Origin of the sequence: Nostoc sp. (assembly GCF_036917555.1) — a bacterium.
In the GTDB taxonomy this organism is placed as follows: Bacteria; Cyanobacteriota; Cyanobacteriia; order Cyanobacteriales; family Nostocaceae; genus Nostoc.
Window position 1 is genome coordinate 57672 of the sequence record NZ_JBALDD010000068.1, and the last position, 57671, is coordinate 115342.

Genomic DNA, 57671 nt, shown 5'->3' on the forward strand with positions numbered 1-57671 from the left:
ATCTGATGCATGAACGAATACATCCATTGCCTGCACCCATTCCGGGATATTACGCTGTAGTCCAGCCATAATTACTTGGTCTTTCAAGCCTAAAGTTGCAATTTCTGCTTTTAAGAAGTCCTGATAATCTGGTTCTAAATCGTGCTTACCACCAACCACCACACAATGGGCATCGGGATACTTCTGTAAAATTTTGGGCATCGCTTGCACCAATACGTGCATTCCTTTCCATCGTTGCAATCGTCCCACAATTCCAATCAACGGCCCGTGTAAAGGCAAGTCTAGTTTTCGCCGTGCTTCTTCAGGAGAAGGTAAAGCATTAGGCTCAAATCGGTCTAATGCGACACCAGGATAAACTAAAGGTGTTGGTCTGTGGGGCCAAATCTCTGCCTGTGCTTGCTTGCCATCTTGTGAGAGAGTGATAATTGCCCGCGCTGGGATGAAAGTTGCGAGTCGCACCAACCAAGTTTTATCGCTAGGTACTTCTAGTTGATACCACACAGCAGGCAAACCCGTCAGCATCGCCGCCAAACCTCCAGATATATGCGTAATCCACATCCAATTGACAATTATATCTGCACGTTCACGGCGAGCGATCGCAGCTATCCGCAAAACAGCGCCAATAAAACGGTGGATTTGGCGTAAACGTCCACTTTCTACAACTCGCGCATCAATACCTAGAGACTTTACTTGTTCGACCATCGGGCCGGATTCTAAAAATATCACCAGCCATTCAACACCAGCATTACGTCCTTGTTGCACCAAATCCCAAAGCATCATTTCACCACCGCCTCGTTGCTCGGCCAGTGGCATGACAATAATTACTTTCATAATCTATAAAAGTCCTATTTAAGTTGTAATATTTATGAGATTCTCGATTTATTAGAGAAGTTAGGAATGTTGGAGAGCATCTGAGGATTGCTATAGTACTTATGTCCTGCCATAGCCATAGCTAAAAATCCCCAAAGAATCATCCCTGACACGCTCAACATTCCGCTACCGATAACTAACTGTGAAGCAGAACTGATTCCAATAGCGCGGGCAGCACTGACAAAACTATCGAAACGACCTTCACCATAACTGCTAACACTAATAATTAAGAAAATTAATCCACCCATATAAAATATGCCTCCAAACCAACCAAGGGTGAAAAACATATCTAAAATGCCACTATCAATTACCACTACTTCAATTTGACCAGTTTTTTCGTTGACCTTCCAAATATTTCCTAAGCCGTTACCTAGACCATTAGAAAGGGCTAAACCAAGATTTCTGTCGTAAGTTCCCGATCTATCTTTAAAGCTGCCATCTTCTTGAATATTAGAAAAAGTTTCAAAACGTGCTGCCACCACCCCAGCAATTGGTTCAATAGTTGTCAATGGCACAACACAAATAGCCATGACCACAATTATGGTAATTAAGCGCATTTGAATTCTGGCTCTGACTGAACCCATAATCATAATTATTCCAAATAACCAGCCTCCCCAATTGGTACGTGCTTGTGTTAATAGAAAAGATAAGTAACCAACAGCTGAAGCAGGAAAAATTAAGCTTCCTGAACCGGTCAATAATAACAGTAACCCAGCCTGCATAACAGAACCAAAGGGGCCGACTGAGTGTAATGTACTCCAGACGCGCATCCCGAAAGGTACAGGGTTTCCAGAACTCATGAATAATTTTGATTGTATGAGCCAGTACCTATCCCATTCCGGAGCTACCACAAATTGATATACGCCATAAGTTCCTAAAATCAACACACACCAGAGAAATGTTCGCTGAATGTTCTGGCGATAGCTGGGATAATCTTGCCAGTTGATAAATAAGTGAAAAGCGAAAATCACAGGACTGAGCCAATCCATCAATCCGCGTGCTACAGGAATAGGTGGGTTGTAAATTAGACCGATGAGAAAGCCATAGAACACTCCGATAAAAGCCAAAACAAACGGCAAACCCCCTTGGCGAGAGGCGCGGGGAAAGTGTCGCAAGAATGTTGCTATCGTAATAAACACCACTAAATAAGGTGCTATGAGCATTTGACGGCTAGCATCCCAGCCCACCCGATAGTCAACTAAACGAGTCGCTAAGGGTGTGAGAAACCAAATCCACCAGGTAAACCCAATGTAGAGAATGGGATGCCGCAAGTATAAAAATAAGGCTACTACTAAAGCTGTCGCCGGGTAAATTAGGCGCAATGCAGCAGTAACACCACCGAAATAGCAAACTACAGTTAGTAATATAAAGCCTGCGATCGCCATCCAACCCTGTAGCGATCGCTCTTCAGGAGAATAGTTTTCTTGCAAAAAACTATTGAAAAGTATCTGCTTATAATTCATTCAATTTTAGATGTACATATAAATAAGTTCAACTCGTTCCCAGGCTCTCGCCTGGGAATGAAGTCATTCGAGGCTCTGCCTCATTCTGAATTCTGAATTCTGAATTTTGAATTGTTTATATCCCTGCCAACGTCCACGCCAAGATGCTAATAACTTTTTCCCCGCCAACTGCCCTTGGCTAGGTAAAAATCTCAGCCATTGTACTAAGCCCAAACTATCGCATGTACCCACGAATACTGCCCAGAACAAAAATGCAATCCGGCGGATAAATGGTAAATGCTCTAGTAAAACTAAGGTTTCGTTATGGACTAAATTAATAAAGGCAATTTCATTAAAGTTATTTCGCTGATCTTCGTCAAAACGTTGTGCTGGATAATGATCTACAGCAACCTGAGGATCGTAAATTATCTTCCAACCAGCCCGCTTTAATGCCAGGGTGAATGCCATTTCAAAGTGTACTTGCGCTCCAGTACCACGCATCCGCTCGTCAAAGCGTAGTTGTCCGATAGCTTGGGTACGAAAACTCATGTTCACGCCCTTGAGAATATCGACTTCGCGGGGTTCTCCCACTCCCAGGTGATGGTTGCCAATGACTCGCCCAAACCACTGCAACTGTCCCACTACTGGGCGGGATTCGTCTTCTAATTTGCTACCGTGGTATATCCAATCACGCCCTCCCAGTCCGCCAAGGCGACTATCGCAGGTAAAGTAAGCCGCAATCCGCTCTAACCAATCCGGGTGGGGTGCGCCATCATCATCGGTAATGGAAACAATATCGCCCTCCACTGCTGCTAGTCCAGCGTTAAGAGCTGCTACTACCCCTGGTTGTGTCACTTTCACCGTATGCAGTGGCAAGTTGTGCGCTGTGTATTGAGCCAGAAATTGCCAAGTTTCTGCATCCGTATCGCGGACAACCACTATCACCTGATCGACTGGTTTAGTTTGCTCCTGTAGCGCCAAAAGGCAGCGTGAGAGGTCTTGTGGACGGCGATAAGTCGGTATCAGAACGGTGTTCCGCATTCTTGCTTAACTCCTCGAATAGATCCACATAAGTTTGTGCCATAGCAGTCCAGCTGTGTTGTTCTGCCACAGAACGAGCAGCTTGACTCATTTGCTGCATTAGCATATCTACACTTACCAAGGACATCATTGCCACAGCCAAAGCATCGATATCATTTGAGTCGGGTAAGACGATGCCACATTCTGGTGTCACCAACTCTGCACCCCCGGTAGCTGTGGCAGTAATTACTGGTAGTCCTGAAGAAAGTGCTTCTAACAATACGAGGCTACAAGCTTCATATCGGGAAGGAAAAATAAATAAATCTACTGACCGCATAATTTCGGGGATATCACGGCGAAATCCCACAAAATGCACGCGTTCACTTAACCCCAAGGATGCCGCTAGTTGTGGGAAGGGACTACCTTCGATATGACCTACCACCGCCAAATGTAAATCAGGAACTTTCACCAAGGCGTGTAGTACTGTATCTAAATTCTTTCTGGGTGTGCGGATATCTCCAGCAAACAGGGCTAAAGTGACATTCTCCGGTAAACCTAATTTTTGGCGATGCCTATCGCCTACGCTTTTACCAGGGTTAAACTCTTCTAGGTCTACACCATTAACAATTACCCGAATCCGAGAACGCGGTACACCAATGTTGACTAATTCTTGAGCTACTTTTTCAGATACAGCCACCACAACCTGCGCTTTTTGGAAAGCTTGTTTTTCCCAACGGGCATTAAACGCCGTAAATAGCCACTGGTAAAAACCATATAAATCACGGCGGTTGCGGGAAATATGAACAGGCGATCGCAACCATGAACTGTGGACAAAATGTACAGCATTCACATCAGCCGCAGCCATATTAATTGCTCCATTGACTTTAACTAAATCAATGTCAGGGCGATGTTTACGTAACCAATCTGCACTTTTTTGGGCAAATATGAAATTACGTACAAATTCTGTAGGATAGCCTTTGACTAGAATTTTAATCCAATTAACTTGGCTATTGTCTTCTAGTTCTGGTGCGACTTCACTAGTTAATAATGTCAAGTGATGACCACGACGAATTGCTTCCTTAGCAACCTCATAGTTTACCCGTCCTTGACCATCACCTTTTTTAATTTTATGAGTAACAATACAAAGTTTCATATACTACCTTTTTTAAGAATAAAGAGCTTCACACAGAGGCAGAGGCGCAGAGAAAGAATTTAAAAATAATCTTCTTTTCTTCCCTTTGCACCCTTTGCGTTAGCCTACGGCAAAGCACTCTGCATCTACGTTTAACAAATAAATTCCCCAACTCAGAAATATTGATATATTATTTCGATATTCCGATTAATTTATTTGCTAAAAATCGCGGAGTAAAACTAAGACTAAGTGCTGCCATCGTTCGCACATTAAATTTTTGTTGATTCAGCGCTTGCAAAAAATAAGGACGTGCCGCAGCTATCTGTTCGCTTCGTAGAAAACCAATTCCCAAAGTAGTATTAGCTTCTAACCATTTCTGTTGAAAATGAGTTCTAAATTTTTGTAAACGAGGGTCTTCCATAAATACTTGATAACAAAACATTTCGCTTTTAGCTTTGCGAATTTTTGCTTGCACATCTCGACTACCACTGAGCATAGTATCAGTTTGCTCATGGGCACGATATCGCGTCAATCTTTCTGGACAATAGTAAGCGCCATAACCAGATATACAAAATAGATAGGTTAAATATAAATCCCACATCCCACCAACTTCTGAGGGAATACTATACCAATCCACCAAATTATTCCGAATCACGCAAGATGCAGCAGTAGGTATACTTTTATCTATCAACCCAATTTTGGAAAAAGGTTGATGAATTCCTTTTGCTAGTTTGTCTCGCTTGTAACCACGTGTGTTTTCTTCGGTACCAGCATGATTAATTATGCTATTAGCATCTATAATATATTGGTCACAAAAAGCAAGAATTAAATCAGAATTTGCTTCTAGTGGTGCTACAAGCTTTGCTAAAAAGTCTTCATTCCAAATATCATCATCATGGAGACTAGCAACATATTTACCTCGCGCCATTTTAAAGCCATGCTGCTGATTAGCTAACATACCCACATTTTGCTGATGTCGCCAAAATCTGATGCGTGAATCACCAAAAGATGCGACAATTGCTTGGGGATTTTCTGAACTACAATTATCAGAAATAATAATTTCAATATTTTGATAAGTTTGTTTGATCGCACTTGCGATCGCTTGCTTGAGATAGTCTGGTCGATTATAGGTGGGGATAACAACGCTGACTAAAGGTTGTTGACATTCTTGATGTAATGACATATTTTTCTCCCTTGATATTTTATAAGTAAAAGATGCACTATTTGATGTTTTTACCAAATTCAGCTTATCTAGCTTGAGAAATACTATATAGTTTGTTGGCTTGGGAAGAAAATTCAGCTATTGTTTTTGCATAAATTGTTCGGAGATTATTTACATGAGCAGCCATTGTAAATTCCTTCATCAATAAAGTATAACCTTGCTCACCCATGTATCGACTTTTTTGATAATCTTTATACAATTCATTAATAGCATCAGCCAGCTTTTGGATATTATTGCTTGGAACAAGAATACCTGTTTCTCCATCTCGTAAATGTTCTGGAATTCCTCCGACTGCACTACCAATTACAGGTCGACAACGAGAGTATGCTTCCAGAGTTACAAGACCGGCAGGTTCAGGCCAAACACTGGGAAAGATGACTGCAAAACACTGTTGATAAAGTTTATCTAATTTATCCGAATCGCACCAACCATGCCAAGTGATTCGCTGATTCAATCCGAGTGTAGTTGCTAACTTTTCTAACCGTGGTCGTTCCCAACCTTCACCTGCAATATCAAGTTGAATTTTTGGGTCTGTATGTATTAAGGTTTTGAGTAACCATTCTAGACCTTTATCAGAAACAATTCGTCCAGCAAACAAAATTCTATGATTTTGATGTACTTCCAAGCTGAGGGGAAAATTTGCTGTTTCTGGTATAGATATTCCACAGTGTAGCGTTATAGTTTGTTCAGGGGATACACCGTTTTGAATTAACTCTTGCCGGACATATTCGCTATTAGCAATGAAAGTAATTTTTAGCCTTTTCAAGATATCTAAAAACTGATGAGTGGTTTGAAGTTCTCTAAGAGTTCTTAAAGGTCTGCGGCTACCACATTTATCTACTAATTTACCCCAGGTACATCCTAAGTAAGAGAAGTTGCGATCGCAGATTGTCCGTTGCTCCGCTAAATACTTTGTGCCACTAGGGCAGTAGAATGAGTGATTATGAACACTGAAGATAGCAGGACATTCGCCTGTAAGCTGTAATAGCAAATCTGGACTATGGATATGCAGCAGTTTGAACTGGCTTTGATCGATATTTTTAAGTGATTTTATCACACGAGCGCTAACATCAGGTGGTCGATGTTCAAACAGAGAAGCTAAGTAAGTTTCAACACCTCCGCTCCCACCGACACCAAAATTTGAGCATTGATAGATTAGGTTTTTGTCAAAGATTTCCTGGGACATTTTTTCTATGACTTTCAAGTATATAGGACTAATTTTAATAACTTATTTATAGGGATAATAAGTGTTTAAAATCTTATTATTTTACTATTTGGCAAAATTATTGATACATATTTAGGGGTTTACGGCTGTAGAGATGTACAGCCGATTAATGTGTTGTAAGTGCTTTGGTAATTGGATGTTGTTTCTAATCTGGCTGCCTTACTTCGTACTGCATTTGATGATATTTCCAAAGCTTGCCTTTTAGTTCCAACAGTTCTTGATACTTACCTTGCTCTACTATCCGTCCCTGTTCTAAAACTACAACTTTATCAGCTTTAGAAATAGTAGAAAGACGGTGAGCGATCGCAATTACTGTTTTACCAACAGATAGCTTTTCTAATGAATCTTGAATTAAGCGCTCAGATAGCGAATCTAAGGCGCTAGTTGCTTCATCCAAAATCAAAATTTCTGGGTTCCGTAATAAAGCTCGTGCAATAGCAATTCGCTGTCTTTGTCCTCCAGATAACCTGACACCCCGATCTCCTAATTGGGTATCAAAACCTTCGGGCATTTCCAAAATAAATTCTAGTGCATTTGCTAGTTTAGCAGCTTCTTGAATTTCCTCATTAGTCGCCTCTGGAGTTCCGTAAGAAATATTCTGCCAAACATTAGTATTGAAGATAAAAGTATCCTGACTGACAACAGCTATTTTGCAACGTAGAGAGTTAATTTCAAACTGCCGGATATCAATTTCATCAATGTAAAGATATCCATCTGTAGCATTATAAAATCGGGGAATCAAATCAGCAAGAGTTGTTTTACCAGCGCCAGATGCTCCGACTAACGCTGTCATCTTTCCCTTTTCAATCGTCAGGGTAATATTATGCAGCACTAGATTTTCATCATCATAACCAAAATCCACAGATACTAAATCTATTGACCTGTTTAATCCCTTAAACTTAACTCTCCCATTTTGAAAGTAATATTTTTCATCACTTGTCAACAGATTTTTAATATTGTCTGCTGAACCATGTAAAGTGCTAAGATATGCTCTCGTGCCATTAATATCTTGCACAAATGGGATAAAGCGAAATAGTACAAAGAAAAAGGTTAGCAAAGAAGCAACTTGTAACGTTCCATTCGTGACAAGACTAGTGAATGCCAAAATAATCATTCCGATCAATACCGTAGTCGCTACCCCTTCGGCAATTGGCTTCACAAGTGTCCAGGTAAATACAACCTTTGTTGTAGTACTTATTACCTTATCGCTAGCTTTATAGTAACGTTGACGCTCAAATTCTTGAGTACCACAAGAATGAACAGTGCGAATGCCATTAATAAATTCTATGGCTGTTGATGTAAAATTAGCATTAGCAGTTGTCATACCAAAACTTGATTCTCTGACTCTAGCATTCAGATTTGACAACCCCACACCTAAAAGTGTAAATAGTAATGCTGATATTACCGTCAATTGCCATGATATCAAAAACATTGATATTAAGTAGACAAAGGTTGTGAGTCCTCTAGTTACTAAAAAAGCTCCGCCACTAAAACCTTGTCTGATCCTTTCAATCTCTGTGGTAATTGTGTTAATTAGTTCACCAGAACGAGTTTTACTAAAGTAACTTAGAGATAATGATTGTAACTGTTCAAAAATTTGCTTGCGTAAGCGATCGGCAAGATGTAGTTGAGATAATTCAGTATAAACTTGAGAAAAATAATTGAAGGTGGCACGTAACCAAGTACTCAATAGAATCAGCAGAGATACACGATACAAACGATTAATTGCTGATGTCTTAGCTCCCAGAATCCAAAGATCAAACCATTCTATTCCTGTTTGGACAGGTTGAGCATTGGGGCTAGTTAAGCTTTGCAAAAAGGAAAGTAAAAAACCAATACTTACACCTTCAAAGGTTGCCGCCAAAATTGAGAATATCAGAGCTAAAATGGCAATTTTACGAAATTGTTTAAATTCTCGCAATATCAAATAGTTGTCCTGCCAAAAGCTGCTAGCTTTAAGCAGATTACTGAGTGGTTGAGGAAGCTGGAAATTCATGGATTTTATCATAATAGTTTGGCAAGGTAGATAGACCTCTATAGATTAATACAGTTCAGATAAGCTCAAAACCTTGATATAGAGATGCGATTTCTCGCGTTTTGAAAAACCAAACCAATTATCTAAAACTGGATTACTCTATAGATGCTACATAAACAATTTTTGTTTGAGCCTCAGTGCGGTAAATGAAATCATCAATTACCGCACAGATAAATTACAGAGTTTGGCTATCCAGATGTAACAGGTGAGACTGTGCCTCTACTTCCCAGGAAGCTGTAATTTCTGGTAATTTATTCAGCTGTACTGCATCTTCCAAAGTCCAACAACGAGATCCGGTTAAACTCATGTCACCCCGTAGCACGTTAAATAACTGTGGCAGATTGTCGAGATTGTATTTGCCCATCCAACGTGCTAACGGTGTGTTATTGTGGGTGCAAAAGCTCATCGCTTGAAAGAGTTTACCCCGTTCTCCAACACGCCATTCATGATAAAAAAGTGACCCTGGCGAGTAAACCTGCATTAATACAATCAATCCCAACATAACTGGACTTACTAATAGCAATAATACGAAAGCAGCAATCCAATCAATTACTCGCTGCAATTGTCTGAAGGGTTGGTTAGGAAGTTTTTTGCCAGCGGGTATGCTTAGGAATATTGGTTTTTGAGCTGCTTCACATGCATCTGCCCAAAATTTGAGCAAAGCCTCACCCAATTTTGGATCTATGCTGACCAAACTTACTGGAGAATGTTGTAAGCATTCTACTAGCGATCGCTTACTATCTAATGAAGCCAGATATGGTTGTTTCACTCGTCCAAGGGGCTTCACCAACAGCTTACCCCGTCGCCACAGGAGTGTGCAGTACCCACGATTATCTTGGTCTTCCTGGGTTACATCATATAAATTTTCTAAAGTTGGAATTATTGAAGTTGTCATAATGTCTTTGGGTTTATACAGGAGTGAATTACTGAGGCGTTATCAAAGGCTATTAATGCCAAAGACCCAAATCCGAATCTTGTTGTAAGTCCAAAAAGTTGGAGATAATTGAGGGCAAAAATATGCTATAGTATTTGTCACTCAGCCAAGCACGTATTGCGTAGAATTGCGCTGGTGTAGAGATTTACAAATTAGACAGATACTAATTACATAGGTAGCAATCACCGCTACTATTAACATTCATGGGCAAATCATGATTTTCCGGAAACTACTGACAGTAGAGAAGTGTAGAGGGAAATTACCCATGAATCTATATCTACGTTTAATTACGTTGAGGTGTTGATTCTGTCGATAGATTTAACAAAACCAGTCTGCTCTTGTCTTCTAGCCTTTTTGGAAGTGCTTTAATCTCTAGAATATAAGACTATGTAGAAATAGCGATCGCTCAAATAACTTCTTTATTTATTCTTTAAAGAGTCAGTGATTTCTCTGAAAAACCATAAAGATAGCATAAATATACTGAAATTTTCCTGATAGCAACAAAATTAAATTTGGTTCATCAAAACGCAAGGACAATTCATGAATCATTGGTGTCAATTTAAGGTACAAGCCAGTCTATAACCAGCTTTTAGCAGATTGTCTCGTTCCCAGTCTCAGACTGGGAATGCCCGTCCTTGAGGCTCCGTCTCTTTTACTCGCGGCAGCAGCCCAATGAATAGCATTTCTAGCCAGAGGCTAGAAACGAGAAAAAATGCAAAATGCAAAATCCCCAACTTCTCTAGGAAGTTGGGGATTTATCATCTAGCCGTACTAGCTATTTTTCTACAGCTTGACGTAGAGCCAATTGCTGTTGTTTGATATTAGGTACGTAATTACTACTAGAGTTTGATACCCCATTAGCTACAACCCCAATTAGATTTAACTTACTCAACATAGCTGTCGCTTGATTAAGCTGACTTCGTGTCACAATACCAATGCTTGCCACCATAACCACGCTACGACAAGATGATGCGGTAAGCATGGCATCAACTAAGCCGAGAACTGGGGGAGCATCTATCAGAACCAAATCATAGTTTTCCTCAAATGCTGCCATTAATTGCATCATCCGAGGAGAACTCAACAGATTAGCTGGGTCGGTAGGTTTGGGACCAGCGGTCAAAATATCGATGTAGGCGGAACCTGAGTATTGAAAACTAATTTGGTTGGGTAGAGTTGTATCACTCGCCAATAAAGTTGAAAGTCCCTGCTCATTAGGAAGATTCAGTTGATGGTGCAAACTGGGGTCGCGTAAGTTGGCATCAATCAGCAGTACCCTTTTGTGTAAACGAGCAGCACTCATTGCCAAACCCAACGCCAAAGCTGATTTACCTTCATCGGCTAAAGCCGAGGTAATCATCAAAGATTTTAAATTAGTAACAGTATTTAAAAGTTCAATGTTTTTGTAAATCAGATCCAGCGATTCCCAACGCGGTGGAGATTGCAATACCTGAATCGTCCAGGGAGCGAGAACTTCTGGTTTGCCAAAAGGTAACTTGATCATTGATTCTCTGGGTTTGGCTGGCGGTAACTTGGGAGTTGTTCCCAACAATGGCATGGCCATTTGCTTCTCTAACTCAGCAGTGGTGTGAACTGCATCATCAGCCGATTCGCGAATAAAGGCAGTAATGCCTCCTAACATTAAGCCAACCACAGCACCTAACAGCAAGTTCTGTTGGAGATTGGGGCCTAATTGTGCGCCTTTTTGGGGATCTTCTACCACTTCCCAATTAAATCCACCCTTGGAAAGTTCTTGCCGTAATTGTTGTTCTGCTCTTAAAAGCTGCTCTAATCTTTCACGACTAAATTGCAACTGCGGTAGCATCCGATTGTAATAAGCCAACAGAGGCGGGAAGCGTTTGATTTCAAAACGCAGCTCGTTTTCTTTCTGAGCCAAAGTTTGATCGCGAGCAGTTAAAGCAACTATAGTTGTCTGCGTTTCTACTAACTGACCAGCAAGGCTGAGATCGATTTGGCCCAGCTGTCCTTTTTCGAGAAGAGAGTCTCCAGAAGTGAATGCACCAGCAGACTTTCCGCCTAAAGTTCTTCCTACCTCTTGTTGCAATAATTCCTTCTGGCCCTGAAGTTGCTCTTTCAGCTTTTGCACACTCGGAGTTTGATCTGTAAACCGTAAGCGTTCTTGTGCTAGTGCCAATTCGCTTTTTTGGATTTCGTTTAGTAAGCCTTGATAGCGAGTAGATTGACTCAAACGAGAAGCAACTAGAGCATTTTGGGGAGAACGGTTAAGTTGTTCTTCTAAAGATTTTTGGCGTGCTAAAGCTTCCCCATACTGAGCGCGAGTTGTCTGTCTTTCTTGGGAAAGATTGTTCAAAGCTGTTTCAATTGCTTTGGCCTGTGACTCTGGATCGATTAAGTTCTGATTTCTGCGAAATCTTTGTAAATTTGTTTCAGATGCGTTTACTTCTTCACTAGCTTTACTTAGCTGTTCCCTAATGATTTGCAGACCTTTTTGTAAACGCGAACTCTGTTGTTGTTTGTTATATTCCAGATAAACTTGTCGAATTGCATCCAGAACTTTTTGGGTTTTTTCAGGATTTCCAGCGGTATATTCAACTTGAAATATTTTAGTAGCAACATTATCTTCTTTGCTCCTGATTTGAGTTAAGACCAAAGAAGCTTTAATTTCAGCTGAACTTATATCTGGATAATTAGACTGAAGTTTATCAACTGCTTTTTGGATTAGTCCCGAACTTTGCATCAAGTTAAGCTGGGTGGCAGTATCTATGACTACATTAGAGTCAGTAAACTGATTGTCTACCCCCGCACCACCTTCCGTTTTACCTTGATAGTTAGGTTCTACTAGCAGTTGCATAGAACTTTTATAAGTAGGCTTTGTCTTTACAGTTACTATGCTGGCAATAGCAATAGAACTAATTAATACTGCTAAGAACCAAGGAAATCTCCGCACAAATACGGCAAACATTTGCCCGTAACTTGGTTCACTTTCAGAAGCTGGAGCTAGATGAGGATTTAAACTATTTTGAACCACTTTTATATCCTTGTCTTCAAGACTTACGCTAAGAGATTCTCCGAAGAATACCTATTTTTTTACGAAACGCTAATGAGGAGAGATAAAATAAATCGGTAATCTGATAATGGAAAGAGATTCAGAAATCAAATGAATAATTGCTGCACTCCACAAGCTTGATTGATAATTTGCTCAACTTTGCCAAAAAATGCATTCTCTGAAAAGTTTGCTACTGCATGATTACGGATGCGATCGTAATCCCAAGAAATGCCGTTAGCTTCTAGTAATGCAACTTGTAAAGATTCGGGTGTTTGTCTTTTGAAAAAGACTCCTGTTTCACCTGGTATTTGAGTATCTAATACTCCACCCGCTCCATAAGCGATGACTGGTGTACCGCTTGCATTAGCCTCAACTGGAACTAACCCGTAATCTTCTAAGGCTGCGACAATAATAGACTTGGCTTTGGAAAACAAGTCTTTGCGGGTTCTATCACTTACGTGTCCCAAGAACACAATATTTTGTAATGCTTTAGATTTTAACCGTGCTAGTTCTGGTCCGTCACCAGATATTAATAACCGCCACCCCAACCAATTAAAAGCTTCGACTATTATATCAAGTCGCTTATAACTGATCATCCGGGCAGAGGCCAGATAATATTCATCTTTTATATCTGAAAAAACAAATTTACTAGTATCAATTGGATAGTTCACCATCATTGCCTTTTTGCCATAAATTTTTTCAATCCGGCGGGCAACAACACTAGAATTAGCAATGTAAAGGTCAGGCTCCTGTGCATATTTCAGGTCTACCTTTCTCATTACTTGAAATACTTGTTCGATTAAAGGAGCAAAATATCTATAGTCCCCGTACTCTCTTAAATAAGTTGCTGTATCCCATAAGAAACGGGTGACGTTATGGCAAAAACAAATATGGTGGGCATTGGGATTTTTTCGCACTGCTTTGGCGAAGCTGGTGCTACTACTAATAATTAAATCGTAGTCTTGCAGATCCAAGGCACGAAAGGCAGGGAAATATAGAGGAGCCATCGACCTGAAATATTTTGCTGCACCAGGAATCTTTTGTAAGAAGGTTGTATTAACTATGCGATCGCCTAGATCGATAGTTTTTTGGGGATCGTACAAAGATGTGAAAAGATCTGCTTCAGGATAGCGCTTACAAAGCAGTTCAAACACACGCTCTGCCCCACCTCGCTGGGTTAAATAATCATGGACGAGAGCAATTTTCATGAAATTTGACCTAAAGTTTCGATCGGTTTTGTTGAAACGCTCCCCAGCAAGTTACTATCAACAACTTTAGTGTCCCGCAGTATAGCTTTCTATCCTCTTGATGAAATTCTGGTGACAAACATATAGGGGCGTACAGCTGTATGCCCCTACAGCTAATTCATTTGTGGCAAATGTTTTGAGAACCGATATTATCCAACTGCTACTAAGATTTTTTCTGGAGCGAAATAGGTGTTTTGCTCAGTTCGTAGTTGGTCGCAGAGTCTGCCTTCAGGTAATTCTACATCCTCATAAGTGAGGACTTGATCTTTAGAAATATCTCGTTTGAGGCGGCACCCTTCAGCTAAACCCATTGGTAGAAGATTTTGCTGTTGGACGATATCGGAATTTTCACATTGTCCGTAGGTCATGTAGTAGCCGATGCCATCTAAGGTTTCTCCTGCTTTCAGGTCGATTTTGGCGGTGGTGACAACATCTACTAGCGGGCCTGCTAGTGGAGACATAACAGCATCACCAAATAAAACAGCACGCGCTACGGACAAGGGAACTTCAAAATGACAGAGGTGATAAGGAGTATAGAAGCTGTAAAGTGGGCCTTCGCCTAATTTGTATAAGTTAAGATAGTGGCGTTGCTTGGGGTCGTCGTGAGTGGCAAATACATATACGCCTGGGCCTGGTTTTGCTCCAACTACATAATCGACAATACCGCCCAGTTCTTTGAGTTGTTCAACATCATATAACTGGGTCATTTCATCGACATGACCGCTGAAGTCATATCCCAACATTCCCCGTTTGGCGACTTTCATGCCTGTGGCATTGGCAACGATCGCTTGCTCGAAGGAAATTTTGCTTCCGTCGGCGAAGCTAGCCACCATGTGGGGCTTTTGACCCCAACGTTTAGCAAATCCTTCCTGGGTGGTGGGATTGCGATAGGGGTCTTGGAGTCCTTTAATGTTACCGCACAATAAGGGAGTTAAACCAATGCTTTTTACAAAGCGATAAAGGTTCATTTGTACCCCTGGCTGGTCGCCATCACAAGCGCTGAGAATCACACCTGCTTTGTCAGCATACACTTTCAGGATTGGGCCAATAGTGCCGTCGAGTTCGGCATTCATCATGATCACATGCTTGCAATGAGCGATCGCTTCCATAACGATCCCAGCGCCAAATTCCACTGCACCTGTGACTTCGATTAATGCATCGATGCCCTCAGCCTGACACAGTAACTTAGCATCTTCTGTGACTGCATATTTACCGTTAGCGATCGCATCTTCTAATTCGCTGACAGTTGCAACAACTTGAATATCTTCAATTCCTGCTTCCGAATAAGCTTGTTTAGCTGCATCAATCTGGCGATTAGAGATAGCAACTAACTCCATTCCTGGCACTGAATTGACAATTTGGTTGGCAATTCCTCGACCCATAAAACCAGCACCAATCATTCCCACCTTAATAGGATTTCCTGCTGCTGCTCTGGCTCGTAAGGCGCGATCGATAATAATCATGAACTAAACTCCTTTTTGGAACTGTTTGTTGTGTTACAAATTCTCGATAATTTTGCACTTAATAATTTGTTACAGCTAAACATTAAGTACATTTTCATGGGAATTATCATTACTAATAGCTACTAACTGGTTACTTGCTAGATGCTATAACAGCAGTCTGTTTTTCCGGCTATTATTTTTGATAATTTGCTCCACAGCATTTCTGTAGGCTTGGGGAAACTTTTCTTTGGTATGATTTGCTCTTGCATATTCCCATGCCGATCTTTAGCAGGCAAATTGGCAATACTTCTGACTTTCGCATTATTGTATTACCTCATGCAGAGGAGCCAGTGTGTTGTGCGGAAAACACCTGGCACAGAGAAATAGTCTATAGTTATCTGGAGGCTGTACCGCCAACAGTCATCATTCTCAACAAAGGCCAATTTAAATCTTTCTCGGAGATTTCAGTCATATCTAGAGGCCAATCAATGTTAAAGAATGGGTCGTCATAGCGTAAACCTCTTTCATATCCTGGAGTGTAAAATTCACCCACTTGATATACAACTTCAGTCTCATCGGTGAGTGCTTGATAGCCATGAGCAAACATTTCTGGAACATATAAAGCACGGCGATTTTCTGGGGTTAGCTCTACACCAATGTGTGATAAAAAGCTAGGAGATTCAGGACGCATATCAATAATTACGTCGTAGATTGCGCCTTTAGTACAGCGAATTAATTTTGTTTCTGCTGCTGGCAGAATTTGATAGTGCATTCCGCGGATAGTGCCTTTTTTGTAATTAAAAGACAGGTTACATTGGGCAACTGTTGGCTTTAATCCGTGTGCTTCAAATTCTTGAGCGCAGAAAGACCGAGCGAAAAAACCACGGTGATCTGGCTTTTCTTCTAAATCAATGATGAATGCGTCTTTGAGTGCAGTTTGAGTGAAGATCATGAATGAATAACCTCGATAGTAAGATTGACGACAACAAAACTTAGCAAATTTGAAAACTTAACTTGTTACAAACCTCATCAAAAAGAGTCTTGAGTAGGTTTTTAGAATAACAATTAGCTTGGTTTGACTGAACTATATTGCGCTATTAATGACTGGTTAAGTTAACTTTAGTTGAGGAAAAGTATTGTCTCGATATTGAGTACAAACTTCTGGACGATCGGGAGAAGTAGAAGTGTAGCACGAGAATAGAGTTAACCTATCTTCTGTGCGGAATGTACCATGATGTATGGCTTTTTTGGGATCTACAATAATGACCGTTCCTGCTGATCCTGTACAAGATTTCCAAGCCTGTTTCGGGATAATTTCATTTAGTTCTTCATCTGTGATGCCTAAATGACCAGATTCCCAAAGCTTGTAGTAAGTACGGTAATAGTTTAATCTAAATAAAGAGGTTAAAGAAGCTGGAATATATTCAAAAGGACCGTGCTTTTTTTCCACATCATTTAAGTAAATAATGATTTTGATCATGCGGCGGTCTTCTGCATCTTTATGCCATAGTTGTGTACCAAACTGATTTTTATTAGGGAAATCCTTGCGGAGATGTACACCATGAAAAATGATTGGCAGACCAATGTAGTTTTCAATAATGTTTAGGAGCCTTTTTTCGCTTCCCCAAGCAGCAAATTCAGGTAAATATGTAACTGTGTAAACTTGGGGAAAATTTTCATTTGAATCGTCATGATTGACAGATTCCATTTGGGACGAATAACTATAAGATGCTTTAAGCAATTCTGATGTTGAATCGAATCCCAATTCAGCAAGTGTGGTAATATGAATACCATCACATTTAAGATCGTCAAGAATCTTGCGATCGCCTTCTTCTAGTACAGGCAAATTAGCAGCGTGTTTCAAAAGTGCTAATCTGTAAACTAACTCAGATCCCAGTGAAGATATTTTGCGTTTAATCTTGAGCAGCATGGCATGACTACCTTTAATACACTATTGGCTATTTTCGACTTGCTGCCTTAACTCTGCTCTGGGATAAGTATCATCCCAGTATTGGGTGCAGAGTTCTGGTTTTTCAGGAGGGTTGGCGGTGTAACAAAAGAATAGTGTTAAGCGTTCTTCTATGCGGACTGTGCCGTGATGCAAAGTATTTTTCGCATCTACAATCAAGACAGTACCTGCTGGGCCTGGGCAGGATTTCCAAGCTGATTTGGGGATGACTGTTTTCACTTCTTCATCATCGATGCCCCTATAGCCTGACTTCCAAAGTTTGTAGAACAGCCGAATATAATTCCAACTAAATAAGGAAGTTAAAGAGCGGGGAATGTATTCAAAAGGCCCAGTTTTTTCTTCGACATCATTCAAGTAAATAAAGATTTTGATAATGCGACGGTCTTCAGAATCGCCATGCCATAGTAGCGTGCCAAACTGATGTTTGCTAGGGAAATCTTTACGTAAATGTACACCATGAAAAGCAATAGGAAGACCAATATAGTTTTCGATGAGATTGAGAAGTCTTTTCTCCATTCCCCAAGCATAAAATTCTGGTAAACCTGTAACTGTGGAAATTTGTGGTAACTTTTCATCTAGATGGTCGTTTTTGGGATTTTCCATCTGAGACAATTGCTGGTAAGCAGCTTTGAGTAGTTCTGAGCTAGAAGTTAACCCTAAATCTGCTAAGGTTGTGACGCAAACACCGTCTTTTTTGAGAGCCTTCAGGATGTTGCGATCGCGCCCTTCCAATGCTGGCAGATTTCTCCTATGCTTCCAACGAGCTACATAATATTGAAAGTCAGAAGACAGTGTAGATATTTTGCGTTTAATTACACTAAACATGTGGTAAGTTCTTTCTAGTTTTAATGTCAGTTTATTAGTAATTTAGTAGCTTATGGCTTATAACTCCGCATTTCTTGAGTAGGTATTTCATTTGATTCTGCTAAACTAAATTCTTTAGAAACCATCACATCAAAAGCGCATAAACTGACTAAAGCTAGAAATGGGACTACTGTCTTAATGGCAGACATAGGCCATCTTCTTAAAGCACCTAAGAAAACTTTCAAGTTGACTTCCTTACCGTTTTGCAAAAGCATCCGTCTACAAAACTGCTTAGAATATCCACTCTGCTCTAATTTCAAAATTACTTCAGGTATGTGTTTGTATTGCATTAACAGTGCAGATTTTGGTTCTTTCTGCCAATAACTCACACCCACAACACATTCCAAATAAGTCTCTTTTGTGACAATTACACGACCATTAGAAGCACAATACCCGGCTAAATATGCTAAAGATATCCAGTTATTTTCAGCATCTTGCCAATTTTGTAGAGCGCATTTCACTAAATCAGTGCGGTAGATTGTAGCAGTCAGAAAAATGACTGCACCGACACTTTTTGAGAAACAATGCTCAAATATAGCTTTACCATCACCATCACCATCTTCGTTATCTATATCAAACCAGCGATTACCAACAATTGTTGGTGGATGAACTGGTTCACCAGTAATTTGGTTCCGACCGGAAAAGTTAAGAAACAATAATGATAAATCTTCATATTGCTTAAGTTTGCTAATCACATAAGCAATGGCTCTATCTTGAATTGGGTCATCGTCACCAATTGTCCAAACATATTTTGTTGTAGTAGAGTTTAGGCAATACATAATATTTTTGACAACGCCTAAATTCTGAGGATTTTTATTTGATTGAAATGGGATATTGCTAAGTATTATTTGCCATTTTTTAATCACATCCTGAGTATTGTCTGTTGAACAATTATCAGAAACTAAAATTTCACAATTATCTTCAAAACCTTTGATAGCTTGAGCTAGCCATGCTAACTGTTTATCAAGCAATTCAGCACGATTATAAGTCGGTATAGCAATAGTCAGTAATTTCTGCATGGTAAGAAATAGTAGTTAATAAATTGATATATGAATGGTTACAGGCTAGTCTCTAGCTGTTTGGGTGGAAAAAGAATTGCCCAAGCTGATATACTTAACAAACGTAAGTAAGGAATAAATATCTTGATTGTCAAGAACGGCCAACGTTTTAAAGCACCTAATAGGATTTTCAAGTCAGTTTTTTGATGGAAATTCTGCCAAATCATTTCTTGACAAAATTTATGAGGATATCCTACCTTTAGTAGTTTTATATAAACTTCAGGTATGTACGCATATCGCATTTTAAAGTTCCATGTTGGGTCAAGATCCAAAAGACTAGCGCCCATAGTACACTCTAAATAAGTGTCTTTAGTGACGATGATACTTCCATGAGCAGCACAAAATGCAGTCCAATATGCTTGAGACGCCCAATTATTAGTAGCAGATGGCCATTTTTCTAAAGCACGTTGCACTAGATTTGTGCGATAAATTGCTGCTGATATAAAAAGTACACCACCAAAATTTTCATTCAGGTAACTTTGAAATACAGTTTTACCATCAACTCTTAGTTCATCATTATCACTATTCAACCAGCGTTCGACAACAAGTTGACCTGTTTGTTTTTGACGACCAGAGAAATTTAAAAACATTAGTGCTAAATCTGAATGTTTTTTTAGTGTTGTTAACACATAATCTAGGGTTCTCTCTTGAATTGGATCATCATCACCAATTGTCCAAATATATTTACTAGTTGGGGCTTTTAAGCAATAAGCAATGTTACCCATAACCCCGATATTTTCACTATTCCTATTTGATATAAATGTGACATTGCTAAGAATTATCTGCCACTTTTTAATAACTTCTTGGGTATTGTCTGTAGAACAATTATCAGAAATAAAGATTTCACAGTCAGACTCAAACCCTTTAATAGATTTGGCTAACCAAGTAAGTTGTTTATCTAAAATTTGGGCACGATTGAATGTAGGAATTGCGATAGTCAGCAATTTATTCATATAGCAATTTATTTACCTTCTAGTTTAGCTTTCAAGAGAAAATTTAATAGCTTATACTTTGTTTTTTGGGCTTTTTATGTAAGTCTCTATATGATGCAGTCCAGCGACAATATCTTTAGCTTTAAGATGGCTAACTTGTTTACTAATGCTGAGATGAGCGCCATAAAGTTTAACTCACTGATTGCAAATAATTTGATGGATGGAATAAGCCCGAATCAAATAGTGTTGATTCGGAAGCTTAGATTATTTTTCTGTTGCTGCTAGACAACTTTAGCTACTTTTTATTCCAGAAGAAATCTTTGTCAATCTGTTCTGTCCGAATTAGATACTCTAGCTGTTTTAAGCGAGTAAATCCTCTAAACAAGAAAGTATCTTCAGCCATGTGTATTTGACTGAATAAATCAAATAGCTGCTGGGCACCAAGTCGGGCATTCCAATCACATTTAAATCCGGGTAGGATTGTGTTGATTTTCTCAAAGGATACGCGATAGCTGCGGTTATCTGCACCGTTGTCACCAAAGGACAATTTGCAATCTGGGAAAACATCAGCAATAATTTCCGCAATTTCTTTAACGCGATAGTTATTTGCTGTATCTCCCACGTTGAAGATTTGGTTATGTACAATGTCTCGTGGTGCTTCTAAGGTGCAGACTATTGCTTTGCAAATATCCAATGCATGGACTAATGGCCGCCAAGGTGTACCATCACTAATCATTTTGATTTCTTTGCTAGTCCATGCCAACCCTGCTAAGTTGTTTAAAACAATATCGAAGCGCATTCTGGGAGAAGCACCAAAGGCTGTGGCATTCCGCATAAAGGTGGGAGAGAAGTCATCGTCAGCGAGTGGTCTGACATCTGTTTCTACAAGAGTTTTACATTCTGCGTAGGCTGTTTGGGGATTAACTGCGGATTCTTCTGTGACATCACCTGTGGTAGCAACACCGTAGACACTGCACGAAGACATATATACGAAGCGACGCACACCCATAGCCTTAGCCAAACTAGCCAGACGAACTGAACCTACATGATTAATTTCATAGGTAATATTGGGTGCTAATTGTCCGGCTGGGTCGTTGGAGAGTTCCGCCATGTGAACTATGGCTTCAATACCTTCCAAATCATCAGGGGTGATGTTGCGGATATCTTTGTTAAGGGTTTTGGGTGTGACTCCACTAGGGTTGTACAGCCAACCAACTTTATAGAAGCCGGTATCTAGACCAATAACTTCATGTCCTCGTTCGATTAACAGAGGTGGTAATAACGAACCTAGATAGCCTTCTGTTCCAGTTACTAATATTTTCATTGTGGTTAATTCCTTTGTATTGTGTTGATGAGTTAAATTCTTCGTTTAGCTGGACGCATAGATGTACGCCCTAGAGTGTGTTGCATCTTGAAGGGAACTGCTATATTTTTCGTTTGTATGCAATAACTTGACTTCTCTCCAAACCTCTCTCTTAAAAGCACAGAGGTTTTGAATCTTACTCCCTTTCCCTTTTAGGGAAGGGGTTAGGGGTTAGGTCTGTATTTGACTTAACCGAGAAGCGCTATATATGACTTGGCTAACAGTCATTATGTAGTTACTAAAACCTTTGCAGGCTCACTTATTGGGTAGCAGCACTCTATAGCGGTTCTTTTTGTTGTGGGATGGGTGTCTTACCTGTCCCTTGTATTTTCAGGCTGGCAAAGATGCCCCACTATACAAGATTCATCCCTTAATTCAGCAGTCCCGGAAATAACAACTATGCTATCTATGCAGTTACTACACTCTCTAGATGCGAAAGTTGGGGAATTTCTGCCACAAGCGCTTTGCCGATTTCTAGAGAAGATGTGGCAGCAGGAGAAGGAGCATTGCAAACATGAATGGAGTTTTGACCAGAAACAATCAAAAAGTCGTCTACAAGCTTGCCATCGTTCATTAAGGCTTGAGCACGGACTCCTGCATGGGTGGGAATTAAATCTTCTGCTTGCACTTCGGGAATTAGTTTTTGTAAACTTCTGGTGAAGGCTGCTTTGCTAAAAGAACGAATGATTTCTTGGATGCCTTCATCAGCGTGTTTAGCTGCTAACTTCCAGAAACCGGGATAGGTAATGACTTCCAGAAAATCTCGTAAGTCAAAGTCGGTTTTTTTGTAACCTTCGCGTTTGAGCGATAGAACCGCGTTTGGCCCTGCATGGACGCTACCATCAATCATCCGGGTAAAGTGGACACCCAGGAAGGGAAAATCTGGATTGGGAACTGGGTAGATTAGAGTCTTGACCAGATAGCGTTTTTCTGGGGTGAGTTCGTAATATTCTCCCCGGAATGGGACAATTTTTGCTTGGGGTTCAACTTGACCTAGTTTGGCGGTGCGATCGCTATGCAATCCCGTACAATTAATTACAAAGCGGGTTGCAAAGCTACCTTTGTTTGTTTCCAGTACCTGATTTTTACCACTTGGAGAGATTTTCAGGACTTTTGTATTCAGGTGTAAATCTCCACCCTGCTGTTGAATTAGCTGGGCATATTTTAAACAAACTTGCTGGTAATTAACAATACCAGTTGAGGATACCCGAATTCCACCTACACATCTTACGTGAGGTTCAATTTCCTTGACTTCTTCGGGGCTAATTCTCTGGACTTGTATACCATTGTCTAAGCCGCGTTGATAGAGATTTTCTAAGCGTGGTAGCTCTTGTTCTTCAGTTGCAACAATTACCTTACCACAAACTTCATGGTCAATTCCATGCTCTTGGCAGAATTCTACCATTGAACGAGAACCATCACGACAAAACTTAGCTTTGAAACTCCCTGGTTTGTAGTAAATACCAGAATGAATTACCCCGCTATTATTGCCAGTTTGGTGAAATGCCCATTGGCTCTCTTTTTCTAGTACTAAAATACGCGCATTGGGATAGCGTTTTCCTAAAGCCAACGCTGTCGAGAGTCCAACTATTCCCCCACCTATAATCGCAAAATCATACATTAGTATTATCGCACTTCAAATTACAGTAAATCTATAAAGTCATTTGTTATTTGTCATTTAACTCCTGACTCCTAACTCCTGTACAGACGCGATTAATCGCGTCTCTACTCCTAACTTTTCTCTTGCCATACCTTCCAAGGAGCCTGATTGTTTTTCCACAGTCCTTCGAGATAGTTTTTATCACGTAAAGTATCCATCGGTTGCCAAAACCCATGATGTTTAAAAGCAGATAGCTGTTCCATATCAGCTAGCTTTTCTAATGGCTCTTGCTCCCATACCGTAGAGTCATCAGCAATTAAGTTGATTACTTCTGGTTCTAACACAAAATAACCACCATTAATCCAAGCTCCATCACCTTCCGGTTTTTCTCGAAAGCTGGTGATTTTGGTTTGCTCATATCCTAAAGAAATAGCACCAAAACGTCCGGCTGGTTGAACAGCAGTAAGTGTTCCTAAGCTATTTTGTTCTTTGTGAAACTTAATTAGCTCAGTGATATTAATATTACTGACACCATCACCATAAGTAAAGCAAAAAGTCTCGTTACCAAGATGTTCGCTGATTCGCTTTAAGCGTCCGCCTGTCATTGTATTATCACCCGTATTTACTAAGGTGACACGCCAGGGTTCTGCATAACCAGAATGCACGTTCATCTGGTTAAAGCGCATGTCAAAAGTAACATCTGACATGTGTAAGAAATAGTTAGCAAAATACTCTTTAATGATGTAACCTTTATAACCGCAACAAATGATGAAATCATTAATGCCGTGGGCAGAGTATGTTTTCATTATGTGCCAGAGAATTGGCTTACCACCAATCTCAACCATCGGCTTGGGTCTAATACTGGTTTCTTCACTGAGGCGTGTACCAAGACCTCCAGCCAAAATCACCGCTTTCATGCAATTACCTCGGAGATTTCTAGGGATATGATTATTTGACTTTTTCGAGATGAAGAGGATGCACTTAAAGGGAGAAAAATGTATTTCTGATTTCTGTTTCTCCGTCAATAATCTAACTGTAATTTGCGATGAAATTATAAAGGTAAGATAAATTAAAATCTTTTCTATATAAAAGCTCTATGAATATCTATAAATACAGAAATAAATTACTCAATGAAATAAAAATATCACCTATAAAATAACTAGGGTTAGCACCAGCTAACCCTAGTCAGGCTTGATTTTTTCAATCAAAACCAATAATATCCTAGTAACAAAGCTTACTCATTTCTAGTTAGTTTTTTCCATGTTACTTGAACCTTGGAATAAAGGGTCACATTTGTTTTCTACAACTACACACATATTACTGAGTGCTTGTTGATAATTATCCATGTCATCTTGCTCAAGAAATATTTTGGCAGATACCTGTATATCTTCGACAGCTTTTGTCTGGTTTTTGTTAGCTTCACTCCCGCCATATTGTGCCAGTTCATAGCGAACCATACCTCGTTTGAGATATGCTTTTGCTAGTTTAGGGCTTAGAGTTAATGCTTCGTTAAAGTCAGCGATCGCTTGATTATATTCTTGCTGATAATTGCTGCTATATTGAGCAATTTGATAATAGACAACACCCCGCTGGAAGTAAGCTTCGGCTTTGGAGACATTAAGTTTTATTGCCTGAGTAAAATCTGCGATCGCTTTTTTGTAAACTTGTTGAGATTCACCGCTGTATTTAGCCATTTGGGCGCGGACAATTCCCCGTCTGACATAAGCTTCAATTTCATTATTATCCAGACCAATGGCTCGATTATAATCAGTGATCGCTAGATTATATTCTCTATCAGGATCGTTGCTATATTCTGCGAGCATATAGCGGGCATTGCCCCGATTTACCAGAGCTTTGATTTGATTGGGATTGATTTTCAGAGCTTGACTATAATCTGTAACTGCTCCTTCATAGTCTTTCAGGTTATAGCGGGCATTACCACGATTTACAATTGCTCTAGCATGTGTAGGTTCTTGTTCAATTGCTTGGCTAAAATTGACAATTGCTTTGTCATAGTCTCGCTCTTTATAAGCAATATAACCTTGCTGATAAGAATCAGCGAAGCTGAGTTTATTATTTGGCTGGGAAGACTTGATTGTTTGTTGGGTGTAAGCATTTTGGGAAACCAACGGCTGAGTAAATTTAATCATTACATCTGCATATCCCAATAAACCAAAACCCAGTAAGCAACAAATAATCGGGTACAACTTTGACTTTTTGGAAGGTTTATATGAACCACTGGGAGTCATTGGCTGCCAGTAATTAACTAGCTGCTGCGGTGACATGGCTCGCTGGGGAAAATGCGGTGTCTGGGTGTAGCGCTTTTTCGCTTTGATTCGCGGTTGGAGATGTTCTCTAGCTTCTATAGCTCGATGTGATGGAAAGGGGTCGCGTCCACCTAATCGCACGGTACGTTCACACCACGGACAGCTACGCATGTGGTTGTTGTAGCGATGCTGGGGATTTGTCGTACAGGTAATCAGGGAATCTTCGGCTTCAGCAATTGCTGAGAGCCAAGTCTGGGCACTGGGGCGCAACTGTGGATTGTTGTGACCCTCTTCAAAACAACGGACAAATAGTTCCTGTAAGCTGGGATGAAGAATTTCCCAAGGGGGGGCAATGGGTGTCGGCAGGTAGGGTACGTACCGTTTTTGGCTATAAGTGAAATGACCCGATGCAATGCGGGCTTCGTAAGGTGGTGGCTCAATCGCACCTTGAAAAATCCCCGAAAATGGGTGGGTGCCTTCCATTAAGAGTTGAAATACTAGCACCGCTAACCCAAATAAATCGTGAGAGATTTCGCGATCGTGCTGGGCAAAAGTTTTATTCTGTAGTTCTGGTGGAGTAAACTCTGGTTTACCTACTGGGCAGCGATAAACAACATTGCTGTTTGGGTCGGTTACTTGGAAAGAGTCTGTGTCTATCAAAGTCACTAGTGCTGTGTCACTGACGAGGATATTAGACTCGTTTACATCACCAATACAATATCCACTAGCGTGCAAAGCGGCAAAAGCCGCCGCCAGGTTACGAGCCGTGCGGAGCAGGTACTGATAGTTGAATAGGGGACAGTGTTGCCGACGGGTTCTGGGGTTGTAAAAGTCGATGATTGGACGCATCCCCTGAATACGTGGCATCAAAAAGCCCAGGATGCTATTTTTGCCATCTGCCGCCCGTAATAAATCCTCTGGCCAAGCGATAGAGATATGGCCTAAACTCGCCGTAGGGTTTTCTGGCGGGTTGGCAAGCATCGCCTGGAGTTTTTCTGCATGGCCAGTGGTTGGCTTGTGGTAAATCTTCGCCACCAAATCGTTATCAGATGGCACTGCATAAACGCAAGCTTCACCGCCACGTCCCAAACTGACATTGAGACTGAGGATTTCTTTTCTGGGGGAACAACGTAGTACCTGCATAATGAAATTACCGCTAACGGAAGTTATTGTAAGATGTGAAACCTGTAGATCGATTGCTCACGAGTCGTTGAATGCGGCTATAATGAGTGTTAAATCATCATCAGTGCGTTGCGTAATCCGCTCTGAGCGTAAAAATTTTACTAATTGCTCCTTCGCTTCTGTCTTATCCTCGGTATTGGCGACAAATTCAAACAGCGGAAAAAAGAACGGTTTGTGAGGTTCGCCAACAACCATATTCAAAGCCAGCATTTGTAATCCGTCGGTAATAATACCAACGTTTACTATGTCTGTGCGCCATAATCTCATTTGTGCTGTATTTAAGGCATTAGGCGAAGTTAAAAAAGTGGTTTCGTTGATGTATTCACCACTATCAGGCATCGTCAGTGCCAGCAAGTTGCCCATACTATCTTTAGCCACTGCCAAACCATCACCTATCTGAACTACAGCTACAACTTCTGGTGTGGCAACCAGCATAATTAAAGTAGTTGCTAAATCTTGAGGCTGTGTGTCACAAGTAGCCGCCTCATCCTCCACAGCTTTTTTGGCAGCTAATATGGCATCATTTAAGAGCGATCGCACCAATGTATCATCAGTCAAACTTTTTCGGGTCAGCCCTTTGGTAGAAATGTTTTCTATTGCTGTCTCTACAGCAACCATCGCTCCCACTTTTCCAAGGCTAGCAGAACCTGCGCCATCTGCTGCGGCCGCCACTAAAACATTATCTGACAATATCTGCCAGTGATGAGCATCCTGACATAATTGATTGTTTTTTAAGTGACTTGTACCACATACAGACGCAGCCACAATCCGCCATTGAGCAATCTGTTTTGATATGTTCATAAATTTTTTTCTAGCAGCTAGCTGTGTAAACATCAAGCTGCAATTTTTAATTAAACAGTCCCCCAACCAATCGGCGGTAGTGCTACCTGTTCGTCTACTTGTGAATGAGAAACAGCCGACATACTAGTTGACAGCCAGACAAACATCTCGATAAAATTTAATCCTTTAAGCTTTAAAGGAGTACGTACAGTTATTTGATTTAAACGCGTCATATTCGCATTTTCTACTCCAACTGTAAAGAATGCTACCCGCTTGTTCGCCTCGTCTCCCTGTAGGCGCTGGGATGCTTGCTCGACCACTTGCTCTAACTCACCTTGGGGTTCTCCATCGGTAATCATAAATACCCAAGGACGATAGTAAGCAATCCCGTTGGCACGATACTGAGATTTCCGCTCTTGAATTATGTCCAAAGCTTTATGAATTCCCGCGCCCATTGTAGTCAAGCCTTGGGCTGTCAAAATAGGCGGATTGAATTGATCGGCAGTCACAAAATCTTGTACCACATTGATATTACTATCAAAAGTGACGATCGCCACTTCCACCCGTCTGGCGGCTAAGGAATTTTTGACTAATTCATCCTTTAAGCTTAGTAAACCTTGATTTAAAGCCTCAATCGGCTCTCCTTGCATCGATCCAGATGTGTCTAATAAAAGTACACAAGGACAACGTGGTTCTGGGTTCTCAGCAAATTCTACTACTTCATCAAGTCTTAATGTATCATGCATAACTTTTTGTGTTATGTTAAAGTCCAAAGCTTTATTTCCCTTTGTTCAGAGTATATAGTTTCAATCGCCGAGGCGACTATAGAATATAGTATCTATTGGTAGATTCTCTAATCTTTATTAAACAAATTATTTTCATGAAGTTCTCTATATATTTAAGATGAACTTGAGTACAGCTTAGTTTAGCAAAAAAGAGTTTATCAAAACCCAGCATTACCTGTTGTAATGTATCTACCAAAAAGTTATATCCACTAAACCTACAGTACAATAAATACGTAAACTTTCCTAGATAAGTTTTTAAAGATTTTATGTAGAAGAATTGTTTCTTTAAGGAAAAGTAATTAACCATAATTAAGCTCGTTAACTTTAGAAGTATACCAGTGTAACTGCGCGAACTTGGAATCAAATTTGCCTCTTGAAGTGAGTGGGCATAAATAAACATCATTATTAAGGTCTTCACTCAAGAGTTGTCAGTAGTTAGTAAAATCCAGAATTAACCAACATCTACTGATAATCTAGCTATGATAGATGCTTACCTTTATTCATACCTACTTGTTTTTTGAGAGAGATTAAGTAAAATGTGCTAAATGTAACAAAAGAATTACAAGCCTTACAATTTTTAATATATGTACATATTTTCAAATAAATAATTTGTGGGTAGAAAATATTACAAACAAGAGAATACTTTATAGCTCATATTTTCAATCTACAAATGTTCGGTTGTTGATTCCGCAAAAAACTTGAAAAATATGAATAACTCAGGTACATTCACTAAACTACGTCCTCTAAGTTTGTTAAGACAATTATCTAATTGTTCCGACAGTACTTGTTTACAAGTATTGAGTAACTCAGTTTCTTGGTCGATTTACTTAGAACAAGGCAAAATAACTTACGCTACCCATTCTGTGGAACCATTTGATCGACTAGAACGCCATTTGCGACGCCTCAGCCAGCAAATTCCACTCCTTACTAATGAGGTTCGCGTTCAAGTACGGCTGATGTTTGAACCTGACTCACACAGTCAGTTAATCAAAGATGACAGTAATTCGAGAAGCCACCCTCGTGAGTATCAGGCTATATCCTGGCTTGTTAGTCAACAACATCTACATTCTACACAAGCAGCAGTGCTGGTTCAAGAATTAGTTAAAGAGGTAATTGAATCATTTTTGCTCATCAAAGAAGGTACTTATGAATTAACAGAACCACTTGATAGAATGCCAAAAATTTGCAGGCTAGGTGTAGAGAAAATTCTAGAGTATTGCCAAGTAAGATTACAGAATTGCCAGGCTTTTGTACCGAAAATTTCTTCTCTATATCAACGTCCATATCTGTTGATTAACAGCAAATTTGATGACCAAGATTTACCAAATATACAGCCAGATTTAATTAACTGGATGAAGGGTTTTAGCCTGTGTCATCTGGCTGTAATTTTGAATCAAGATGAAATTCAACTAGCTCGCAATTTATACCCTTACATCCTTAAGGGTGCGATTATCCTCCATGAACCAGATCCACCTTATGATAAATTACCAAAACTTTTTGAGGAGCAATCGCTTTTCTCAAAATTGATTTCAGGGTTAGTTGACACCAAACAAGAACCAAGTAATACTGTCAATTCTTACCCAAATATTCCTGAAGAGAAAATAGTTCCTGTCCAGCGATTACCACAGATTTCTACTCCTTCAAAAGAAAACTTTCAGGAACCAACAATATCAAATAACATAAATTCTGCTTCCAAAAGAGTAACGGCTGCTACTGTAACGGGACAAAAAGTTCACAAAATCGTTTCTGTAGATGATAGTTCCACCATTCTTAAAGAAATTAGTTATTTCTTAGAAAATGAAAATTTTTCTGTAGTGACTATTAACGATCCAGTGAAAGCCGTTTTGTCAATTATAAGGCACAAACCGGATTTAATTTTGTTGGATTTAAACATGCTAGGAATTGATGGTTATGAGTTGTGCCGGATTATACGAAATAATTCCTTGTTTCAAAATACTCCTATTATCTTTGTCACTGGCAGTAAAGGAATTGTAGACAAAGTAAAAGCGAAATTAGTCGGGGCATCTGGCTATCTGACTAAACCGTTTACCCGCGCCGAATTACTGAAAATAGTCTTCATGCATTTGACTTAAATTAACCACTCCAATGAGTTGCGGCTAATTATTTTTTCTATACCTTACCTACTACATTTCAAAGAGTAATACTTCTGGGTTAATTACAGATTGAAATTCTTGAAGTGCTAGAAGGTTGATTCTTGTGCCGCTCAATAAGAGCAATGTCAACTGCAAAGCTTAATCCAGAAGTATTGTATTCAAAATGTAATCAACTCAAGTTGGCAAAAACGTCATTGCTACAATAGACAGGCTTCCCGATGCAAAAACTGGCTCCTGTCTGCTACAAACTTTTAGGCTATGCTAGAGAAATCATAATTTGGGTTGTTATAGCCTGGATTTGATATGGCGGATGTTACAAGGTCAGAACTGCTGAGTAAATTGCTGATATCAGTTCCTATATTTTGGCTAGGCTTAGTACTACCTAGTGATATCAGTTCGCCACTAACAGGGAAATTCCAGCCTTCATTACCAATGAGTGTTTTGTGATCACCACTGGCTTCAATCCGGTTTCCAAGGAGATTGCTGTTAGTTACATTGGCAGTGTTGCCACTACCAAGAATGTCGTTTTTACTACCAGGTAATGTATTGGCATTACCAAGGATGTCGTTGTTATTGCCTAAGTTCCAGTTACCGTTACCGTTAGTTGTGTTCTCGTTACCAAAGCCCCAGTTGCCATTACCTTCGGTTTTGCTGCCATCACCGTAGTTCCAGTTACCGTTACCGTTGGTTGTGTTACCGCTACCAAAATTCCAGTCACCATTACCGTCGGTTGTGTTGTTACTACCATATAGCCAGTTCCCGTTACCTTGGCCACTGTTACCAATAGCATTTGCACCATCTAATTTTTGAATATCAGATATCCAGTTGTCGCTCTTATAAGGTACAGGTTGACCATTGCCAGTTTCAGGTAGGTTGCTACCACTTTTCTTGGAAGGCGGAGTGCTGCCAAATGGTAAGTTACCAGGGAGGTTGCTACCGCCACCAGATGCGTTACCACCAGATGCGCCACCACCAGATGTGCCACCACCAGTTAAGGGGTTGCTACCACCACCAGATGCGCCACCACTAGCAAAGGGGTTGCTACCATCACCTAACGCAGTAATATCACCGCCAACGACTCCGATGAGTTGATTGAACGGATTATTGGTATCAGTTAAAGCCCGCTCGTCAAGTGGTCGCTCGTAATTATATTTGTACTTTCCATCTTCACTGGTTGTGGATGAGTTACCACCACCGATGAAGGAAGCGAAAGTATTACTATTACTAGCAGCGCCACCAAAGCTACTGCCACTATCTAGACTGCTGCCATCGGTAGACTGCCATTTGCCATCACTGAAAGAAAAATTGCCATTACCAGTTAAATTGTTGCTAGAACTTTGTGACCCAGTAGTTTGATTGCTATTGCCAGAAGTTGCCATTAGAATTAAATTCCTATTAATCAAACTGAAATCCCTCTATCAAGAGGAAGATCAACGGCATGAATGAAAGCATTTTTTTACTTGTATTTTCAATAAAAAATACTAATAAAAACAGCAATCACCACATTTAGTAAAAGTGTACAAAATCAAATTTATATTTAAAATGAACAAAACTTCGATTGTATTGCCGATTTTTTAGATTGGATTGTCTATTCTTTCGATCTTGTTGAGTTAGATTTCATAAATATGTCCTACAATCCTTATGGTGAAAGCTTTAGATGCAGTTTCTACAGTGATTTTTTGGCACAAACAGGGCAAATTTATCTCTTTGAAGTTCTACAATACAATGTAATGTAATTACACTACAAAAAAGAGTGAAGTGTGATTTTTGTAGTCTATTGAGTGAGAAAATATTACTTGTGAGATTTTATCGAGTTTTAAAGATTCAAGTTCTGCGATCGCCAAAGCAAACGCATCTAAATTACTCTTAATCGCAACCAATGTTAAGAACCAACAAAAAAATCAGCATTTCTCATTTGATTTATTTTCCAAATCTCAAAGCCATGTGTACGATGGGCTACGCCTTGTGAAATCGTGGTCATTGCTCATCGCAAAAAGCTGGGCTTGTTGAGAATAAAGAAAAAATAATGTCCCTGTTACATAATGTAATAATTGCTAAAATATGGAGTAATAATGCTAGAAAATAAAACTAGAGCCAATCTTCAAGATAAATTAAGCAACGAATTTTTGGAAAAGCGCTGTTGAAGTTTTTGAAATCAGAAAAAAGCTTGTGTATTTAGATTGCTGGTTTTATGGGATTTTAGCTCAAGCGTGAGAAACCAAACGGCTCTCACTTGTAATGGTTATGCAAAAAGCGATGTCTACGATGGTCACTGAGCTTGTCGAAGTGCGGGCTGCGCCTACGCACAAAAGTTAGCTAATTGCGTTTTGTCTTTGTAAAGCTTCACTCTAGCAGAAAACAGAACAATTTATAAGTCTGCTTTCTGGCTCAACTAATAATAAAATTCCTGACTATGGAGTATAAAAAATGAAAAGTGTAGTGAGTACAGCAGTTATATTAACATTGATTGGTGGAGCAAATTGTCTTCCTAGCTATGGAATATTATCAAATATCAAGCCTTCAAGCATAGAAGTTCAATCCATTGCTCAAGGTAATCATCAACAATTGATGGCTAGAGTTAGAACTACTTTAGATACTCAATTTTATCTAAGATATGGAAAGACAGCTTACCTCCCCACTGAAAATATTGAAATCAAATTTTCAAAAGTTATCCAGGATTCTCGGTGTCCAACTAATGTAACTTGTATTTGGCAAGGACAAGTTATTATTGGATTAGACATTATAAAAAATGGTCAGCAAGTTTCAACATTAATGCTAACCCTGATACCAGGTCGTGATGCTTTACCAATTCAATTTTTAGATAAATATTCGGTGAGATTGGTAGGGGTTTCCCCGTACCCAAAGAGCGGAAAGGCGATCGCACTCAAAGACTACATTGCTAAAATTGTTGTTAGTAAGAATTAGATGACTAACCTTTGACACGCTTTTTTTCTGAAACAAAACACCCGGATTTTTCACAAGTGAGAAATCCGGGCGTATGTAGTTTAACGTCAAAATCAACCAAATAAAAATAATGTCTTACTTCTCTGCGTAGATACATTTTCAGTATTTACTTAATTTTTACATTGCCAGTCTAACGTAGTAGGATTGTTCAAGTGAAAGGGTACGCCTTGCAGGGCGAGTAGCCATTGATCGCTCCTTGCACCCTAAAATAAGAGCAAAAGACGATTCCTAAAACAAGCACACTCCATGCGTATTTCTCTAAATTGGCTGCGCGAACTAGTAGAGATAAAACTTAGTCCAGAAGAATTAGCCGAAACCCTGACAATGGCAGGGTTTGAGGTTGAAGAAATTGAAGATCGCCGCACTTGGGCAAATGGCGTGGTGATTGGGAAAGTGCTTGAGCGTCAACCCCATCCCAACGCCGATAAATTGAGTGTTTGCCAAGTGGATATCGGTACAGGTGAGACTTTAAATATTGTCTGTGGTGCTGCCAATGTGAAGGCAGATATCTATGTCCCAGTGGCAACCACGGGTACTTACTTACCCAAAATTGATTTAAAAATTAAACCTGCAAAACTGCGTGGTGTCCCATCTCAGGGCATGATTTGTTCTTTAAAGGAACTCGGTTTGCCCACCGATGTAGACGGAATTCATATTTTTACCCAGGAAAATTTACCATTGGGTAGTGATGTCCGTCCGTTGTTGGGTTTAGATGATGTAATTTTAGACCTTACCGCAACTGCCAATCGCGCTGATGCTCTAAGTATGGTAGGCGTAGCCAGAGAAGTAGCAGCTTTAACCAGTGGAAAGTTGAGCATTCCTGAACCTGCTGAAGTCTCTATTCCCAAAAATGCCGGAAATTTAGCTTTAAAAATTGCCGATACCCAAGCTTGTCCTGCATACATTGGTACGGTAATTGAACAGGTGAAAATTGCTCCATCTCCCGAATGGCTGCAACAGCGTTTGCGGGCGGCTGGGGTACGTCCCATTAGTAATGTGGTGGACATTACTAACTATGTTTTGTTGGAATGGGGACAACCACTGCACGCTTTTGATGGCGATCGCCTAAAATCTGTTGCAAGTAGCGAAAATTTAAGCATCGGTGTTCGCTTCGCCAATAATGGAGAATCTCTCAAAACCCTGGATGGACAAACTCGCACCCTAGCAACCCAAAATTTGTTAATCACCGCTAACGACAAACCTGTTGCACTGGCGGGAGTCATGGGTGGAGAAGAAACAGAAGTGCATGAAGGGACTCAAAGCCTAGTTTTAGAAGCAGCTTTATTTGATTCCGTGGCAATTCGCCGTTCTTCCCGGAGTGTTGGGTTAAGAAGTGAGGCTTCTGGCAGATACGAACGGGGAGTTAATCGGGCTGAGTTGGAAATAGCTAATCGCCGCGCCTTATCCTTAATTAGCGAATTGGCTAGTGGAATTATAGTCCAGCAAGAAATTGCCGACACCCGCCCTGATCCGTCTACTTGGAGTCGTTCTATCGCCCTGCGTTTAGACCGAGTGAATCAGATATTGGGACCCATCGATTTAGAAGAAGACACAGGCGAACTGCAAAAACAAGATGTTGAGCGCATCCTGACTGCATTGGGGTGTCAGTTGACTCCTTCAGGAGAAGATAGCAGCCATCAACCTACGTGGTCTGTCTCTGTCCCACCCTATCGTTACCGCGACTTAGAGCGAGAAATTGATTTAATTGAAGAAATCGCCCGTCTTTATGGCTACAACAAATTCTGCGATACTTTACCAGAAAAAGCGGAAGCTGGTTATCTACCTTTAGATCAAGAACTAATTCGCAAATTACGGGCTTTCCTGCGGGCTGAAGGATTGACAGAATTAATCCACTATTCTTTAGTCAAACCAGGAGAAGACAGAAATATAGTACTGTCAAACCCCTTATTTGTCGAATATTCAGCACTGCGAACCGATTTGATCTCTGGGTTAATTGATGCCTTTCAATACAATTTAGAGCAGGGTAATGGTGCCCTTAACGGTTTTGAAATCGGGCAAATTTTCTGGCAAGAAGAAGACGGTTTGCAAGAAACAGAAGCCTTGGCGGGAATTATGGGAGGCGATCGCACCCTTGGCAAATGGTCAAAAAGTGGACGCGAAGAACCCATCACCTGGTTTGAAGCCAAAGGCATTTTAGAAAGTGTATTTCGGCAACTTAGCTTGCAAATCGAATTTCAACCCGATCGCCGCGACGATCGCTTACATCCAGGACGCACCGCTTCCCTGTGGATTCGGGGTAACAGACTGGGGATTTTTGGGCAACTCCATCCCCAACTGCGACGAGAAAAAGGCTTACCAGATTCCGTTTATGTTTTTCAGTTGGATCTAGATGTGCTTTTAGATTCTTTGGAAGAAGATGAAATTCTCGTCCCCACATTCCAGCCCTATTCTACCTATCCAGCTAGCGATCGCGACATCGCCTTTTTCGCACCCGTGAAAATCTCAGTTGTCGAAATTGAAAAAGTAATTACCAAAGCTGGTAAAGATTTGCTCGAATCAGTGGAATTATTTGATGAATATCGTGGTGAAAACGTCCCCGAAGGACAGCGGAGTTTAGCATTCCGCTTAATTTATCGGGCTAGCGATCGTACTCTTACTGAGGCTGAAGTGGAACCAGTACACAATAAAGTCCGTGAAGCCTTGGTGGAAAAATTCGGCGTCAACTTGAGAAGTTAGGAGTTAGAAGTTTTTTGGTCTAGTTCCCAGGTTGAACCTGGGAATACTCTACTTGAGGCTCTGCCTCATATTCTTCTGTAAAGACTAGCCAAAAATTTTCAACTCTAGATCGGGGCGTATTATGAACACGCTGGAAATAATTCAACAAATTCAGCAGACGCAATCACACATGTCTCTGACGTTTGATAGTCCTAAATCAGTCAAACTACAGGTTAAGCAAATTTTTCTATTACAAAAGCAACTTAGAGCGCTCAAAAAGGAGGTTAATGCAAATATACGTAATATTAATCAAGAAGCAAGTCAATCTGGTACAGATAGTGTTGTGTCGGTTGGCTTAGACATTTTTGGTAAACACAAGTGGGCTGGAAGGTTGAGGGCAGAAACTCGACGTGCAATTGAACGAGAAAAAAAATTATCTCGTCAGCCATACATTGAAATCAAACAAGCAATTGACAATCTAATTTTAGAAGGAGATCGGTTCAAGCTCTTGGCAGAGCAATATCTTATTAACCAGTAGGAGTAACAAGCAATTATGCCTAAATATGTACTCTGGGGAACTTACTGCGAAGACGTTATCGAAAAACGCGCCCCCTATCGTCAAGCTCATTTAGACGGATTAGCAAAACAGAAAGAATCCGGTGTGCTGATTACCATCGGCCCCACCAAGGATGTTACAAAAGTTTTTGGGATTTACGAAGCCGAAGATGAAGCCACTGTACGCCAGTTAATTGAAAACGATCCTTACTGGAAAAATGGCATCTGGACTGAATATTCAGTCAAAGAATGGATTCAGGCTTTATAAATGGGTGTTGGGCATTGGGCATTGGGCATGGGAAGATGAGCTTGAATGTTGAACCTTTGAACTCGGAAGTTGAGCCTCTGAACTCGGAAGTTGAGCCTCTGAACTTGGAAGTTAAACTTTTGAACTCGGAAGTTAAACTTTTGAACTTGGAAGTTGAGCCTCTGAACTCGGAAGTTAAACCTTTGAACTCGGAAGTTGAGCCTCTGAACTCGGAAGTTAAACCTTTGAACTCGGAAGTTAAGCCTTTGAACTCGGAAGTTAAACCTTTGAACTCGGAAGTTGAGCCTCTGAACTTAAAACTTTCAGTTTTAACTCTCACCGATCTCTTCCATCCCCCCATTCCCCATGCCCACATAATTATGAAAATTTGGCAGGTTGATTTTTATCGTCGTCCCTCACAAGATGCGTCTGGACAAATTTTATGGGAGTTGTTGATTTGTGACGCAACTCGCAGCTTTAAGTATGAAGCCACCTGTCTCCAGTCAGCAGCAAATTCTAATTGGGTTGCCACTCAACTTGAGCTAGCTGCTGGTGAAAAATTGCCAGATGTAATTCAGGTATTTCGTCCTCAGTCTCTCAGCTTAATTGAGGCGGCTGGACGCAATTTAAGTATTAATGTCGAACCTACCCGCCACACCTTGGCGTTAAAGCAGTGGTTACAAGAAAAGCAATATCCCTTAACGCTGGATAAACCACCCCCAGCACCATTACCAGAAAACCTCTGGGGAGAACAATGGCGTTTTGCGACTTTAGCAGCTAGTGATGTAGAAACGAGATTTAGCGATCGCCCCATTCCCATTTTGCACATCCCAGAACATCTCAAACCAATCAATTTGGGTTTAGCATCAACAGTTCCTGTTCCTGGTGTCGTAATTTATGGTGGACGGCAATCAATGCGCCTAGCACGGTGGTTGCAGCAAGCCCGTCCTGTCAGCTTTAACTACATTTCTGGCGCACCAGATGGCTTAATATTAGAAGCTAGCTTGGTGGATAGATGGATTATTGCCACATTTGAAGATCCAGAAGTTACAACAGCAGCCCAAGCATTTGAACAACGCAAGCAGCAAAGCCGAGGATTGCATTTTTTGTTAGTTCAACCCGATGATTCTGGTATCACTTATAGCGGCTTTTGGTTATTGCGGGCAGAAAATTGATATTAATTGCCAAAACAGCAGAAATGATTACAGCGCTAAAGCAGGATGTTGAAAATGCAGAGCATCAACCTGAAATTGCTGCTTGGGACGGTGTTGCGATCGCTTTTCTGTAATCAGCCTTGTAATCAGAATATTCCTTCCTGCTTTTGACTTAAATACATCGCAATTCCTTTTTCGTAGTAAGCCGCTTCATTAATAAAAATAGGATAAACAGTAGACGCTCCCTCATAGAAAATATTTTTTCCTTCAAAAGTCAGAAACATTGGATCGCCTGGATGCAAAGGTTCATAATCCCTAAACTGAAGCTGGGGGTGAATCATGGCTTGAATTTCCCCGCGTAGGTGCAGCCCGCCGTAGGCATCGCTTCTAGGATAATCGATAGTCTTAATGTATTTATAAAGTGTAAGGTGGTTGCTTGTCTGCGGAATATTCCCTTGGTTGCACCCTTCAAAATAATCTAAAACTGCATAAATAAGCTGTTCTGTTTCCTGAAATAATTCGGCGTTTAAAACATTTTGAGCCACAGCCCCAACTTCTATAACAAAACCTAATTCGCACAGAGAACGGAGAAAACCATTTTCTTTGGATTCCTGATTAATACAGACTTTCACTAAAGGATTGATAGAACTTAAATAAGCACCTAAGCGAAGCAATAAAGGATGCATATCACAAAAAATTAGAGTTAAACCCATATTGGCAGTTGTGCTGTGCAAATCAACAATTACATCTACAAAGGGCTGATTTTGCGGTTGCAATATCTGTTGAATTGCTTTTGCCCGCGTATCTTCATAACTTGAGAGTTGGGGATTTTGTAAGCCTTGATTAGTGAAACAACGATTTAAATCCTTGTCAATGTATCGTTTGCCTTCTTCAATAGCTTTGAGATTACCAAGTAATGCCAGAGTTTCAAAACTTGCCCTGTTAATTAAATTAGGATATTGCTGAAACTTTTTGACTAAATGTACTCCTGTTAACTCATTACCGTGGTTTCCTCCAACAATCGCAACTCGTTCAATCTGACTCATAACAACCTCATATTTAAAAAACTACTTTACGGTTATTGAGAATGGTGCAAGATACAAGATAGAAGTATACCTGCTGCTGACTAAATCTTGTAAAAGATTGACGCGATCGCTCCATGTTCGAGTCAAAATATGATAACTGTTAAGCTGTTGGTTTTGGTACAAAAGGGGAGGAAATTTATGGAGTATAATTTTCTAGCGATGCCTTCGGTGGTCACTGAGCTTTGTCGAAGTGCGGGCTACGCCTACGCTGAACTTTACAAAAACGCCCTCCTCAACGACGTACTCCCCTTTTGGGAAAAATATTCTCTTGATTGGCAGCAAGGCGGCTATTTCACCTGCCTCGATCGTGAAGGCAAAATTTATGATACAGATAAATTTATCTGGCTGCAAAACCGCCAGGTGTGGACTTTTTCGATGCTTTACAATCACCTAGAAAAGCGCGAAAATTGGCTAAAAATTGCCAGCAACGGTGCTAATTTTCTCGCCCAACATGGCAGAGATAGCGATGGTAACTGGTACTTTGCCCTCACCCGTGAAGGGAAACCACTGGTTCAACCTTACAACATCTTTTCTGATTGCTTTGCAGCGATGGCATTTAGTCAATATGGACTCGCTGGCGGTGAAGAATGGGCAAAGGATGTAGCAATCCAAGCTTATAACAACGTATTACGCCGCAAAGATAACCCCAAGGGCAAATATAATAAAACCTATCCCGGCACACGCCCGATGAAATCATTGGCTGTACCGATGATTTTAGCCAACCTGACTCTAGAAATGGAATGGTTGCTGCCAAAGGAAACACTAGAGAATGTCCTAGCTGAAACAGTCCAGGAAGTGATGACCGATTTTCTCGACCAAGAACGGGGACTAATGTACGAAAATATTGCCCCTGACGGTTCCCACATAGATTGTTTTGAGGGACGGCTGATTAATCCAGGTCACGGTATCGAAGCGATGTGGTTTATCATGGACATCGCGCGTCGCCAAAACGACACCAAAACTATTAACCAAGCCGTTGATGTGGTGTTAAATATCCTAAATTTTGCTTGGGATAACGAGTACGGCGGATTGTATTACTTTATGGATGCAGATGGTCATCCCCCACAACAATTAGAATGGGATCAAAAGTTGTGGTGGGTTCACCTAGAGTCTTTGGTTGCATTAGCGATGGGTTACCGCCTGACCAGGCGTGAGGTATGTTGGGAATGGTATCAAAAGATGCACGATTACACCTGGTCACACTTTGCTGATTCCGAGTATGGTGAATGGTTTGGCTATCTCAATCGGCGTGGAGAAGTATTGTTGAACCTCAAAGGCGGCAAATGGAAAGGATGTTTTCACGTACCGCGTGCATTGTACCTTTGTTGGCAACAATTTGAGGCGATCGCTACTCCTTTGCAATAGACTTCTTACAAAAATTCATATTCATAACCACAACTTAAGCTGTGGTAACGACAGCTTCAGCATTGATAATAACAGCTTCAGTTATAGTAACAACGGCTTTAAGGTTACTTATGAATGCTTCAGTTGTAGTAACAACGGCTTCAGCATTAATAACAATAGCTTCAGTTATAGTAACAACGGCTTTAAGGTTACTTATGAATACTTCAGTTGTAGTAACAACGGCTTAAGTTATTGCGATGCCTGCAGCGGTAAACAACGCAGTCAGTTTAATCTACAAGTAAAGTGGAATCAGTGCCATTAGAAGGATGTTTCATGAATGCTGTGACACCTAAGCGATTTACCATCGCAGAATACCATCAATTGATTGAACTCGGATTTCTGACAGAGGCCAATCATATTGAATTGATTCGCGGAGAACTGATTCAAATGACAGCAAAGGGAACACCACATACAGTTTGTAGTTCTATCCTGTACCGTCAATTGGATCGTCTTCTAGGCGATAGGGCAGTCATTCGGGGACAAGATCCGATCACCCTTCCTAATCAGAGTGAGCCTGAGCCGGATGTTGTCATTGCACGAGGAAGAGATGAAGATTATCTGGCTCATTATCCGTATCCCGAAAATATTTTGTTAGTAATTGAAATTTCCGATAAAACCATAGATTATGACCAAACAACCAAGTTGTCTTTGTATGCAGAAGCCGGAATTTCTCATTACTGGATTGTGAATTTGCCGATTCGTCAACTTGAGCGTCATAGCCAGCCGTATCAAAATGCTCAAAGTAAATTTAGCTATCTCAGCAAACAGATTTATTTACCGAATCAGTCAGTGGCTATTCCTGGATTTGAAGATATATTATTAGACTTGAATAGGTTGTTTCTAGAAAGTGCTAGTGAATGATTTTGTTGGTGCGATCGCTCGTCTTCTAAAGCGAATTAATCTACTTATGCTTATTAGACAAACTAAACACAAAATGATTTAATTAAAAGTATTGCCCAAACAAAAAACTTTTAATATGAGAAAACTGTCTCTGATTCTCCCCTTAGCTATCCTAGCTTTTGGCAGTGTAGTTGTTAAGAGCCAAGAAATCTCCTCACCCAATACTTACACTCAATCTGTTACCCGTGAAGTTTTAGCAAGTGGTTATCCTACTCAAGATCAAAAGCAGATTCTTGAACTTGTACGCTATACCATCGCACCAAGAGCAAAACTCCCTACTCATACTCATCCGGGAATGCAGATTGAACGAGTAGAGGCGGGAACTTTAATTTATACTGTTGTGGAAGGAGAAGCTAAAGTAACGAAAGCTAACGGCACAGAATTGATTCTTCAAAAAGGGAAAACTATACAGCTTACAGTGGGAGATTCTTTAGTTGAATCTGCCGGCATGGTTCATTATGGAGAAAACCAAACAAACAAACCGATTATTCTGTTGTCTGCTTCTCTATTTAATGCTAATCAACCAAAAGCTATTTTAATCAATCCTAAAAACAGATGAATTTGATGAGAATTGCAGGTTTTGTTGAGTTTCATTCCTACACATTTTTATTTTTAGGCAAAACCTACGCAGTATTGAGTAGATAGTAAGTCGAATTTTAGAAAAATACTCTCCCTAATGCTTATTGCTAACTTAAGTAATCTTACAGTGGGGCAGTAACAAATAGGATTGCTATAAAAGCAACAAAGCTTTGGAGTCACGAGCAAATGACAAGTCGAGAATTGCCAGATTCTAACCAAGAAATCCTGTTGGAAAAATATCAAGTCCAACAGGAACTAGGTAAAAAAGCCGGACGGCGGACGCTGCTAGCTCGTGACTTACAAACTCAAGAATTAGTAGTGGTCAAAATACTGTCCTTTGGTAATGAGTTTGAATGGAACGACCTCAAACTGTTTGAGCGGGAAGCTGAAACTCTCAAAGCACTCTCTCACCCAGCCATTCCCCGCTACCTTGACTACTTTGAGCTAGATTCACCCAACAGTAGAGGATTTGCACTCGTACAAAGTTATATCCCAGCCCAATCTCTAGAAGCACAACTCAAAGCTGGGCGTAGTTTCAGTGAAGAAGAAGTTAAGGAACTAGCAAAAGCTATCTTAGAAATTCTCAAATATCTGCATGGTCGTCAACCACCCGTGATTCATCGTGATATCAAGCCAAGCAATATTCTATTAACAAATCGCTCTGGTAATAGTGTAGGTGAAGTGTACTTGGTAGATTTTGGTTCAGTGCAAACCATCGCCAGAAGAAGTAGCACAATTATAGTAATGGGAACCTACGGGTATGTACCACCAGAACAATTTAATGGTAGAGCTATTCCTGGTTCTGACCTTTACAGTTTGGGAGCCACTTTAATTTATTTGGTTACAGGTCGGCATCCGGCTGATTTACCACAAACCGACTTGCGGCTTGAATTTGAACAGGCAGCCAATATTAATCCTAGTTTCAGCAGTTGGTTGAAGAGAATGACAGAACCGATTGCAAGTAAACGTTTGATTTCTGCTGAAGATGCTTTGCAAGTTTTAAATAAACTAGGAAATACATCTCAGATTCCCAGGATACAAAGTAATTCCTTCCTAAGAAAACCTCCTAACAGTAAAATTGTTTTGACTAAGAATGCTAACCTTTTAGAAATTAGCATCCCACCTAGAGGTTTCCTTAACCAAAGAACTATTATAAATTTAATTATATTTATACCAATTATTTTATTTATCCCTGTGTTGCCAATTTTTGCTGAGGGTAATATTGTTAACTTGGCATCTGTAGCATCTTTAATATTATTTTTGTTTCTTGTAATTTTATTATTTATTTCTATTTTGATAGGTATTTTTGGCAAAAAAAAGCTTTTTATTAATCATCAAAAAATTATCTTGATTTATGAATTGTTTGGAATTAAACGGTTTTATCCATCTCCAAGTTTGAGACAAGATATTCTACGTCTAGAACGCAGTAAGGATACATATAATCAACCTTGCTTGACAATCTGGGCAGGAATAAAAAAGTATGATATTTTAAGTGGTGAATTTTATTTTTTTCCTGCTACTCCTCCAGAACTTGACTGGCTAGCTTATGAACTTAGCGATTGGCTAGGCTTACCAATTACTAAAGAGTAAACTACAAACTAAATTCCACTGCACCATCCTCATCCACATCTGCATCCTTACCTATAGCAGTAGGCTTAAATTTAGAGCCATGAATTAATTCACCAAACACAATTCCTGGATTTTGGTGAAGAATATTCAGCACACTCATAAAATCCCGTACAATTTCCCCTGGTGTCAGTAATGCTTCTGCACCCAAACGATTAATAATTTCTTGCACAAACTCCTTCAACTCCTGATTTTTCAAAGTCTGTTCATACCCAAAATTAAGTGCATGAATTTCAGCTAAACCTTGTAGAAGTGTCAAGATTTCTGCTTTACTCAACGGATTTAGCCGAATCACTGGCCCCAAATACTCCTGAACGCCAGATTGTGCAACAAAACGACTTTCTTTTGTGCGTCTTTGCCAAGCTTGGTCTGCAAAAAGTCCGCGTTTGGGGTCTTCTAAAAACTTGGTTGTTCCACCAACAACAATACCAAGATGTTCTGCTTTGCACTGCATGGTGTCGTTAAACATTGCCAGAAGTCGATTATAATTCTTTTCCCGCGTAACGGTAGTAGATATTTGATATAAATGTACAGCTTCATCAACTAAAATTAATAGTCCTTTATAGCCAATCTCAGCGACAAACTTCGCAAACAGTTTGATATAGTCATACCAACTATCATCATCAATAATTACCCGCACTCCTAAAGCTGCTTTTGCCTCAACTTTAGTAGTAAATTCTCCACGCAACCAGCGCATTGCTGCATTTTTTAAATTATCATCATCCAATCGGTAGCCACGCCAATAAGCGATAATCACGCTACCAAAATCAAAACCGTGAACTAAGTCTTCAATATACTGAACTACTTCCCTAATTTTTGATTCAACTTGGTCATCAAAACCATCGTCATTCGGACGCATTTCAGTTTCTTTAACCACTTCTTGTTGAATTTTATTAATCCATCCTTCTAAAATTGAGACTAAAGCACCACCATTAGGACGAGTTTTTGTAGCTAAGTGGCTCATTAATTCTCGATAAGTGGCGACACCTTCATTGTTGCTTCCAGCTAATCGGCGTTCTGGGGATAAATCAGCATCAGCTACTACAAAACCTTGCTCCATTGCTCGATTACGAATTAGTTGCAGTAAAAAACTTTTTCCGGAACCGTAGTTACCAATTATGAAGCGAAATGCTGCGACACCTTCTGCAATATCATCGAGATTTTGTAATAGGCTTTTTAGTTCTTTTTCTCGACCTACTGCAATATATTCAACTCCCACTCTTGGTACTACCCCCGCACCAAGGGAATTGATTAAAGCAGTGGAGATTTTTTTCGAGATTTTGAGCTTTGCCATGTATTACACTTCACTTTATTCTAAATGCAGAAGCACACAGTCAGTAGGTAAAGTACATCACCTTACTACTAAATCTTATGACGGCAATAATAATTTAATTTGACGAAATATGTCTAGCCATGAGGTCTTCATACATCGCAATCATTTTTTTGACATCTGTTATATACTCCTGATAAAGTTTTGGACTTTCCGAATCAGAATTAATTATTAATTCTCCAATAGTATCATTTGCCCGTTCATTTATAGAATCGATTAATAAATTTGGCATAGTAATATTTACTTCAGCAATTTTTTTAATAGCACTATTGGGATTGTCTTGTTCAACTATAGCTTTTAATACTTGTAACTCATGTCCTGGGAGATTGACTAGAAAATTAGTCCATTCTTCGGAGATATTTTCCGATGTCTCAAATTCCGAATTGTCAATGATATCTGAAGATTCAACTATTTCGGAAAATGGAAACAATTCAATATCATCTTCTTGGGAATTATCAGACAAAGGCTCTAGATTGAATGTTTCTACTTGTTGTAGTAATTCCCATACTTGATTTTGTAATGAGTCTCGTTCTTCTTGCAATAATGAAACTTGTTCTTGTAATTGTTGTAATTCGGCTTTGTATTCTGCTAGTTGGGTTTGTGAAGAATTCAGGATAGCTTGGATATTTTCTCTTTCGGTTTTCGTTGCTACAAGCAATTGATTGTTTTGATTTGTCTCAATTTCTAATTCTTGAATTGCAATTCGCAGTTCGTATAATTTTTCTTCTAATTGGGGTTTGAGTCTGCCTAAAAGAGTTAAATTACTTTCAACTTCTTGTTTCTCGTGTTGTAGCTCAGAAATTTGACTTTGCAATTGGGTGATTTCAGCACGAGATACATTACAATTTGACTCTAAACGGCGCTTCTCTGCTGTGAGGATAGAAAAAGCATTGTTCAATTCAGTTTGATTGTTCTGCAAATTATTAATTTCAGTTTGCAGGCTATTAACTTCTGTTTCTAATTGCTTCTTTTGTCCTGCAAATGTTCTTAATTCTCGATGTAGACTATCTCTTTGGTTACGGCTTTCTATGACTTGATTTTGTAGCTGTTGTGATTCAGCATATAATAAATTATGATGTTCTTCAATTTGATTGATTTCTCGGACAACACGAGCCTTTAATCCCTCCATATCTTTAATTCGCTTGCGGAGAGAACCTAAAACAAACATTTCATAATTTCTGCGCCGCTTCTCTATGAATAATGCTGTTGTATGGATAGTAACGGCAGTAATTACACCTGTGAGAAAGGCTTTATTAAAATCCCAGCTTGGGACAAGGCTAAGACCAAAACTCACACTAAAGGCAACTATCACTAGTATAAATCGATTGCTGATCGTTACTGATTGCATATTGCTGGTTTTTAGCGTAGTTAAATTATCTGAATAAGTAGCTCTCATACTAATTCGTAATTCGTAATGACGCTCGCGGACTCGCTACCGCTACATTAACGTAATTCGTAATTAAAATACACATACACATATAATACTTATCTAAGTGGTTGATCTGGTAAATCAAGATATTTTTCTGAATTTTGGTATCAGAATTGTTATGAAATCTCTAACTTTAGTCAATAGTGCATAACACTGTTTTATAAATTACAAAAAAGCGCAATCATCAATGAAACAATTTTAATGTTAAGTGTTGGATATGTTTTGATTTGCATGAAAAAGTGTTAAATCTGATTTTAAAAAATCAACAAACTGCCGTGCTGTACGTCCAGAACGACCATTGTGACGAGTTGCCCATTGTAATGCCTGAAATTCCAAATCTTCTTGAGTAATATTAATTTCAGCTTGTGTCACTAGATGTTGTACAATTTTTAAATAAGTTTTCTGATTAGCTGGTTCAAAAGTCAAGGTTAAACCAAAGCGATCGCTAAAGGAAAGCTTCTCCTGCATCGTATCCCAAGCATGGATTTCCTCGTTATCCTTGGGAGTTGGTCTATCCACAAAAAACTCTCGAATCAGATGGCGGCGATTAGAGGTAGCGTACACCACTACATTTTGAGGGCGCGCTGTTAAATTACCTTCTAAAACTACCTTGAGGGCTTTAAAGGCATCATCATCTTCTTCAAATGAAAGGTCATCGACAAAGATAATAAATTTTTGTGACACACCCCGTAAATGTTCGACAATTTCTGGTAAGTCTTTTAAATCAGATTTTGCCACTTCCAATAAGCGGAGGCTGCGATTGCTATATTCATTCAACAAAGATTTCACTAAAGAAGATTTGCCAGAACCGCGACTACCGTAAAGTAATACATGCAGTGCCATCTCTCCTGATAATAAAAACTCTGTATTTTTCAGCAAAGCATCTTTTTGAGATTCGTAACCGACAAGCGCACTCAGTTTAACTGGGTCAGAATACCTGATACCGATAAACTGCCCCGCTTGCCAGCGTAAGGCGCGATATTCTGCAAATAAACCAGAGCCATATTGCCGATAATAAGCTGCTAACTCTTCTACAGCATCACCCCAATTATCTAACTCTTGTAGATATGTGGCGAACTTTGTCTCTACTCCTAATTCTTGCTCTTTATACCATACCACTGGTGAAATCGGCGTATGAGCAACACCTTGTATCCACTCACTCAAAGAAGCGCTGCTACATTCATAGAGACTTTGCAATACTTGTAAATCATGCTGAACTGCTGCTACCAAAGCTGGGGGTAAATCCTCAAATTCTCGTACTTGGGCAAGGCTTGTAAAAGGATTCTTAGAAAAGAGAAGTTGAGTAATTAAATAGTCTTCCCAGTTTTGATTTCTAGCAGCCAAAGCGTGGAAGTAACTACCATAAGCTTGGAGACAACCCCGTGCATCAGCGTCAGTGTAACGTATAGCTTGCAATAGTTCCAAAAATGCCATCCCCACTTCGCCTTGCAGAACAGATTGGTACAGTAAAAGTGAGGCTGCTTGGCGCTGGAGATATTGAACCTTCGTATATGAGGAAGTACTTGCCATTGGCATCGCTTTATTATCCATTAATCAACTGTGTGGTATAGCTAAATAGCTATGGTAAATTGTCTGCTGACCCTGGCATAAAGTCAAAGTCTACATAGGTTTTAACAATGAATTTAGGTATAGTTGCTGCTTTTGCTTACGGCATCTTAGCGATTGTTGGTGGCATTATTGGCTACATTCAGGCTACAAGTAGGGTTTCACTCCTAAGCGGTAGCATTAGCGGGTTATTACTAATACTTGCCGCTTACTTTCAACTCCAAGGACAAACCTGGGGTTCGATTTTAGCAGTGTTAGTTACTGCTGTTTTAGTAGTTTTCTTTGCATTTAGACTGGCAAAAACACGCAAGTTTATGCCTGCGGGATTAATGGCGATTTTGGGTATGCTGGCATTGGCGGTGATGGTGAATCAATTTGTGGCTTTAAGGTAGCATTAGTCTTTAAGTAATAACCACTCTCCTGTTTTTTTTGATATGGCATGACTCTGCCTGCTTTGAATTATATTAGTACATTTATATTACTGTGACTTGTTACCCTTGCCTGATAACTTTCAGCATTATCAATGAGTTATGGCGATTTTTGTTTAAATGAGGTATGCGGGTAGGGGCGCATAGCTAGCTATGCGTCCCTTGTTCATCTTTCAATTGGATACGTATAAAACCTTAAAACTATAGTCAATATTTTGAACTCAACCACTGCCAAATCTTTTCAACAACTCATCGCAGGTAACAAGCGGCTATACTCTGGCGGTGGTAACTGTAGCAAAGGCTCAATTACCTGTTCTAATTCGTCATCTAGCGAACCAAACGGGACACGCAACAAGTTTTCTACTACTTGGTGCTGTCCTTCTCGGACTCCTTCTTGTAGTGTAGCTTCCCACCATTCTAAATAAGCTTGTGATAAGTTCATAATCACCTCTTGGTCATCTTCCGTAAGGTTTTCTTGGTTTATGACAGTTATCCGCCAACTGGTAATCAGTAGTGCAGTTACATAAGATGCGCTCATGTAGGCTTTGTTTGCGATCGCCTATAGTCATTTACAATTTGTAGGTGACACAAATGACGTTATAACAAGGCTTACAGGCATAAATTCTCAAAATTACAGAAAAAAATAATAACTAACCGCCTAAAAAGTCCGGTTTTTTTGGCTTTGTGATGATAAATAAAAGTAATAGCGTTGAATGTCATGCTTTGTCCTGCGAAGGATTACTGAAATTCTTCGCTGCTTTCAGGATGACTACTAAATATCAAGCAACATCTGCCGTCAATCAGTTTTTTTGCTGGGGATGCTTCTTTGCAACAAAAAAAGGAGATGGAGCTATATCAAACGGCTCTACCACAAAACTTACTTTAGATCGGTCTAAGTAACTATGCTGATAAACTGTAAAGATGTCACGCTATTTTGAAGCAAATTTTAAAGGAATTGCAAAGGACTTGGTACCATTTTGGCAGGTTTTTCTCCCAAATATGAGATATTAGTAGATTGTAGAAATCTTTATTGTTATTCACATCTCTCTTATTGCATTAGTTCCTATCTACTGAAAACTCTCAAGACCAAGCAAATTTGACACGATAAGTTTAAGTAATTTAACGAAGTAGGAAATAATACATGGTATTATCACTGTCTTCTCATAACGTTATCCAGTATCTGCAAGACGCGGGTCTGTGTAGCTCAGAAGATTGCCCATCAGACACATCTGAGTTGCCAGGAAGTAGTCAGAACAATTTCAATTTACTAGTGACTTTAGCAGATAATCGCCAACTGCTCATTAAACAAGAACGTAACTTTAACAACAATGACGGCGCGCCTCATGAATTGTTTCAGGAGTGGCTGTTTCACCAGTTGCTACAACAGTTTCCAGTTCTAGGTAATACTTCAGCAATCGCGCCATTGGTAGTGCATTTTGACGAAGAAAATTCGATTCTTGTCCGCAACTACTTGAGTGAATATTTAGAGCTTGCGATATTCTACCACAAGAATGAGATTTTTCCACAAGAAATTGCTTCTGCCATCGGCACAACTTTGGCGGGACTGCATCGCGCCACCTATAACCGTCGAGAATATCGGGATTTTATGGCAACTGCTCCCCAAGGAGAGTTTCGCTATGGGTTTTACAATCCAGCCCAAGGGGTAGGGTCAATTGGACCGGAGATTTTTGGGACTGTGACCACGGATGCACTGAAATTCTATGTTCTCTATCAACAATACGAGAGTTTGTCATCTGCGATCGCAGATTTGGCATATAGCTGGAATCCTTGCTGCTTAACTCACAACGACCTGAAATTGAACAACATTTTAGTTCATTCCAGGTGGGAGCAACTAGACAATTGTTTAGTACGACTAATTGACTGGGAAGCTTGTTCTTGGGGAGACCCAGCCTTTGATTTAGGAACTTTACTGGCAAGCTATTTAGGAATTTGGCTTAAGAGTCTGGTTGTAGACCCCACCATTGAGTTAGAAGAATCTCTACATTTGGCGTTAACACCGTTAGAGATTCTACAACCTTCACTTATTGCCTTAATTAGGGCTTATATAAATGCTTTCCCGATGATTTTAGAATACCGCCGTGACTTTATTTTACGGGTTATACAGTTTGCGGGGTTGGGACTAATTCATCAAATTCAGGAGATGATTACGTGCCGGAAACACTTTAATAATGCTGAACTCTGTATGCTGCAAGTAGCTAAAAGTTTACTTGTAATGCCAGAACAAGCTGTACTAACCATCTTCGGGATATCAGAGTCAGAAATCCTGAATCCTGTGGCAAAAATCCATAAATTTCCTCAGCTTGTAAAGGAACAGCAGTTACTTCGGATTTATTACGAAAAAACTCGGCTGCGTGGTTGTTAATCCCAAAGGATAAAATTGCGCTACCGCACCAGTCACACATACTTCAATTCTCAATTTTAAATTCTGACTCCTGAATCCTCTTTTTTTTAGTTTTATTTCTGAATGGATTAATGCTAAATTCCTCTATCAATCAATCGCTAAATTCTTTATTTGATATTGCTCAGAATATCCAGATTGAGTCCAATTTTTGTATTTACCATCCCAATTATCAACCCTTCGCTCTGCCGACTAAAATAGCCGATAGATTTCAGCAAAATTCCGTAGATTTACAACAGAAGTATCTCACTCTCCTGCTGCGAAATTTTCTCTATGGGATCTATTACAATGGCTCTCTGCAAAGTACTTTGGCAGTCAATACTGATAATACTAATCGCCCGCAAAAGCACAATTTAGCAGATAATTCTATTTTAGAGATTGACTGGGACTTTTACGAGCAACTGCACGCCAGTAATCACGGCATAGGTTACTTTGACCCTCGATGGCAGGTGTTGCGGAAAGAACCTGATGGGACTATGGCTGTGACTAAAGGCGGTTTAACACTTTATATTGAGCCAGATTGCCATCTAGAATCCAGTAAGAAATCTACCAAAGTGGGTGACATGGTAGCAATCTGGATGCCCAAAAATCGACTGCAAAATGGCTGTTACTTAGCAGTTAGCAATGTTGGACAGGAACGGCAAAGCAACCCAGACGCCGATTTAGGAGCAGGGCGAATCTACTTTAACTTTACCGCATCTGGTGCGATCGCTCTCATGGAAAGCTTAACACTGCAACTAAATGCAGCCTCAATTCCCTTTAGCTTTCAGGTTCTCCACAACCCTTCTGCATACGGACGCTATGATTCGGGACTACTTTACTTTGAACTCCCCGACTATCCAGCAATCCGCACAATCCTTCAGACTGTTTATATCGAAAATCAATCTCATTTCCAGCCCGAAATTCCTTTGTTTACCAAATTTTTAGCTCTAGGGTTAGGTTTAGCTGAGGAACCAACCCAAAAATTTGCGGCACAAGAAAGTTTTGGGATGAACCGTTGCCAAATCGTTGCAAATGCTTTATTGGAAGCTTGGCAAAAAGGTAAAAATGCGATGGAGGAACGGATGAGGACGATTGACCAACACTTTGCGCGACACTTAATAGATTTACAGCGTCCTTATCTGAATCCTAGTTCTGAAGATATATATAAGCCGTTAAATTGATGGGGAATTCAAAATTCTACAATAACTGGCACATGGTCGCTAGGTTGAGTTAACTTTCTCGGCGCGACATCAATAATACAACTCGTAGCACGTTCATATAGCACGGGTGTCAGATAGTGATGGTCAATTCGCCAACCTAAGTTACGACGAAAAGCGGCGGAGCGATAATCCCACCAGCTATAATTTCCACCTTCTGTGGTGAATTTACGAAAAGCATCAGCAAATCCCAGTTTCAGAATATCCCGTAAGGCTTGGCGTTCTGTTTCTGTTGCCATAATGTGATTTTCTGTACTCACTTGCTCGTGAATATCCTTATCTTCCAAGGCGATATTGAAATCGCCGCACACACAAATTGCGGGTTGTGACAGTACAAGCAATCGCAAATACTCGTGTAGCGCTGTCAACCAGCGCAGTTTGTATTCGTATTTCTCAGTTCCTACCGCAGCGCCATTAGGAACATATAAGTTTACAATCCGAACACCATCAATTACGCCTGTAATCACGCGTTTTTGCTCGTCCCATTCGTGATGTAAATCTGGCAAAATCGCTCTAAACCCGCTACTGACATTTAGAAGTGGCTGGCGGCTAATCAGGGCTACACCGTTATAAGATTTTTGTCCTGACATATAAAGGTTATAGCCTAACTGCTCAAAAGGCGATCGCGGAAATTCAGCATCCACAACTTTGGTTTCTTGCAAGCAGAGAACATCAACCGGATTCAGGGTTAACCAATCGATAACCTGTTCAAGGCGAGTACGAATTGAGTTGACGTTCCAAGTAGCGATTTTCATTAGTTGATATCAGAGTTTTTGTAAATTACTAATTACAAATTATGTAATTATTGTACAATTACTTAATATCTATAATTTCTGTTCTTTTTGCCAATTACCTTTAAATGAAGCTTTAATGACTTGATCCCATTGAATATTTTAGTATTGTCAGCTACAAAATATTCAATTTTGTAAGTTCTGCTACAAAACATTCTACCTCTTTATGATCCCCAAGACAGATGCAACAAATAATAGATTAGCTATAGGGTTATAAGTGTGGCTCACAGTTAACTTTCACTGATAGTCAGTTAGATTTGTTGGTAGAAAATTTGTGGTACGGTTAACCGTTATTGCGCTTTTGATAGCCTGTTAGGTTAATTTAAATGTCAAAAGAGTAAGTACAAATGCTCTTTACTCATAAAATAATGATGTCGCTCATTATTGATTGAGGACAATTTCATAGACTGAACCAGAAAAACTTATGAAAATCGCTCAAGTTGCCCCCTTATGGGAAAGGGTTCCACCTCCTAATTATGGAGGAATCGAACTGGTAGTGAGTCGCTTGACTGATGAACTTGTTCGTCGTGGTCATGAGGTAACTTTATTTGCCTCTGGCGATTCTCAAACTTTGGCTCATTTAGAAGCAGTTTATCCACGTGCATTACGCTTAGACCCAAATGTGAAAGAGTATGCAGTGTACGAAATGCTAGAACTAAGCCAAGTTTACCAACGTGCTACCCAATTCGATATTATCCATTCTCATATAGGGATTTCGGCATTACCTTTAGCGAGTTTGATAACAGCAACTTCTACAGTCCACACTCTGCACAATAATTTTACAACTGACAACCGTCACGCATTTAGCTACTACCAAAAGCAACCATACATCAGCATTAGTAACTCGCAGCGTCAAATTGATCTTAATTATGTTGGCACGGTTTATAACGGAATTGAGCTAGTAGATTACCCATTCGTAGCCCAACCCTCAGAACATCCATATTTAGCATTTTTAGGTCGTTTTTCGCCAGATAAAGGCCCGCACCATGCGATCGCCATTGCTAAACAGAGTGGTTGGCGCTTGAAGATGGCAGGAAAGGTTGATGCAGTAAACTCTGAGTTTTTTGAACAAGAGATTGCTCCTCACATAGATGGTCAGCAAATCGAATATCTCGGTGAAATTAACCACGCCCAAAAAACTGAACTTCTGGGTAATGCTGCCATAACTCTTTTCCCCATTAACTGGCAAGAACCTTTTGGCTTAGTGATGATTGAATCAATGGCAACTGGTACGCCAGTGATTGCCATGAATTTCGGTTCCGTACCTGAAGTTATTGCCCACGGTGAAACAGGTTTTATCTGCAATAGCTACGCAGAAATGGCGGCAATGATTCCACCAGCTTTGGAACTCAATCGTCAAACCTGTCAAAAACATGTAGAAAATAACTTTAGTGTTAGCCAGATGGTTAACGGATATGAAGCTATTTACAGACAAATTATTAAAGACCGCATAGAATCGAATGGCCGCATTCATGCAGCTAACATCCAATTTTAATCAACTGCTTTTTTACTTAGTTTAAAACAACAATTTTTTAAGGAGGACATTGGTATGAGTACGAGAGCCAACACTTGCCCATGCTGCGGTGGTTCCCTCCTGCGTCATGCCCGTCATGGTGAACTATATTGGTTTTGCCTGTCGTGCCGACAAGAAGTACCGCTATTAACTGCGACTCGCCTGCCTAATGTGGAAACCCGGAACACCGGGGTGGTTCCCCAGCCAGCGGTGAATACCTAGTTTTTCGACATATAAAATCTACTAAAATCAATAGTGATTTAGTTTAAACCTATCAATTAGCCCAACTGGTAAAATCGGATAGAGCTAATTGATAGGTTTAAAGTTTTGTTAGCAGCGTTACTTTATGGTCAAGAAGATTTACGCCTAGAGCAAGTTACCGATCCTACCCCGGCGGCTGGTGAGGTTGTAATCCAAGTAGGGGCAGCAACAACTTGTGGTACAGATTTGAAAGTCTGGCGGCGTGGTGGTCATGCCAGGATGCTGATACCGCCAACGCTGTTTGGTCACGAAGCTGCTGGGCGAATTGTTGCCTTGGGTACAGGGGTGACAAATTGGCAAGTAGGCGATCGCGTCGTCGCTAATAATTCTGCGCCTTGCATGAAATGCTTTTTTTGTCAACATCAAGAATATTCCCTATGCCCAAATTTGACCTGGAATAATGGGACTTTTGCCCAATACCTAAAAATTCCCGCACCGATCGTAGAGCATAATTTGTTGCAGATTACCGATGAGTTGCCGTGGGAATTGGCAGCGATGACAGAACCTTTAGCTTGTGTGTTGCATGGCGTAGCGCGTTCAAATATTAAGCCCAAAGATAAAGTAATCGTTTTAGGAGATGGAGCGATCGGGTTGATGTTTGTGGCAGCCTTGAGTGAGAAAGCTGAAGTTTTGCTGTGGGGAGGTAATAACCACAGACTAGAAATTGGTCAGAAATTGGGTGCAACCCAGACCTTTAATTATCATCAAATTCCAGAGATTTCCAGTGTAGTGAAAGAACTTACCCAAGGATGGGGTGCAGATGTAGTAATTGAAGCCACTGGTGTCCCAAGTGTTTGGGAAAGTGCGATCGCTTGCGCTCGTCCTGGTGCAACAGTCAACTTATTCGGTGGATGTCCACGGGATACCAGCATTACCGTGAATACTGAACAGCTACACTATAGCGAACTTACCATCAAAGGCGTGTTTCATAATACACCAGAGTATGTGCGATCGGCCCTTGCACTCATAGCTAGTCGCAAAATTCCCTTTGAGTTACTTATTAGTGAACAGCGACCATTAAAAGATTTAGAACAGGTGTTTTCTGAGATGAAGGCGCGTAAAGTAATAAAGGTAGCTATGATTCCTTAATTTTTTTCAGGGTACAGCAGATGATTGAAATCTAGCCAAACAATGTAAAAAAATAATTGCGTCTCTACCAACTAAAAACTAAATCCTTATGGCAAACACTATTTCAATTACTGATTCTCTAGTCCCTAATCCCGTCCCTAAATCAACAATTATTCGTTTGGAGAATATCTTTAAAATATATGGCAGTGGCGAAACTGAAGTCAAAGCACTTAACGATGTGAATTTGACTATCCACGAGGGCGAATATTGTTCAATTATGGGGCCATCTGGTTCAGGTAAATCCACAGCTATGAATATTATCGGCTGTCTAGACCGACCCACAGGCGGACATTATTACTTAGATAATATTGATGTGGCGCAGATGGATGATAAATCCTTGGCACACATCCGTAATAAAAAGCTGGGCTTTGTCTTCCAGCAATTCCATTTATTACCCCAACTCACAGCATTAGAAAATGTGATGCTACCAATGGTTTATGCTAGTGTGAGTCCGAAAGAAAGAAGTGATCGCGCCACAGTTGCACTGACGCGAGTAGGTTTAGCAAATCGCCTCAACAACAAACCAACTCAACTATCTGGTGGACAACAACAAAGAGTAGCGATCGCTCGTGCGATCGTCAATCGTCCCGTGGTACTCCTCGCTGATGAACCCACAGGCGCACTTGATTCGCGCACAACCCAAGAAGTCTTAGATATCTTTGGCGAACTCAATGCCAGTGGAATCACAGTTGTCATGGTGACACATGAACCAGAAGTCGCCCGTCAAACCCAGCGCATCGTTTGGTTCCGTGATGGTCAAGTAGTACACTCCAACCTCACCCCAGCCGACTTGAGTCAGTTGGCTGTCTCGTAGGTTCTTAAAGTCCGCAGGAGGCGGACTTTAGTTTGTGTAGTAGCGACTTATAATCGCCAAGGCTGATTACAAACTTGATGTTTTCCCAGTTTCTGCTTGCGTTGCGATCGGTTTAACATCGGTGTAACCCACTTCACCAGCTATTGTCCGAAACACTGACATTTGCTCTTCAAAATCTAGTCCTTCAATTTCGGAAAGCAGATCGTTAACTGCCTTACTTGGCTGATAGCTAGCTGGTATTCCAACCACCGTATCTCCCATAGCTACCGCCCAAGCATACCAAACTAACAGTTGGTTGTTTTCTTTGATCGCCCCATAAGCACGAGAATATTCTGTGTCTTTGCGGTTAACAATATCCCGCATAATCTCTAATTGCTGCTCATCGGATAATTTAAAATAATCTCCTAGCAGAAGTGGTGCCAACTCTGGTTCGGCCGCAGCGGGAACAGCTGGTGTGATCGAATCACCCATTTTTTTATAAACAAAATAGAACCAGGCTAATTTGGCATCGGTATCTAAGGCGTTAAACGCATCCACCAATTTTTGAGTTTCATTGCTCTGAGCTTGAGAAATACTTTTATCGTAACTTGCAGTCATTATAATTTGTCTCCAAAATAATTTAATATGCCAAACTAAGGCTTACCAAAATTTGAGCATCAGATTCTAGTACCCATAGAAAGATTTAAATTAATTAAAAGTTGCAGATTTAATCTACCTTTTAATAGAGGTAAAAGTCTCCCCCAGGAAGCAATAAAGCAGTACACTACTTCGCTATGATTGCCCTAGCAATAAAAAATTTACCTAAGGTTTTAATTATGCCTGATGAAGAAGTGAAGCCCAATTTAAATGAAGCTTCCACCCAGGATGCACAATTAGCTGCCGATAACATAGCTAGTGGTGAAGAAGAAGCGCCAACGGTGGATTTTGATGCTGATTATGCAGCTGCACAAAAATTCAGCGTTAGTGAAGTTGATCGCACAGGTAAAGGTGCAACAGCAGCTGAAGCAGCTACTGCACCTAATCAGAAAACCTCTCAGCCACAAGAGACGAAAACTCAAACTCAGTCAACTGGTAATCCTGATGATTTTCTAGAGT

The 57671-nt window shown here is 40.2% G+C and carries 49 protein-coding genes (2 of these 49 cut by a window edge); 19 read left to right on the forward strand and 30 right to left on the reverse strand.

The features are described from left to right. The 22 genes from V7K60_RS27205 to V7K60_RS27310 form a co-directional block, all read right to left on the reverse strand. Positions 1–831: the 5' portion of a glycosyltransferase family 4 protein gene (locus tag V7K60_RS27205; RefSeq protein WP_334930147.1), read on the reverse strand. The gene continues 300 nt to the left of window position 1, outside the view; the window shows 831 of its 1131 coding nt (coding positions 1–831); it begins with the start codon at positions 829–831; its stop codon lies off the left edge, out of view. 32 nt (positions 832–863) lie between these two features. After that, a complete protein-coding gene (locus V7K60_RS27210) occupies positions 864–2333 on the reverse strand; it encodes an O-antigen ligase domain-containing protein (protein WP_334930149.1) in 1470 nt (489 codons plus the stop codon). A gap of 63 nt (positions 2334–2396) precedes the next feature. Continuing rightward, on the reverse strand, positions 2397–3353 hold the full coding sequence (locus tag V7K60_RS27215; RefSeq protein WP_334930151.1) for a glycosyltransferase family 2 protein: 957 nt from the start codon (positions 3351–3353) through the stop codon (positions 2397–2399). After that, on the reverse strand, positions 3271–4485 hold the full coding sequence (locus V7K60_RS27220) for a glycosyltransferase family 4 protein (protein ID WP_334930153.1): 1215 nt from the start codon (positions 4483–4485) through the stop codon (positions 3271–3273). Before V7K60_RS27220 ends, V7K60_RS27215 begins: the two co-directional genes overlap by 83 nt. A gap of 169 nt (positions 4486–4654) precedes the next feature. Next, positions 4655–5647, reverse strand: a complete 993-nt coding sequence (locus V7K60_RS27225) for a glycosyltransferase family 2 protein (protein ID WP_334930155.1) — start codon at positions 5645–5647, stop codon at positions 4655–4657. A gap of 64 nt (positions 5648–5711) precedes the next feature. Continuing rightward, a complete protein-coding gene (locus tag V7K60_RS27230) occupies positions 5712–6872 on the reverse strand; it encodes a glycosyltransferase family 4 protein (RefSeq protein WP_334930157.1) in 1161 nt (386 codons plus the stop codon). Positions 6873–7056: 184 nt separating this feature from the next. Further along, complete coding sequence (gene hepA / locus V7K60_RS27235) at positions 7057–8907, reverse strand: heterocyst formation ABC transporter subunit HepA (protein WP_334930159.1); 1851 nt, start codon at positions 8905–8907, stop codon at positions 7057–7059. A 214-nt stretch (positions 8908–9121) separates the two neighbouring features. Then, complete coding sequence (hepC, locus tag V7K60_RS27240; RefSeq protein ID WP_334930161.1) at positions 9122–9841, reverse strand: heterocyst development glycosyltransferase HepC; 720 nt, start codon at positions 9839–9841, stop codon at positions 9122–9124. 814 nt (positions 9842–10655) lie between these two features. Next, positions 10656–12887 carry a GumC family protein gene (locus tag V7K60_RS27245; RefSeq protein WP_334930163.1) on the reverse strand — a complete coding sequence of 744 codons (2232 nt, stop codon included), beginning with the start codon at positions 12885–12887 and terminating at the stop codon, positions 10656–10658. Positions 12888–13012: 125 nt separating this feature from the next. Beyond that, on the reverse strand, positions 13013–14113 hold the full coding sequence (locus V7K60_RS27250) for a glycosyltransferase (RefSeq protein ID WP_334930165.1): 1101 nt from the start codon (positions 14111–14113) through the stop codon (positions 13013–13015). A 188-nt stretch (positions 14114–14301) separates the two neighbouring features. Continuing rightward, positions 14302–15615, reverse strand: a complete 1314-nt coding sequence (locus V7K60_RS27255; protein WP_334930167.1) for an NAD(P)H-dependent oxidoreductase — start codon at positions 15613–15615, stop codon at positions 14302–14304. 373 nt (positions 15616–15988) lie between these two features. Further along, entirely contained in the window at positions 15989–16546 is a 558-nt protein-coding gene (rfbC, locus tag V7K60_RS27260) for a dTDP-4-dehydrorhamnose 3,5-epimerase (RefSeq protein ID WP_334930169.1), read from the reverse strand. Positions 16547–16702: 156 nt separating this feature from the next. After that, positions 16703–17524 carry a phytanoyl-CoA dioxygenase family protein gene (locus V7K60_RS27265; RefSeq protein ID WP_334930171.1) on the reverse strand — a complete coding sequence of 274 codons (822 nt, stop codon included), beginning with the start codon at positions 17522–17524 and terminating at the stop codon, positions 16703–16705. Between the two features lie 21 nt (positions 17525–17545). Continuing rightward, on the reverse strand, positions 17546–18388 hold the full coding sequence (locus V7K60_RS27270) for a phytanoyl-CoA dioxygenase (protein WP_334930173.1): 843 nt from the start codon (positions 18386–18388) through the stop codon (positions 17546–17548). A 50-nt stretch (positions 18389–18438) separates the two neighbouring features. Further along, complete coding sequence (locus V7K60_RS27275) at positions 18439–19446, reverse strand: glycosyltransferase family 2 protein (RefSeq protein ID WP_334930175.1); 1008 nt, start codon at positions 19444–19446, stop codon at positions 18439–18441. Positions 19447–19484: 38 nt separating this feature from the next. Continuing rightward, positions 19485–20438: a glycosyltransferase family 2 protein gene (locus V7K60_RS27280; RefSeq protein WP_334930177.1), complete on the reverse strand. Its 954-nt coding sequence runs from the start codon at positions 20436–20438 to the stop codon at positions 19485–19487. Positions 20439–20712: 274 nt separating this feature from the next. Beyond that, complete coding sequence (locus tag V7K60_RS27285; RefSeq protein WP_334930179.1) at positions 20713–21741, reverse strand: NAD-dependent epimerase/dehydratase family protein; 1029 nt, start codon at positions 21739–21741, stop codon at positions 20713–20715. Positions 21742–22186: 445 nt separating this feature from the next. Next, the gene (gene lhgO, locus V7K60_RS27290; RefSeq protein ID WP_334930181.1) at positions 22187–23401 is read right to left on the reverse strand and encodes an L-2-hydroxyglutarate oxidase; all 1215 of its coding nucleotides are present in this window, start codon (positions 23399–23401) and stop codon (positions 22187–22189) included. Positions 23402–23511: 110 nt separating this feature from the next. Continuing rightward, positions 23512–24297 carry a glucose-1-phosphate cytidylyltransferase gene (gene rfbF, locus V7K60_RS27295; protein WP_334918729.1) on the reverse strand — a complete coding sequence of 262 codons (786 nt, stop codon included), beginning with the start codon at positions 24295–24297 and terminating at the stop codon, positions 23512–23514. Positions 24298–24624: 327 nt separating this feature from the next. After that, positions 24625–26790: a tetratricopeptide repeat protein gene (locus V7K60_RS27300; protein ID WP_334930183.1), complete on the reverse strand. Its 2166-nt coding sequence runs from the start codon at positions 26788–26790 to the stop codon at positions 24625–24627. 57 nt (positions 26791–26847) lie between these two features. Next, the gene (locus V7K60_RS27305) at positions 26848–27630 is read right to left on the reverse strand and encodes a PP2C family serine/threonine-protein phosphatase (RefSeq protein WP_334930185.1); all 783 of its coding nucleotides are present in this window, start codon (positions 27628–27630) and stop codon (positions 26848–26850) included. Between the two features lie 50 nt (positions 27631–27680). Next, positions 27681–28355, reverse strand: coding sequence for a vWA domain-containing protein (locus tag V7K60_RS27310; protein WP_322660910.1), 675 nt, complete (start codon positions 28353–28355; stop codon positions 27681–27683). Positions 28356–29101: 746 nt separating this feature from the next. Here V7K60_RS27310 and V7K60_RS27315 point away from each other — a divergent pair. Then, entirely contained in the window at positions 29102–30487 is a 1386-nt protein-coding gene (locus tag V7K60_RS27315; protein ID WP_334930187.1) for a response regulator, read from the forward strand. A 272-nt stretch (positions 30488–30759) separates the two neighbouring features. Here the strand turns inward: V7K60_RS27315 and V7K60_RS27320 are convergent, their stop codons facing one another. Then, the gene (locus V7K60_RS27320) at positions 30760–31887 is read right to left on the reverse strand and encodes a hypothetical protein (protein WP_334930189.1); all 1128 of its coding nucleotides are present in this window, start codon (positions 31885–31887) and stop codon (positions 30760–30762) included. Between the two features lie 1048 nt (positions 31888–32935). Between V7K60_RS27320 and V7K60_RS27325 the strand changes: the two genes are divergently transcribed. From V7K60_RS27325 to V7K60_RS27345, 5 genes are all read left to right on the forward strand, one after another. Next, positions 32936–33433, forward strand: a complete 498-nt coding sequence (locus tag V7K60_RS27325; protein ID WP_334930191.1) for a hypothetical protein — start codon at positions 32936–32938, stop codon at positions 33431–33433. A gap of 285 nt (positions 33434–33718) precedes the next feature. After that, positions 33719–36169 carry a phenylalanine--tRNA ligase subunit beta gene (pheT, locus tag V7K60_RS27330; RefSeq protein ID WP_334930193.1) on the forward strand — a complete coding sequence of 817 codons (2451 nt, stop codon included), beginning with the start codon at positions 33719–33721 and terminating at the stop codon, positions 36167–36169. Positions 36170–36290: 121 nt separating this feature from the next. Continuing rightward, positions 36291–36686, forward strand: a complete 396-nt coding sequence (locus V7K60_RS27335) for a hypothetical protein (protein WP_334930195.1) — start codon at positions 36291–36293, stop codon at positions 36684–36686. Between the two features lie 15 nt (positions 36687–36701). Then, on the forward strand, positions 36702–36971 hold the full coding sequence (locus V7K60_RS27340) for a YciI family protein (RefSeq protein ID WP_289799149.1): 270 nt from the start codon (positions 36702–36704) through the stop codon (positions 36969–36971). Between the two features lie 359 nt (positions 36972–37330). After that, the gene (locus tag V7K60_RS27345) at positions 37331–38125 is read left to right on the forward strand and encodes a Tab2/Atab2 family RNA-binding protein (RefSeq protein WP_334930289.1); all 795 of its coding nucleotides are present in this window, start codon (positions 37331–37333) and stop codon (positions 38123–38125) included. A gap of 125 nt (positions 38126–38250) precedes the next feature. Here V7K60_RS27345 and V7K60_RS27350 read toward each other — a convergent pair whose 3' ends face one another. After that, a complete protein-coding gene (locus tag V7K60_RS27350; protein WP_334930197.1) occupies positions 38251–39150 on the reverse strand; it encodes an aspartoacylase in 900 nt (299 codons plus the stop codon). Positions 39151–39348: 198 nt separating this feature from the next. Between V7K60_RS27350 and V7K60_RS27355 the strand changes: the two genes are divergently transcribed. From V7K60_RS27355 to V7K60_RS27375, 5 genes are all read left to right on the forward strand, one after another. Beyond that, positions 39349–40554 (forward strand): AGE family epimerase/isomerase, encoded by a 1206-nt coding sequence (locus V7K60_RS27355; protein ID WP_334930291.1) that lies wholly within the window; start codon positions 39349–39351, stop codon positions 40552–40554. A 41-nt stretch (positions 40555–40595) separates the two neighbouring features. Next, complete coding sequence (locus V7K60_RS27360; RefSeq protein ID WP_334930199.1) at positions 40596–40781, forward strand: hypothetical protein; 186 nt, start codon at positions 40596–40598, stop codon at positions 40779–40781. 85 nt (positions 40782–40866) lie between these two features. Next, complete coding sequence (locus tag V7K60_RS27365; RefSeq protein WP_334930293.1) at positions 40867–41454, forward strand: Uma2 family endonuclease; 588 nt, start codon at positions 40867–40869, stop codon at positions 41452–41454. A gap of 115 nt (positions 41455–41569) precedes the next feature. After that, entirely contained in the window at positions 41570–42052 is a 483-nt protein-coding gene (locus V7K60_RS27370) for a cupin domain-containing protein (RefSeq protein ID WP_334930201.1), read from the forward strand. 206 nt (positions 42053–42258) lie between these two features. After that, positions 42259–43662: a serine/threonine protein kinase gene (locus V7K60_RS27375; protein WP_334930203.1), complete on the forward strand. Its 1404-nt coding sequence runs from the start codon at positions 42259–42261 to the stop codon at positions 43660–43662. A 1-nt stretch (position 43663) separates the two neighbouring features. Here the strand turns inward: V7K60_RS27375 and V7K60_RS27380 are convergent, their stop codons facing one another. From V7K60_RS27380 to V7K60_RS27390, 3 genes are all read right to left on the reverse strand, one after another. Next, complete coding sequence (locus tag V7K60_RS27380; RefSeq protein ID WP_334930205.1) at positions 43664–44992, reverse strand: ATP-binding protein; 1329 nt, start codon at positions 44990–44992, stop codon at positions 43664–43666. Positions 44993–45086: 94 nt separating this feature from the next. Then, the gene (locus V7K60_RS27385; protein ID WP_334930207.1) at positions 45087–46376 is read right to left on the reverse strand and encodes a tellurite resistance TerB C-terminal domain-containing protein; all 1290 of its coding nucleotides are present in this window, start codon (positions 46374–46376) and stop codon (positions 45087–45089) included. 285 nt (positions 46377–46661) lie between these two features. Then, positions 46662–48008 carry an ATP-binding protein gene (locus V7K60_RS27390; RefSeq protein WP_334930209.1) on the reverse strand — a complete coding sequence of 449 codons (1347 nt, stop codon included), beginning with the start codon at positions 48006–48008 and terminating at the stop codon, positions 46662–46664. An 86-nt stretch (positions 48009–48094) separates the two neighbouring features. On the opposite strand from V7K60_RS27390, the gene V7K60_RS27395 reads away from it, so the two are divergent. Next, entirely contained in the window at positions 48095–48415 is a 321-nt protein-coding gene (locus V7K60_RS27395) for a TMEM14 family protein (protein WP_334930211.1), read from the forward strand. Positions 48416–48692: 277 nt separating this feature from the next. On the opposite strand, the gene V7K60_RS27400 is transcribed toward V7K60_RS27395, so the two are convergent. Next, positions 48693–48989: a hypothetical protein gene (locus V7K60_RS27400; RefSeq protein WP_334930213.1), complete on the reverse strand. Its 297-nt coding sequence runs from the start codon at positions 48987–48989 to the stop codon at positions 48693–48695. 603 nt (positions 48990–49592) lie between these two features. Here V7K60_RS27400 and V7K60_RS27405 point away from each other — a divergent pair. Together V7K60_RS27405 and V7K60_RS27410 are read left to right on the forward strand one after the other, a co-directional pair. Next, complete coding sequence (locus tag V7K60_RS27405) at positions 49593–50834, forward strand: phosphotransferase family protein (RefSeq protein ID WP_334930215.1); 1242 nt, start codon at positions 49593–49595, stop codon at positions 50832–50834. A 110-nt stretch (positions 50835–50944) separates the two neighbouring features. After that, positions 50945–52033, forward strand: a complete 1089-nt coding sequence (locus V7K60_RS27410; RefSeq protein ID WP_334930217.1) for a T3SS effector HopA1 family protein — start codon at positions 50945–50947, stop codon at positions 52031–52033. Between the two features lie 8 nt (positions 52034–52041). Here the strand turns inward: V7K60_RS27410 and xth are convergent, their stop codons facing one another. Then, positions 52042–52824 (reverse strand): exodeoxyribonuclease III, encoded by a 783-nt coding sequence (gene xth, locus V7K60_RS27415; RefSeq protein WP_334930219.1) that lies wholly within the window; start codon positions 52822–52824, stop codon positions 52042–52044. Positions 52825–53284: 460 nt separating this feature from the next. On the opposite strand from xth, the gene V7K60_RS27420 reads away from it, so the two are divergent. The 4 genes from V7K60_RS27420 (at position 53285) to V7K60_RS27435 (ending at position 56576) form a co-directional block, all read left to right on the forward strand. Continuing rightward, on the forward strand, positions 53285–54355 hold the full coding sequence (locus V7K60_RS27420) for a glycosyltransferase family 4 protein (protein ID WP_334930221.1): 1071 nt from the start codon (positions 53285–53287) through the stop codon (positions 54353–54355). 54 nt (positions 54356–54409) lie between these two features. Then, on the forward strand, positions 54410–54595 hold the full coding sequence (locus V7K60_RS27425) for a hypothetical protein (protein WP_104909358.1): 186 nt from the start codon (positions 54410–54412) through the stop codon (positions 54593–54595). A 105-nt stretch (positions 54596–54700) separates the two neighbouring features. After that, positions 54701–55723, forward strand: coding sequence for a zinc-dependent alcohol dehydrogenase (locus V7K60_RS27430; protein WP_334930224.1), 1023 nt, complete (start codon positions 54701–54703; stop codon positions 55721–55723). An 88-nt stretch (positions 55724–55811) separates the two neighbouring features. Continuing rightward, on the forward strand, positions 55812–56576 hold the full coding sequence (locus V7K60_RS27435) for an ABC transporter ATP-binding protein (RefSeq protein ID WP_292781890.1): 765 nt from the start codon (positions 55812–55814) through the stop codon (positions 56574–56576). 66 nt (positions 56577–56642) lie between these two features. Here V7K60_RS27435 and V7K60_RS27440 read toward each other — a convergent pair whose 3' ends face one another. Continuing rightward, on the reverse strand, positions 56643–57173 hold the full coding sequence (locus V7K60_RS27440; protein ID WP_334930226.1) for an orange carotenoid protein N-terminal domain-containing protein: 531 nt from the start codon (positions 57171–57173) through the stop codon (positions 56643–56645). A 218-nt stretch (positions 57174–57391) separates the two neighbouring features. Here V7K60_RS27440 and V7K60_RS27445 point away from each other — a divergent pair, with 218 nt between their 5' ends. Further along, positions 57392–57671, forward strand: the 5' portion of a protein-coding gene (locus V7K60_RS27445) for a hypothetical protein (protein ID WP_334930228.1). 98 nt of this gene lie beyond the right edge of the window; the window shows 280 of its 378 coding nt (coding positions 1–280); it begins with the start codon at positions 57392–57394; its stop codon lies beyond the right edge, outside the window.

Excerpts from the sequence above, each read along its gene's own strand:
- V7K60_RS27210 (WP_334930149.1), bottom strand. The coding sequence starts at position 2,333 with ATGAATTATAAGCAGATACTTTTCAATAGTTTTTTGCAAGAAAACTAT.
- V7K60_RS27215 (WP_334930151.1), bottom strand. The coding sequence starts at position 3,353 with ATGCGGAACACCGTTCTGATACCGACTTATCGCCGTCCACAAGACCTC.
- V7K60_RS27220 (WP_334930153.1), bottom strand. The coding sequence starts at position 4,485 with ATGAAACTTTGTATTGTTACTCATAAAATTAAAAAAGGTGATGGTCAA.
- V7K60_RS27225 (WP_334930155.1), bottom strand. The coding sequence starts at position 5,647 with ATGTCATTACATCAAGAATGTCAACAACCTTTAGTCAGCGTTGTTATC.
- V7K60_RS27230 (WP_334930157.1), bottom strand. The coding sequence starts at position 6,872 with ATGTCCCAGGAAATCTTTGACAAAAACCTAATCTATCAATGCTCAAAT.
- hepA (WP_334930159.1), bottom strand. The coding sequence starts at position 8,907 with ATGAATTTCCAGCTTCCTCAACCACTCAGTAATCTGCTTAAAGCTAGC.
- hepC (WP_334930161.1), bottom strand. The coding sequence starts at position 9,841 with ATGACAACTTCAATAATTCCAACTTTAGAAAATTTATATGATGTAACC.
- V7K60_RS27250 (WP_334930165.1), bottom strand. The coding sequence starts at position 14,113 with ATGAAAATTGCTCTCGTCCATGATTATTTAACCCAGCGAGGTGGGGCA.
- V7K60_RS27255 (WP_334930167.1), bottom strand. The coding sequence starts at position 15,615 with ATGATTATTATCGATCGCGCCTTACGAGCCAGAGCAGCAGCAGGAAAT.
- rfbC (WP_334930169.1), bottom strand. The coding sequence starts at position 16,546 with ATGATCTTCACTCAAACTGCACTCAAAGACGCATTCATCATTGATTTA.
- V7K60_RS27265 (WP_334930171.1), bottom strand. The coding sequence starts at position 17,524 with ATGCTGCTCAAGATTAAACGCAAAATATCTTCACTGGGATCTGAGTTA.
- V7K60_RS27270 (WP_334930173.1), bottom strand. The coding sequence starts at position 18,388 with ATGTTTAGTGTAATTAAACGCAAAATATCTACACTGTCTTCTGACTTT.
- V7K60_RS27275 (WP_334930175.1), bottom strand. The coding sequence starts at position 19,446 with ATGCAGAAATTACTGACTATTGCTATACCGACTTATAATCGTGCTGAA.
- V7K60_RS27280 (WP_334930177.1), bottom strand. The coding sequence starts at position 20,438 with ATGAATAAATTGCTGACTATCGCAATTCCTACATTCAATCGTGCCCAA.
- V7K60_RS27285 (WP_334930179.1), bottom strand. The coding sequence starts at position 21,741 with ATGAAAATATTAGTAACTGGAACAGAAGGCTATCTAGGTTCGTTATTA.
- lhgO (WP_334930181.1), bottom strand. The coding sequence starts at position 23,401 with ATGTATGATTTTGCGATTATAGGTGGGGGAATAGTTGGACTCTCGACA.
- rfbF (WP_334918729.1), bottom strand. The coding sequence starts at position 24,297 with ATGAAAGCGGTGATTTTGGCTGGAGGTCTTGGTACACGCCTCAGTGAA.
- V7K60_RS27300 (WP_334930183.1), bottom strand. The coding sequence starts at position 26,790 with ATGCAGGTACTACGTTGTTCCCCCAGAAAAGAAATCCTCAGTCTCAAT.
- V7K60_RS27305 (WP_334930185.1), bottom strand. The coding sequence starts at position 27,630 with ATGAACATATCAAAACAGATTGCTCAATGGCGGATTGTGGCTGCGTCT.
- V7K60_RS27310 (WP_322660910.1), bottom strand. The coding sequence starts at position 28,355 with ATGCATGATACATTAAGACTTGATGAAGTAGTAGAATTTGCTGAGAAC.
- V7K60_RS27315 (WP_334930187.1), top strand. The coding sequence starts at position 29,102 with ATGAATAACTCAGGTACATTCACTAAACTACGTCCTCTAAGTTTGTTA.
- V7K60_RS27320 (WP_334930189.1), bottom strand. The coding sequence starts at position 31,887 with ATGGCAACTTCTGGCAATAGCAATCAAACTACTGGGTCACAAAGTTCT.
- V7K60_RS27325 (WP_334930191.1), top strand. The coding sequence starts at position 32,936 with ATGAAAAGTGTAGTGAGTACAGCAGTTATATTAACATTGATTGGTGGA.
- pheT (WP_334930193.1), top strand. The coding sequence starts at position 33,719 with ATGCGTATTTCTCTAAATTGGCTGCGCGAACTAGTAGAGATAAAACTT.
- V7K60_RS27335 (WP_334930195.1), top strand. The coding sequence starts at position 36,291 with ATGAACACGCTGGAAATAATTCAACAAATTCAGCAGACGCAATCACAC.
- V7K60_RS27340 (WP_289799149.1), top strand. The coding sequence starts at position 36,702 with ATGCCTAAATATGTACTCTGGGGAACTTACTGCGAAGACGTTATCGAA.
- V7K60_RS27345 (WP_334930289.1), top strand. The coding sequence starts at position 37,331 with ATGAAAATTTGGCAGGTTGATTTTTATCGTCGTCCCTCACAAGATGCG.
- V7K60_RS27350 (WP_334930197.1), bottom strand. The coding sequence starts at position 39,150 with ATGAGTCAGATTGAACGAGTTGCGATTGTTGGAGGAAACCACGGTAAT.
- V7K60_RS27355 (WP_334930291.1), top strand. The coding sequence starts at position 39,349 with ATGCCTTCGGTGGTCACTGAGCTTTGTCGAAGTGCGGGCTACGCCTAC.
- V7K60_RS27365 (WP_334930293.1), top strand. The coding sequence starts at position 40,867 with ATGAATGCTGTGACACCTAAGCGATTTACCATCGCAGAATACCATCAA.
- V7K60_RS27370 (WP_334930201.1), top strand. The coding sequence starts at position 41,570 with ATGAGAAAACTGTCTCTGATTCTCCCCTTAGCTATCCTAGCTTTTGGC.
- V7K60_RS27375 (WP_334930203.1), top strand. The coding sequence starts at position 42,259 with ATGACAAGTCGAGAATTGCCAGATTCTAACCAAGAAATCCTGTTGGAA.
- V7K60_RS27380 (WP_334930205.1), bottom strand. The coding sequence starts at position 44,992 with ATGGCAAAGCTCAAAATCTCGAAAAAAATCTCCACTGCTTTAATCAAT.
- V7K60_RS27385 (WP_334930207.1), bottom strand. The coding sequence starts at position 46,376 with ATGCAATCAGTAACGATCAGCAATCGATTTATACTAGTGATAGTTGCC.
- V7K60_RS27390 (WP_334930209.1), bottom strand. The coding sequence starts at position 48,008 with ATGGATAATAAAGCGATGCCAATGGCAAGTACTTCCTCATATACGAAG.
- V7K60_RS27395 (WP_334930211.1), top strand. The coding sequence starts at position 48,095 with ATGAATTTAGGTATAGTTGCTGCTTTTGCTTACGGCATCTTAGCGATT.
- V7K60_RS27400 (WP_334930213.1), bottom strand. The coding sequence starts at position 48,989 with ATGAGCGCATCTTATGTAACTGCACTACTGATTACCAGTTGGCGGATA.
- V7K60_RS27405 (WP_334930215.1), top strand. The coding sequence starts at position 49,593 with ATGGTATTATCACTGTCTTCTCATAACGTTATCCAGTATCTGCAAGAC.
- V7K60_RS27410 (WP_334930217.1), top strand. The coding sequence starts at position 50,945 with ATGCTAAATTCCTCTATCAATCAATCGCTAAATTCTTTATTTGATATT.
- xth (WP_334930219.1), bottom strand. The coding sequence starts at position 52,824 with ATGAAAATCGCTACTTGGAACGTCAACTCAATTCGTACTCGCCTTGAA.
- V7K60_RS27420 (WP_334930221.1), top strand. The coding sequence starts at position 53,285 with ATGAAAATCGCTCAAGTTGCCCCCTTATGGGAAAGGGTTCCACCTCCT.
- V7K60_RS27425 (WP_104909358.1), top strand. The coding sequence starts at position 54,410 with ATGAGTACGAGAGCCAACACTTGCCCATGCTGCGGTGGTTCCCTCCTG.
- V7K60_RS27435 (WP_292781890.1), top strand. The coding sequence starts at position 55,812 with ATGGCAAACACTATTTCAATTACTGATTCTCTAGTCCCTAATCCCGTC.
- V7K60_RS27440 (WP_334930226.1), bottom strand. The coding sequence starts at position 57,173 with ATGACTGCAAGTTACGATAAAAGTATTTCTCAAGCTCAGAGCAATGAA.